Genomic DNA, 57,671 nt, shown 5'->3' on the forward strand with positions numbered 1-57,671 from the left:
TAATTCAAGCTATTTAGTAGGTCGGTATTAAATTTGCATGTTCTTTTCTCATTATTAGAGTCAACTTTGCAAAGAAACATAGTTCATTCAATCCTATTTTGCGGTCAATAGCAGCAAAGTTTGAGAAAAGAGCCTAATCTAAAGACAAAGTGATGATGTTTTATGACTAAAATGAAACCTGATAAAATCCATATCATCGGGTCTGTTGCAAGCGGAAAGACGACCCTCGCCAGGAGCCTTTCAACCCGATACAACTTGCCTCATCATGAGCTTGACAATGTTGTCTGGCAAAGAACAGATACAGGGGATGTTAGACGCGGCGAAAAGGACCGAGATGACTATTTGCAGTCTATCATTAAAGAGGATGCGTGGATAATCGAGGGTGTCCATTATGAGTGGGTTTCGAAAAGCTTTGAAAACGCAGATATGATCATATTTTTGGACATTTCCTATAGAAAACGGATATACAGGATCATCAGAAGGTTCGTCTTGCAAAAGCTTGGACTCGAAAAGGCAAATTACGTTCCGACTTTTAAAATGTTCAGGAAGATGTTTATTTGGAATAGGTATTTTGAGGAGAAGAGCAAACAGGAAATCGTAGCCATTCTTGGCACCCATCAGAATAAGCTGTGCATTGTAAGAGAGCCTGCAGAGCTTGAGAAAAATTTATTTTCGGAGGAGAAGTCATGGAAGAACTGACTATCCGACCTGCTGAAGAACGGGACATTCTAAGGCTATACCACTTAATGACCCAGTATATAGTAGATTTTTATAAGAAACCCGAACCGAATGGAGCTGAACTGAAAAATTTGATTCAACACTTGCTTGATCATCCAGACTCGGGTTTGCAGTTCGTGGCAGAATTAGAAGGAGAAATCGTTGGATTTGCAACCTTGTATTATACTTTCAGCACCCTTCAGGTAAAAAGGGCAGCAATTCTGAATGATTTATTCGTTGCAGACGGCGCCAGAGGCAAGAGGGTAGGTGAACAGCTATTTGAAAAATGCCTCAATCATATCAGGGAGAATGAATTTGCCTATATGACATGGGAAACGGCCAAGGATAATTATATTGCCCAAAGCCTTTACAATAAAATGGGTGGAAGACAATCAGACTGGATTGTTTATGAAATAGAATAGAAGTCACTGTCTGGATTGGTAAGTCTGCACTCCCCGAGTCGAATCTCGTGTATTTTACAAGGTTAACACCTATACTATAATGTGAAATAACGAACTGGAGGGATCCATCATGCAGATTGAAATGTGGACTGACTTTGCTTGACCGTTCTGCTATATTGGCAAAAGGCGTCTGGATGACGCTATTAAACAGATAGATCACCCAATTGAAGTGACGTATCGATGCTTTGAACTCGATCCGAACATGAAACGGGATATCGATTATAATATGTATGAAGCACTTTCAAAAAAATATGGGATGAGCATTGACCAGGCGAAAGCGAGCACGCAAAATATGGTGCAGATGGCGAAGGAATCCGGGCTTGAGTATAATATTGACACACTCATCTTGACCAATACATTTGATGCTCACCGTTTGACGATGTTTGCGAAAAAGCATGGACTGATGGCAGAGATGACTGAAAGAATATTACGTGCTTACTTTACCGATTCGAAGCACATTGGAGACCATGGAACATTGACAGAATTGGCTGTTGAAGTTGGGCTTGACCGCGAAGCAGTAGAGAAAATGCTTGCCAGCGATGAAATGGCCGAGGAAGTCCGTGCAGATGAAAGTACTGGGCAACAGTACGGCATCACAGGTGTACCATTCTTTTTGATCAATAAAAAGTATGCGATTACCGGTGCACAGCCGACTGATGTGATTGTCCAGTCACTAAAGAAAGTCATTGCCGAAAATGAAATCACCGTTTTGAGCGGCGATGACGGAATGATCTGTGATGACGATGGCTGCGAAATTCCTAATAAAAAGAACTAGTCCGGGGACTAGTTCTTTTCTTTGTTCTTATATAAATTCCACGATTTCCTCGACCGGTATACGGGTCGTAGGATGTCCTGGTACAGCAGCCTTTCCGATAGGCAGGAGAAGGACTGGCATGTAGCGCTCAACAATGTTGAATTTTTCGATGAATTGCTGCTTGTTGAACCCGCCCATTGGAACAGTATCATAACCCCACGCTTTGGCAATCAGCATGATCTGCATGGAAATAAGGCCGGCATCGAAAGACGCGATGTTCTCCCTCATACCGACTGGTGCAGCAGGGTATAATTTATTTGTATTCTCAATCATTCTGTTCATTGTTGTTTCGTCCATATATCCAGCCTCAAATGAACTGCGGTATACTTTTTCGCCATTATGGTACATTTCTCTGTCTGCTAGAACTGCAATAACGGCTGAAGAAGTTTCGACCTGCTCCTGATTATTGGCGATCGCTCTCAGTTCTTTTTTTGTTTCCTCGTCCTGGATGACGATGAACTTCCATGGCTGAAGATTGCTTGAAGATGGGGCAAGGGCAGCTTCTTTTAAAATATCTAAAATCTCTTCCCGTGAAATCTTGAAGTCAGGATCATATTTTCTGACAGAACGTCGTTCACGTATGACACTGGACAGGCTTGTCTCAGGTGTGTTCATTATAAATTCCTCCAAAGTTGTAGTTACTTTTAGTAAGCAGTATACAGGTTACTATTAGTAAGTAATGAAGTCAAACAGTATGACCGGAATCTGTCATTCCAATAACTGGCTTTGGGAAGGTAGAGGGAGACAAAAAGCAAGGGTGCCCGTTTTCACGAAACACCCTCACTTAGTCTTTTCAGACAGTAATTCATACCATTCTACCGTTTCTTTAGAACTCTTGCTATTGATAAATATCTTGTCATGATCCGTTTCTATAAATAAATAAGGCTGGGAATCTTTGTGGATAAAGAGCAGGCTGCTCCCGTAATCCATTACTTTGAAATGTCCCTTTGCCAACGTTGCAAGGCCGAACCCATTTTCTTTCCATGTCACTTCGGGCATTTCCTCCAGAAGTTCTACATGACGAATTTCTGCATAGTCCCATTCTTTGCCATACATGCCTGTGATTTCAAAAGAATCATCATAGTCCTTAAGCTCAAAGTCATGATACCCCAAAAAGTAAAGACCCACCACAAACCCAATCGTTCCAATGGCGAGAAGGCTGCTGAAGATATAGCTTCGCTTTCGCTTCTCCCTAACTTCATATTTGGAAAGGTAAACCAGACCGCCGAGTAAGAATAGTATCAGGAAGCCAAACTGGACTTCCAGGGCATATTGAAAAGATGTGAAACTTAATGGCAGCAAAATGGCCATTCCCGCGCCCGTGGCGAGCATCAGCTTCCCGACCCTTTGTGGATAGCCATTCTTGATTAATTGCTGCTGCTCATCCTTTGGTTTGCCATTGAAATTGGATATCAGCCAGTACCACTCCTTTTTCACAATCGCCCAGCCGAAGAACAGGAACAGAAGGATCGTAAAAAGCTGGATGCCAATAAATAAAGTCATCAAAAACACCCCCACAACAATACCTTTTCTTATAATACGAATTGCCTGGAACATAAGTTTCGCTTACGGACAGAAATTAGGCAGTAGAGATGAAAAAGTGTCCGTCATGCCTCCGATGACGGACAGAAATTAGGCAATAAAGATGAAAAGTGTCCATCATGCCCCCGATGACGGACAGAAATTAGGCAATAAAGATGAAAAGTGTCCATCATGCCCCCGATGACGGACAGAAATTAGGCAATAGAGATGAAAAGTGTCCGTCACGCCCCCCGATGATGGACAGAAATTAGGCAATAGAGATGAAAAGTGTCCGTCACGCCCCCGATGACGGACAAAAATTGGGCAGTAGAGATGAAAAAGTGTCCGTCATGCCCCCGATGACGGACAGAAATTTGATATTTAAGAAGAGAAGTGTCCGTCATTAAATTAATACGCAGCATCTCCTATTTACTAACTCACTTAATGCCAAAAAGAAAAAGCTGCCAGTTTCAACCGGCAGCTTTTACAGTTATTTACGAGCTTATGCTTTGCTCGGTTTCTGCGGAGGCACTTAAATTGCGTGACCGCAGGAAAAAAATCGTGGTCATCGCGATCGACAATGCACCGAACATGACGCTCATATTCTGGAGGCCGACTGCGTCGAGCAGGAATCCGGTCATTAACAGGACAACCTGGAAGAAGACGCGGTCCATCATATTCCGGAACGAGAAGAAACGGCCATGAAAATCTTTTGGCACTCTGGTCTGGAAGATGGTAGCGGCTGTCGGGAAGAAGCAGCCTACAGAAAAGCCGAACAACAGAAAGGCGATGATCGTCAGGACTGACTGGTCAGCAAAATAGAGCATCAGCTGTGAGAAGCCGATCAGCATCGAGCTGGCAAACAGGATTTTATATGGTGAAAACTTATAACTGATTTTCTTGATCAAAAATGCGCCGCTCATGAAGGCGAGACCTTCTGCGGTATAGATCCACCCCTTGATGGCAGTACTGTCCTGGAGTTCACTGATATTGATGACAACCAGGTTGAAGCCTCCCAGGAAAATAAGCGGAATCAGGGTCAAAATCAAGGTCATCATCACAATCGGCAGCTTGACGATGACAGGAAACACATCTTTGAAGCCTTGTTTTTGCCCGCCTTCTGTGACATTAGTGGTTTTCTTGTTTTCATCAAATTGCAAAAACCAGGTCAGTCCGAACAGGACGATGTAGGCAGCCATAGAAAGGAGATACACTGCATTCAAAGGAATGGCAACAAGCAAGATTCCTGCAGCGGCAGTCCCGATTATACGGGACAAGGTTGACACATTCATATGGACTCCATTCAGCTGCAATAAGTCCTTCTCACTAACAACAAGCGGGATCGCTGCCTGGAGTGCCGGAAAGTAGAAAGCGGCAGATATTTGCAATAACACAAGGAACACAAGCATCCACCACACTGAACTGGTTTGAAGGGCAATCAGCATGAAAACGACACTGATTATTCGTAAGAAGCCTGATACCAACATGACAGACTTTTTGCTGTATTGGTCGGTCAACCTTCCCGCGAGTGGTCCAACAGCAATCCCGGCCAGTAATCCAGCAGCCAGCAGCAGCGATTTTAAAAAATCAGAAGGAATTTGTTCCTGCATAAACTCAAGATTTCCTATGATTCCAAGCCATAATCCTAACCCGGCAATAAACTCGCCGGTCAATAAAATCCAGACATTCTTATTTTTCCACATACTGATAGTGCCTCTCGGTTTCTAATGAATTTTTTCATATGTTCAATTATCTGATATTAGTGAAACTTCGTAAAGCTAAATATTTTTAATAATATATTCTCATAACGTTAACTTGATGAAAAAAGATACGGGACTGTGAAATTTATACCATTTAAAATAACTATTTCCATTCTTTTGTACGAGTTTTCCCTTTTCTGCAACAGGGAATGGTAAAGGGATATGAAAAGGGAGGTGTTTTTGCTTAGGACGCTGGAAATAATCATACATACAAGTTAAAGAGAAGTGGGAGTGGGAAATTTGAAAAAGTACATAAAGAGGATGGCAGCAGCAGGATTGATTGTTGCTGTACTTGGTTTTGGGCAGACAGGAGCTCAGGCAGCAAGCACAGGAATGGGGTCAGTTGGGTCAGATGTTACATATGTGCAATCTATTTTGAAAAAGCTTGGTTATTTTAATACGAGTACCACTGGCTACTATGGGCCAATCACTGCTGAAGCAGTGAAGCACCTTCAGAGGGACTTTGGCCTTGAACCGATTGGCGGCGTCGGCCCGCAGACGTCCAGGCTGATTCAGGAAATCGAGACGATGGCTCATGTGGTATATGGGGAATCCCGGGGTGAGAGTTACCAGGGACAAGTTGCAGTGGCTGCGGTGATTTTGAACAGAGTAGAGTCTAAAGATTTTCCTGATAGCGTTCATGATGTCGTTTTTCAAAGAAATGCTTTTACAGCGATAAATGACGGCCAGTACAATCTTAAGCCGAATGATACAGCTTACCATGCTGTAAAGGACGCAATGCTCGGATGGGATCCTTCTTATGGTTCCGTTTATTACTACAATCCAAATCTTGCGACTGATCAGTGGATTTTTACAAGGACAGTGACCAAACAGATAGGCAATCACCACTTTGCGTATTAAAGAGTACGGCCAGCACCGGTTTCTTAGAAACCGGTGCTTTTTATGCATTTCGCGGTAAAAAAGGAACAAACTATCTTTTAAACCAGGCACTTTTTACAGCGGAGGCCTTATAACTCGAAGCTGGGAAAAAGCTGCTTATGAATTTACGTTAAGCCTATTAATAAAGGGGTGTTAAGTTTGAATATAGATATAGACCAGCTTGCTGCAAGCCTGCCTGATTTCAGCACTCATGAGGAAGCAAGGGAATGGTTCAGTAACAGGTTTGGGACACAATTTATCCAAAAAGAAGAAGATTTCTCTGAAGGTAAGCGTGTCTATTATTACCACATAGTGAAAAATCGTGAGGATTATGATCGCTATATGGCCTCATTAATGGAAGATGGAAAGATGGAGCTTAAGAGCATGGAGCCTTTCGAAAGCTATTCAACAGTGGAAATCAGTGAGGATGGAGATGTAAGTATTTCGATTTAGGGAGGAACAGGAATGAAAAAGAAGGATAATCAATTCAAATTAAGCTATGAATCCGATGGGAAAATGGATAACAAGAAAAACGAAGAAAAGAAGAAGAACAAGAGTGCAAATTTTTTTAACGTAACGCCTGACAGCGAATAATAAAGCGCGGTGAAGGAGTAATATTATGGCTGAAGAACATATTGAACGGGCATCCGAAGAAGATTTGCCTGTCATCGGCCGCATGTTTGCGGAATGCAAAGAGTACCTTGAGTCGAGAGGCATTCTGCAATGGGATGAGCAATATCCCAACCATGAGTATTTCGAAAATGCGATGCAGGGTGAAGAGTTGTTCATATTGAAAAAAGGAGAAGCCGCAGCAGGCGTAATAGTCCTCGATGAGTGGCAGGCTCCTGAATGGGAGAATGCAAATTGGTCAGAAACAAAAGGTAAACCGTTGATTCTCCATTCGTTTTGTGTCGACCCGTCTGCACAGGGTGGCGGATATGGCAGCAAAATGCTGCAGTTTGCCGAGGACTTTGCGAAGGATCACAGCTATGGTGCACTTCGGCTAGATACGTATTCAGGAAACGAAGGTGCGGTCCGCTTTTATGAAAAAAGGGGCTATAAGATTACCGGAAAAGTAATGATGAATGGAATGCCTGAAGGACATGAGTTATATGTATGTTTCGAGAAATTATTCTTATAAAAAACAAAAACAAGCCTGCACTCTTTAAGGAGAGCAGGCTTACATACTTAATTGCGCGGATCGACATAATCCGGGTAATCCGTGATAATGCCATCCACCTTCATATCAATCAGGAATTGGGCGGCTTCAGGGCTTCGGACTGTCCAGGATTGGATTTCCATTCCAAGGCTGTGGACTTTATCCACAAGTTCCCTGGTAACAAGCCCATAACTTGGATTGAACAAGTCAGCGTATTTGGCGAACTCCTGAAGGGCGGCATCCGTCGTATGGAGACTTGAATAGGTTAAGACACCAATAGGTACATTTGGAAGCAGTGCATCTATCTTTTTCATCGATTCAAAGTTGAAAGATTGGATAATAATCTTGTCATTTTGCGGCTTATCCAGATTTCTTTCCTTTAATTCCTGCGTTACTTCTTCTTCGATTCCGGGATAAAGCTGAGGTGCTTTCAATTCTATTAATATGCCGATTTTGCCGTGATAGCGGTCAAGTATCTCTTCGAAGGTAGGGATCTTTTCACCGGCAAATTGCTCCCCTTTGAAGCTCCCGGCATCAAGGCTACGCAGTTCTTCCAGTGTCAGCTCGCCAACTTTGCCAGTACCATCTGTTGTCCGATCTACAGTAGTGTCATGAATGATAACCAGTTTGCCATCCTTGCTCCGCTGTACATCAATTTCAATGTAATCCGCCTTCATTTCCAGTCCCATATCAAATGCGGCGATTGTGTTTTCTGGTGCATAGCCGGCAGCCCCGCGGTGGGCGACAGTATCAAACTGCCTCAATTCTCCAATGGTGGTCTCAGCAGCAAAAACCTGCTGGAAAGGACTAAGCATAAGGGTTAAGGCAACTCCGGTTCCGATTAATGTTTTCTTCATTTCTCCATCTCCTCTGCATAAAGTATGTAACAATGATAGATTAACGGAGAAATGTTTAGAGCATGTGTCAGTTCTGTATTAAGAGAGTAATGCAATTATAAAATTATTCAGTTATATTTGCTTAGTTTCATTTACATTTGGATGAGTAATTTCTGCCTATATTTCAATCCTCATAAATTTGCTGACGTCTTTGAATCCCAGCTTTTCGTATAAACGAATTGCTTTTTCATTAAATGAAAAGACATTCAGACGGACATCATCATAGCCTAGGTGCTTGAATTCTGCCAGGCTTTGTTCTATCAAGGATTCTGCGACACCATTCTGCCTGTACTCTTTTTTTACATACACATCACTGATCCAGCCGATTTCCTTATGCGTGAACCAGTCCAGGCTTCGGTCCACCAGTACCCAGCCAATCAAGGATTCCTGAGTTCTCGCAACAAGGAAATAAGCCCCGTGTTTAAGCGAATCGGAATAAGATGATATCATCTCTTCTTTGTTATTATCAGCCTGGATCCCTGTAGCCTCTGCTCTATTAACACCCGCCATGCTGAAAATCTCCTGTAACTCGAGTTCGGTTGCTTTGCCGTATTCTATTTCCATTTAATCACCTATATTATTGGAATATTTAAACTAAACCTAATTTTACGAGTTTAAAAGGTATATATCCATAGTTAACTATAGTAAAATTTTTATACATCAATTTAAGTTTAAACCGTGAAATGAGGTCTGGTTATATGAAAGTGCTAATATCCGGATTTGAGCCATTTGGAAAAATGAAGATCAATCCTACAGAAGAATTGTTGCTGGAAGCAGAGATGTTCGAGATTGAGAATGTTGAAATCTCAACAATCCTGTTGCCGGTTAATTATGATGAGTGTGCAGAAGTCTTGATTAAAAAGATTGACGATACCCAGCCGGATGTTGTGATTTCCTGTGGACTGGCAGCAGGCAGGACAGCGATTACTCCGGAGCGGATCGGAATCAATGTGAAGGATACAGGTTCCGGGGACCCTTATCCGGATAATAAAGGCAGGATTCCAACGGATGAAATGATTGATGTGGAGGGGCCGGACGGCTTGTTCGCTACTCTGCCCAACCGTCAGATTGAGAAAAATCTTAAGGGATTAAATATTCCTGCGGCGGTGTCGAACAGTGCTGGCACATTTATTTGCAATAACACCTTATATTCTGTTTTAAACCATATCCGAAAAAATAATCTGCCAATCAAAGCTGGTTTTATTCATTTTCCTGCATCGACAAAAATGTCAGCCCTCAATCCAGCCCTGCCTTCATTGCCCCAGGAAACAATGACACAAGCACTGAAGGTCATTATTGTAACTTGTGCCAACGATGGTGTATGAAAAATACCATTAGAAAGTTAGGGGGAAAAGATGAGTTTTGAAATTTCACCGCTTGGAGACATGGCGGTACAGATATCGTTTGGAGTGACAATAGATGAAGCAACGAACAGTCGAATCCGCCGATTTACCAAAAATCTAGAAAACGAAAAAATTGAAGGCCTTATTGAATGGGTGCCTGCCTACACGACAGTAACGATTTATTATCTGCCGGATTTGATAGACTTCGAGACTCTCATATCGGAGTTGGAACGGGTCAATCAATCTCCATCAAAAATGGGGCGTGATCGTCCGATAGTCTTTGAAATCCCTGTATGCTATGAAGGGGAGCTAGGGCCGGACCTGGCTTTTGTCGCTGAGTATCATAGGGTGACTGAACAGGAGGTCATCAATCTCCACGCAAACAGGGAATATCTGATTTATATGATAGGATTTATGCCTGGCTTTCCGTATCTGGGAGGCTTGCCTGAAAAGCTGGCTGTCCCGAGGCTTGAAAAACCAAGGGGAAATGTGATGCCTGGTGCTGTCGGGATTGGGGGGAATCAGACAGGTATTTACCCTGCTGACGTTCCTTCAGGATGGAGGATTATCGGTACGACTCCTGTTACCCTGTTTTCACCTGAGAAGGAAGAACCGTTCCTGTTCAGTTCAGGTCATTATATTAAATTCGTGCCAATCAGTAAGGAGCAATTTTTAACCATAAAACAAATGGGCGATGAATACGAGGTAAACAGGTTTGAAAAGGGGTGAGGAAATTGTTTTATATTGATCTTAACTGTGATTTAGGTGAAAGCTACGGATTATTCAAAATTGGCAATGACAAGGAAGTGTTAAAGCATATCACTTCTGCCAATATCGCCTGTGGCTATCACGCAGGCGATCATAATGTCATGATGAAAACGGTAAAAATGGCAAAAGCATACAGTGTGAGGATTGGCGCGCATCCTGGCTTTCCAGACCTTCCTGGTTTCGGCAGGAGAGAAATGAAGTTGAGTGCTGAGGAAGTTTACAATCTTACTATTTACCAGATTGGGGCTCTTTCTGCGATTGCGAAGGCCTGTGGCACAAAAGTCGTTCATGTTAAGCCGCATGGAGCACTGTACAATATGGCCGCAAAAGATAAATCAATCGCGGATGCTGTTGCTGGTGCAGTGGCTGATGTTGATTCAACACATGTTTTATTCGGTCTCGCAGGCAGTTTCCTTGTGAAAGCAGGAAAGGAGCATGGCCTGCAGGTGGCTGAGGAAGTGTTTGCTGACCGAACCTATCAGCCTGATGGAACGTTGACACCCCGTACACAGTCAAATGCGATGATAGATGATGCTGATTTAGCGATCAGCAGAGTAATCCGGATGATACGAGCAGGAAAAGTAGAGGCAGTTGATGGGACGGACATTGACATCCAGGCTGATACGATCTGTATCCATGGCGATGAACCACAGGCACTACATTTTGCTTTAAAATTGAAGGAAGCTTTAATGGAAGAAGGAATCAAAGTCGGCAGAGGCTGGGATGCCAAATGACGGAACGACTGTTTAAAGTCCTGAAGCCCGGCCTGCAGACAACCGTCCAGGATTTAGGGAGGACAGGCTATCAGCAATATGGCATCAGTCCGGCAGGTGCAATGGATTCCTATTCCATGCAAATGGCCAATTTACTTGTCGGAAACCCGCTTGGTGAAGCCGTGCTGGAAGCTGCCGTGCTTGGTCCAAGCCTTGAAGCATTGACTGATGCATCCATCGCCATCTGCGGGGGTGACCTTGAGCCGATGGTGAATAGCAGCAAAGTGCCGATGTGGAAATGCTTTGCTTTAAAAAAAGGCGATATCCTTTCGTTTAAAACGGTGATAAATGGCGCAAGAGCGTACATAAGCTTTGCCGGTGGAATCGATGTTCCGCTCGTATTAGGCAGCAAGTCCACGTTTATCAATGGAAAGCTTGGCGGTTTTAAGGGCCGTGCATTGGAGTCGGGAGATCTAGTATACGGAAAACCATTTGTCAGGAAAAATCGCTTTGTACATAAGAGCTTGATTCCTGAGTACCCAAGGGAGATTGAAATTCGGGTGATCATCGGCCCTCATCAGGATAAATTTTCACAAACTGAAAAGGATCGATTTTTATCAAGTGAATATACCCTAACGTCACAATCAAACAGAATGGGATATCGTCTTGAAGGCCCCAAGCTGGAGACAATCGGCGGGTCTGACATCATATCCGATGCCATCCCGCTCGGAGGGATACAGGTTCCGGCTAACGGGCAGCCGATCATCCTGCTGTCAGACCGGCAAACAACCGGCGGATATGCCCAAATTGCTACTGTCATCTCTGTCGATATTCCGCTCCTTGCCCAGACGATGCCTGGAACAAAGATCCGCTTTAAAGAAGTCACGATAAGAGAAGCGCAAGAACAGTACCTGAAACAGAAAAAACTATTTAAGTTCCTGTCTTGTTAAGATCCCTGCGGCTAATGGCTGCAGGGGTCTTTTTGCTGCGCTGTTGAAAGCAACCACGTTACAGAAAGAGCCTTGTATAAAAAAGATTTTCCCGGTAATAACTGATAAAATCAGTATTTTTGGGGAGAGAGAAGATGTATCTACTATTAGTAATAGTTGTCTGGATTTTTTTCGCTTATAAATTTATTGATTGGTCGCAATGGAAAAAGCAGTACTCGACAATCTTGTTTTTTATGGTGGTCAACCTGCTCTACAACACTCTTTATTATAATCACACTCTATGGGCATTCCGCGGTATCACAGTTGACTGGCTGAACCATTCCCTCATCAATATCGCGTTCACTTTTTTTATTTGCCCGGTCGGACTGATCATTTACCTCCAGCGTTTTCCTGCAACAAGGAGGAACCAGCTGGTCTATGTCGGTGTATGGGTAGGCTTTTACACAATAATCGAAGCTCTATTCGCACACAGGGGAATGTTCGTTTACGATAATGGCTGGAACAGCTGGCTCAATATTTTGCTGAATTTAGTTTTGTTTGTGATTCTGTGGATTCACTATCGCAAACCGGTGATCGCCTGGATCATATCCATCCCAATCGCTGTTATGTTCTATTTATTATTTCCGTTTCCGCTGGACAGCCTAAAGTAAAGGCCTTTTTTGGCATTGATTGTTGCTTGTTGCTTTTCGTGCATGTTCGAAAATTGGGCTAAAAATGGTGTCGGGGCTCTTTTCGAAAGACTTCTGAATAAAATTTGCTTTAGTACTCGCAAAAACCCAGGTGCCGGCTTTTGCTTTTGATTGAGAAAGAAACGAAATTTACGAAAAATGCCTAAGTAAAAGAGGTGGCTTAACTTGTTGATACAGAATGTATTATCAGCACCGGTATTTCTGGTTCTGCTTTTCCTGACCTATATCGCCATGTGGATGTATATCACAAGGCATGAAGTCAGGCGAAGGAATAATAATCGACCATGAAAAACCCTAATTTTCTGGGAAATGGTACAATTATGATTGAGTTTCGTTCAATTAATTGAAGTTAAAGTGCAATTAGCTTAGAGTTTTGTGCAATTACCTACTTTGTTCAGGCGATTATCCCTCTTGATTAAGAGAATCAGTAATAACAAGTGCTGATGAAAAGACAAAAACACGGTGGAAAAGATTCCACCGTGTTTTTTAAGTTCGAATTTCCATTGATGTTTCAACAAAATAGATTCAACCAAGTACCTTTAATCAATAACTCTTGCGACTGCTTTGCCGCAGTTTTTACATTTTCCTTCGAGCACCACACTGTCCTGGAAGCTCTTAATTACATATTTCTCAATTTGCACGGTGTCCTTGCAATGTCCGCAAAAAACATTCCGGACGAGCATCTGACGGACTTCAGCAGGAATCATAAGCCATTTTTTATTGGCATCAATGGAACCTGTTTCAACCGGTTTTTGAGGGCTGTGGGAATTTGCCTGGTCAAGTCTCTGGATGACCTCGTGAATCCTTTCCGGGACTGGCTTGAAACTTTCATGCTCCAGCCATTCAATCAAGATGTCGATCAGTTCCTTGCTGTCTCTCTCTTCAATGAGATCAAGCAGATCCATTTTTACTTCTGGATGCTGGACAAGGATGAAATCCACATACTCATATCTCCCAAACTCTGCAGCCAGAGCGAACTCAGTGTAAATTCTTTCTGCCAGTTCATCCTTAATGAAGTCCCAGCCTTTGTCTGTATACATCAGAAGGGAAAGCTTATCGTCTGTTGTCAGGTAGCAATTAGCAAGCACCCATTCAACCTTCTCCATTACTTCCTTTTGTTTAATGCCTGCAAAAGCACCATACATAGAGGAATGATGAAGGTCAGCTGTATAGATTCTTCTGTCTTTTGAGCCTGCGAGAATCTTGCCAAGGAGGCCCTTCCCGCCGTACATAATGATTTCATTAGCAGCGAGCAATATTGTGGTAAGCTCATCTTCACTTAATGCACTCTTCATATTATTTTCCATATAAGAAACTCCCATCAGTTAGAACGTTAGATTGATTATTACACCATACTGCAAAATAGTCCATGCACAAGTAAAAATGAGGAATGCATCATTCTAAAAATTTATTGCATTCTAAAAAGTTAGAACGTAAAATATAATTAGTACATAGTAATATATTGGAAGGTGATACGTAGTGGATTATATAAAGAAAACGATGGATGTGAATCTAGAGCAGCAAAAATTGATTTCGAGTCCGTTGCGGGTAAAAATCATTTATCTGCTTGCAATGAAAGCGATGACGGCAAAGCAGGTTGCCGATGAACTGGGGAAGTCAGCCGGCAGCATTCATTACCATATTCAGCAGTTGTATAATGGCGGGATTTTGGAATTGGAGGAGACGAAGGAAAACAGGGGAATCATTGAAAAATATTATCGCTCAAAGGCGACCCATTTTAACTTGAAGACGGAAGAGGAGAAGCCGGTCACGGAGCGAGTTGTGAGTCAGGGGACATATATTAGTTTAACTGAAGAGGACAGGAAGGAATTGCAGGATGATATAGACAGATTGTTTTTGAAATACGTTAAAAAATCAGCAGAGAAGAGTGAAAAGGATAAAGTTTCATATGAGATTAATTTCTCCTTAAAAAGAGAAATTGAGGAGGAGAGTTAGAGTGGAAAGTGCCATTAAGAAAAACCTTGTCTTATTCCTGATTGGGAAGGTGACCTCTGTCCTCGGGTCTTCGATTTATGCATTTGCAATCGGACTGTATATCCTGGCGAAAACAGGTTCAAGCCTCAATTTTGCCCTCACGCTTGTTCTCAGCATGCTGCCGCGGATATTGCTTGCCCCGGTTGCCGGTACTTTGAGCGACCGGCTGGACCGCAAGAAAATCATCATCTTCTCGAACTTTGCGAGTGCTTTTTGGCTTTGTATCATTCTGGGGTCCTTCCTGTTTTTCACACAGGAGATTTGGATTTTATATGTCGCAACGACCGGACTGAGCATCATCAGCACTTTTTATTCCATCGCCGTTACCTCATCGATTTACAACATGGTCGGGCCGGATCATCTGCAGAGAGCAATGTCATTGAACCAGGCAGCCATTTCCCTTTCTGCGATTCTTGGTCCGGTTCTTGGCGGAGTCTTCTTTGGCATGATCCAAATACACCTCTTCATGGCGTTGAACATACTTACTTATCTCTTCGCAGCTTTTGCAAGCACCCTCATAGAATACAATTTATTTTCAAAGAAAAAACCAGACAAAAAAACATCTCGTATTACCGAAGACTTGAGGCAAGGCGTTTCGTATATAAAGAGACAGCCATTTCTCCTCCATCTTGTCATCTTGAGCGTCTGGCTGAACTTTTGGTTTGCAGTCTTTCCGGTGGCCATGCCGTATTTAGTTTTGACAGTCAGGGAAATGTCCTCCATTCAGCTGGGAGTCATTGAAGGAGCATTTTCCGTGGGGATGATGGTCATGGCACTCATCCTGTCAGCAAGGAAGGAGATGAGAAGGAAGGAGCTATCCATCACAGGGGGGATGGTGCTGCTTTCAGCTGCCTTGATGATGATTGGACTGCCAGCATTGCCTGGATTCATGCACCTGCCAAACGCAGTGGTATTCGGTTTCTTGATCAGCATAGTCCTGATTCTCTCTGCTTCAATCATATTCATTAACACACCTGTAAGTGTCCTTTTGCAAAAAAACACCCCTGACGAGTATCGAGGAAGGGTCATGGCCCTCCTTGAAACCGGTTCAAGCGCGATGACCCCTGCAGGGTTTATCCTGTTTGGTTTCCTGCTTGAAAAATTGCCTGTGTGGCTTTTGCTTGGCGTTTGTGGAACCAGCCTGTTCGCAGTCGTATTCTATCTTTACCGCGAGAAGATGTTCCTAACATTGCTGCGGGAAGAAGACCAGCCCAAAGCAGCATCAATCTAAATGTTCTATAACTGAATGTTGATTTCACAGTATTGGAAAATAGTCGGAAAAACTCCGCTTAAGTTGGAAACTCCCCAAATTTTTTAAAAAATAAGGGGAGTTTTTCCGGTTATTTCAGCCAAATCGTTTGATTTTGTCTAATTTATAGCAGTTAACCGGAATATCTCCGCTTATTTCTGCTTCATTAGCCTCCTCTATATACATTAGCCGGAAATTCTCCGCTTATGAATTCTCATACCTGCACGAAGAATGATAAAAGGCAAAAATAAAAGGATGAGCGGAGTCGCTCATCCTTTTACCATTCCTTTGGCTCGTAATTCAAGTCGCTGAAAAGCTGCCTTTTCTCTTTCTTATTCAAGTCACGCCATTGGCCAATTGGCAGGTTCCCGAGATGGATGTTCATGATTCGGATGCGCTGCAGCCTGACAACTTGATATCCAAGGGTTTCACACATGCGGCGGATCTGTCTGTTCAATCCTTGTGTAAGGATGATATTGAACTCGTATTTTGATAGTTGCACGACCTTTGCCGGAAGTGTTTTTGTTCCAAGGATCCTCACCCCTTCTGACATCGCCTTGACGAATTCTGGAGTGATGGGCTTGTCCACAGATACAATATATTCCTTTTCATGCTTGTTTTCTGCGCGGAGAATTTCATTGACGATGTCTCCGTCATTCGTGAGCAGGATCAGCCCTTCCGAATCCTTATCAAGCCGACCGATGTTGAAAATCCTTAGTGGGTGATTGACAAGGTCGATGATGTTGCCCTTCACATGCCTTTCCGTTGTGCTCGTGATGCCGACCGGTTTATTCAAAGCAATATATACATAGTTTTGCGCCATCCTGATTTCTTCGCCATTCAGGCGAACCACATCCCCAGGCTCAACCTGGCTGCCGATTTTCGCAACCTTCCCATTGATGGTCACGCGCCCTTCCTCAATGAGCCGGTCCGCGCCGCGCCTTGACGTTTTACCAGTTTCGCTGATGAATTTATTGATACGCAGGGTAATCCCATCCTTAAATATGAAGTATACATTTAAGAATATTCCACATCCGGTTTATTTTCAAGCTTTCCTGCTGTCTGCAATAATAAACTGCAGGCAGATAGACGGTTTCTGTAAGAATTATATTTTAATGTAAAAAAGTGATTGGACATGGAGGAATTATATTGGTAGACGTCCTGACAGAAATAGAAATTAAATCCCCGGTTGTTAGGGCTTCAGAATATGGGGACGTGATTACTCTTTGGCAAAAGGCTCAGGCTGGGACTGGTTCGGGCTCCAGCTTAGCGACGGCCGTGAGCTGCTGCTTAATCAAATGTCCTCCGGTCAGCCAATGGCAAATGTTATTGAAGAGGACGGAAGTATCCGTTTTACAAGATCCATAACTTTCAAGAAAATAAAGCGTTGGAAAAGGGTATGTAAAGTAACCGGCAGGAAAGGCTGGCTGATGGAAAGAGCAGATCACTCTCTGGAAAAGGTTTATGGAACTTGTTGGGTATGCAAACTGAAAAATGGGAACGTTGCTGCGAGTAGCAAGGTTTTTGTTTTACAAAATCAAGGAAAGTTCGTTAGGAAAAGTGTAATTTCATCGAAAATATAGCCATAAATCGCTCAGAAAGGACTATATAGGATTAAACCTGACCCAAATGGTCTAAATAAGTAAGGAAAGAGTTGGTAACTAAGGGGCTGGGAAGTTTGTTGAAGAAGATTGTTTTGCGAATACGGGAAAGTATATGGCTGAAGCCGGTTATTTACAGCGTACTGGCATTCCTGCTGGCATTGGCCGTGATTTATATCGATCATAACGAATTGGCTCAGGGAATAGTCCCTTCGTTTTTGCTGACAAATGTTGAGTTGGCGCAGACGATTTTAGGTTCGATTTCTGGAGCGCTGCTGACAATGACGACGATTACCTTTTCGACGATCATGGTCGTGCTGACTACATATTCATCTCAATTTTCTCCGAGGACACTAAGTAATTTTGTCGAGGATCCGGTGACGTTGCGCGTGCTGGGAATCTTCATGGGAGGCTTCGTCTACTCGATCCTGTCGCTATTGTTCATGAGTGAAACATGGTACGAGGGCCAGGTGATCTCAGCTACGGTCGGGGTCTTCATTGCGTTCATCTGTCTCGCATTCTTTGCCTATTTTATCCATAATGTCGCCACTTCCGTCCAGGTCAGCACGCTGATCAGGGAGATCACTGAGGGGGCTTTAAAGGTTATCAGAAGACAGGAGGATACACTAGAGAGTGAATACACAAATGTAATTGATGACAGGAAAGATGCGGGATTCACCTACGAATTTGTCCGGGATGTAAAATCCAGGGGGTACGGTTATGTTCAGCTTACAGACTATCAAGGGCTTTTGAAATATGCATCTGTAAACGGGCTCGGGGTCGAAGCTAATTTCCTGAACGGTGATTTTCTGACAGAAGACAGCATTGCCTTCAGAGTCCACCATAGTGGTGAAATCAATGAGGATATTGATGCTGTCTTGAATCAATACTTAAGGCTCGGAAAAGAGCGGTCTTCGATACAGGATCCTGAATTTGCGCTGCAGAAGATTGTGGAGGTAGCCTTGAGGGCCATCTCCCCGGGGATTAATGACCCGAATACCGCCAGAGTCTGTATTTCCTATCTAGGCATGGCCCTGTCCCATCTATGCCGAGTCCGTTCAAATGGAAGGTATATAGCTTATTATGATGAAGATTTGCAGCCGAGAATTATCGGGAAGCAAAAACGCACGATGGATATCCTGTATTTATCCTTTTATCAAATTGTCCATTATGGAAGCCAGGACTTTTCCATTCTTACTGCTTTGATCGACGCTTATTTGCTGATTGGAAAAACGGCTGACGATTCCTTGAAAAAAAGCATATGGGAGCTGTATATCTACAGCATGGAAAAATTTGATTCAAACGAGTTGAAGGAGCTCGACCAGATCTATTTGAATGAGAAAAAAAGAGAACTATCAACGGTACTGGGAATCGCTCTTTAATGGATTCCTGACTTTTCTAGACAAAAAATGACAAAATTCATCAATTTTATGGGTCAAATGTAATAATTCCATTGTGCGAAACCTAGTTTGTTTGTTATTTTAATAATGGAACTACTCCAGAATATTTAGAATTTCCAACAGACATTCATGCGGCGAGGCACAGGAGGATTTATTTTAATGGGCAATGAAGGGAAGATACAACGATACACCGGTTTATCTATAATTATTTTTCTTCTGTTCGCGGAGCTGATTGATTGGCTGACTTCATTTTATTTTTCCATAAGTAAAGCGGAAGGCTTTTTGATTGATTTAGCTGTGTCCTTTTTCTACATCACATTGGTCTTCCTTGTATTTAAAGGATTAAAAAATGCAGCAGAGGATCTGGAAGGGCACAAAAAAAGACTGAAAAACATATTTGATACCCTGGATGTCGCGATTTGGTCCCATGATCTGAAGTCGGGCACACTGCTGATCACAACTGGTATCGAAAAATTATACGGACATTCATCCGAAGAATTTTATCAAGACAACACGCTCTGGAAAAAGGTCATCCATCCTGAGGATTTGTCCATCTTAGCCGAGAGGGAAGCTGGATTTTCAAGAGGGGAAGCTGTCACCAGTATATATCGGATCATTCGTCCTGATGGAGAGGTGCGCTGGATTCAGGACAGAGGCATTCCAGTCATTGATGAAAATAGAAATTTTGTTGATTTTACCAGTGTTCTATTCGACATTACCGACCGTAAGGAAAGTGAAGGACGCTATCGCAGCCTTGTGGAAATGTCGCCTGATTTGATTGCTGTTTACAGCAGAGGAAAACTGGATTATATCAATGAAGCTGGCTGCAGGCTGTTCAAGGCGGAAAGTCCGGCAGAATTGGTCGGAAAGCCGATCTCCAAGCTGATTCCCTCTGAGGTACTCTCCCGGATAAAAAACCGTGAATTGACAATAGATGAAGATTTTGAGGAAAAACTGTGGTTCGAATTTAAGGCGACACAGTTGGACGGGCAAGAGATTGAGGTTGAAATGTCCGCGATGCCGATTTTATATGAGGGAAGAATGGCTGAACAAATTGTCGGCCGTGATTTGACGCAGCGTAAGAAGGCAGAAAAAACCATTAAATATATGGCCTATTTTGACGTGCTTACCGGGCTGCCGAATCGGAACATGGTAAGGAAGCACCTGAATGCAGCACTATCAAACGGCAACGAGATGCTCGCAGTACTCTTCCTTGACCTGGACCGTTTCAAGATTATCAATGATACGAAAGGCCATCGTTTTGGCGACTTGTTGTTAAAGGTTGTTGCCAGCAGGCTGAAGAATGCAGTCAAGGATCAGGGGCTGGTATCACGCCAGGGCGGTGATGAATTCATCATTGTGCTCAAAGCTGTCAGCAGGGAACAAGTCATTGAAGTTGCGGACAGAGTCCTAAATGAGTTTAATGAGGGGATCACCATCGATGGCCAGGAGTTTTTTGTGACCCCAAGTATCGGAATCAGCATGGCACCAGAGGATGGCCAGGATGAGGAAACGCTGATCAAGCATGCCGATACGGCGATGTACCTGGCGAAAGACAGTGGAAAAAACAATTACCAGTTTTACACGACTCAGCTGCACGGGCTTTCATCACGAAAAATGGAGCTGGAGAATGGTCTAAGGAAAGCATTGGAGCATAATCAGCTCATGCTTCACTATCAACCACAGTTTAATATGGAAACAGGGGAAATCATCGGAGTAGAGGCACTTGTACGCTGGATGCATCCAAAAAATGGTCTCATATCACCAGCAGAATTTATTCCCCTTGCCGAGGAAACAGGGTTGATCGTCCCGCTTGGCAAATGGGTGCTGGAAAAGGCGGCGGCGCAAAACAAAGAATGGCAGGAGAAAGGCTGCAGGCCGATACCGATGTCAGTGAACATTTCTGTGCGGCAGCTCCAGGAAGAGCGTTTCATTTATACGGTAAAACAGGTACTGACCGATACCCAGCTGGCACCGAATTATCTGGATTTTGAGATCACTGAGAGCGTCATGCAGAACAGCGAGAAGACAGCGAGGATCCTGGACCAGCTGAAGGAGCTTGGTATAACGCTTGCGATCGACGATTTTGGTACCGGATATTCATCGTTAAGTTTGCTGAAGCATTTTCCAATTGATAAAATCAAAATCGATAAGTCATTTGTTGATGATATCATCCATCATTCCAACCAGGGAGCTATGGTCAAAACGATCATTGACATGGGACACAATCTGCAATTCGACGTCATTGCTGAAGGCGTCGAGGAACCGGAGCAGGTTGCATTTTTGCTCGAAAACGGCTGCGTGATCGGACAAGGCTATCATTTCAGCAGGCCTTTGCCAGTAGAAGAAATGGAAGAGCTGCTTTTTAAAAATACGAAACATGAAGGCATTCTGCAGTAGCGGAATGCCTTTGTTTAATTTTTTAACACTGTATATTGAAGCTTGCATTTGGGATGCTAAGGTTAAAAAAAGGAGTGCCTGGGATGAAAAGATTATTAATGGTGTCAACATTGGTTTTTGCTCTCTTTTTAGCCGGAGCAGTGCAGGCTCAGGGAAATGCCAATTGTAAAAAACTAGAAAAAACATTCAATACAAATGTAGAAACCGAAAATGGTGTCTGCAAGGTGGAAATTGTCCGTGAAAATATCAACCCGACGCATATGGGGAAAAAGCTGTCTCCGGAAACGATGGAGCTGGTCTTCCATTTCGGATTTGAAAAGGTAGATGGACAGGTTGCTGTCATGGGAGAGCTGGCGCTTATGCAGGAAGAGGTAAATCCTGTTCTTGATGAATTGCGAAAAGGGAAGCTTGAAGTAACAGCAGTTCACAACCATATGATGCATGAGGAACCGAGAATCATGTATGTCCATTTCCAGGGGATCGGCGATATGGAACAGCAGGCAAAAACGATTAAAGCAGCGATTGATAAGACGAGTAAATAGGAAAGTTTCTTTTGAATCAAGAACTGTATCCAGCAGCAGCCAATCAATACGAAAAAGCAGCGGATTTTAATTTCGCTGTTTTTCTAAGAGATAAGATAAAATAAATTTTACTAAGAGAATTGTCCAGCTCCAGCTGACCAAGTCGCTTGCGGTTTACTAATGATGTTTAACAGAAGTGAGATTAGGCTATACACTTTCGTATACTAAAGGAGGAGGAACACATCAATGAATGAAAAATACAAACCATTATTTGAAACCTTTACGTTCCCTAATGGAATTAACCTGAAAAACAGACTTGTCATGGCACCGATGACCAACTTTTCGTCGAATGAGGATGGAACTGTAACGGACGCAGAGGCAGAATATTATGCCCGCCGTTCGCAAGGCGTAAGCATGGTGGTAACTGCGTGTACATATGTGACACGGAACGGGAAAGGGTTTCATGGAGAATTCGGTGCCGATACCGATGAAATGATCCCAAGCCTTAAGAGGCTGGCAGCAGCGATAAAAGCTGAAGGTGCAAAAGCGGTGCTGCAAATCTTCCATGGCGGCCGCGAGTGTCCTCCCGAGCTTGTGCCAAACGGTGATATTGTCAGTGCGAGCGAAATTCAATCAGAGCGCAATAGCGCGAAAGCACCACGTGCATTGTCGGGAGAGGAAGTGGAACAAATCATTGCCGCATTTGGGGAGACAACCCGCCGAGCGATTGAAGCAGGCTTTGATGGAGTCGAGATCCATGGGGCCAACGGGTATTTAATTCAGCAATTCTTTTCCCCTCATTCAAACAGACGCGATGATCAATGGGGCGGCTCCCTGGAAAGAAGGATGGCATTCCCATTGGCTGTTGTTGATGAGGTAAAAAGAGTGACCGCAAAGCATGCAAAGGAACCGTTTATTGTCGGATATAGGTTTTCACCGGAAGAGCCTGAGGAGCCGGGAATTACGATGGCTGATACTCTGGAGTTGATAGATGTCCTGGCAGATAAAGAGCTCGACTACTTGCATGTCTCATTGAACGATTTCTGGTCGAAGCCAAGAAGAGGTGTCAACGATGACCGATCAAGAATGGAAATCATCCAAGAACGAGTCGGCAGCAAAGTTCCTGTCATCGGTGTCGGTTCGCTATATAGCGCAGATGATGTAATCAAAGCATTTGGAACTGGAGTACCATTGCTTGCGTTAGGCCGCGAACTAATCATTGACCCAGATTGGGTCGAAAAGGTCCAAACAGGCCGTGAAAATGAAATTGAAACAAAGATCGATACTGGTGCGCAGGCTCGGCTAGTCGTTCCGGATCCATTATGGCAGGCAATCGTCAATACACCAGGCTGGTTTCCAGGCATTCAATAAAAAAATTGCATTTATAAGAACCAAAGCTGCTGTTTTGGTTCTTTTTTTCGTTCATTTTAATCGGATTTTCCTTAGCTGAGATTCTTATTGGCGAAGTTCACAGGTTTATTGGCGAACTGGAAATTACCCTCGTTTTTTTCCAGTTGTTTTGCCATAAAAGTGTAAGATATATCACCGTAAGCAGCAGGTGAAGTCTTTATAATGAAATTATGTAAGGGCTTACATTTATATGAGACCTGAATCCACCTAGACTGACGCAGCTTTGCCAGGAACGACAACGGGAGGGGATGTTTGTGTTGCTGACGGAAGAACAGAAAATGGTGCTGGATATTTTTGAGGAAATGAAAAACCATGGGCATGAACAGGTGATTTTCAATTATGACAAGGCAACTGGATTGAAGTCGATCGTCGCAATCCACGATACGACGCTCGGCCCTGCGCTTGGGGGATGCCGGATGTGGAATTACGAATCTACAGAAGATGCGTTGCGGGATGTTCTGCGCCTTTCCAAAGGAATGACCTATAAATGTGGTGTTTCGGGGGTGGCGTATGGAGGCGGGAAAGCGGTCATCATAGGTGATCCTAAGTCGGAAAAATCGGATGAGCTTTTCCAGGCTTTCGGCTCATTCATCGAAACATTAAAGGGACGCTTTTACACAGGAACGGATGTCGGTACTGTCGGGATGGATTTCGTTTCTGCATCAAAGCAAACAAAGTATCTGGTTGGGTTGCCTGAAGAATATGGCGGCAGCGGGAACTCTGCTGTTATTACGGCCTTTGGTGTGTGGAAGGCAATCAAGGCAACTACAAAAGAAATCTTTGGCACAGATTCACTTCTCGGTCGGAGAATAGCTGTCCAAGGCCTTGGTAAGGTCGGCCGCTTTCTCGTTGGCCACCTTCATGAAGAGGGAGCGAAGCTGATTGTCACTGATATTTTTGAAGAGAATGTAAAAGAAGTCCGGGAGCAATATCCGGATATCGAAACAATCGACCCTCTTGATATATACAGCGTAGAGTGCGATATATTTTCACCCAATGCATTGGGCGCCGTTATCAATGACATCACGATCCCAAAACTTAAGTGCCTGGCAATTGCCGGAGCAGCGAATAATGTACTGGCAGAAGAACGTCACGGCGACATGCTGCATCAGAAAGGAATCCTCTATGCTCCGGACTACGTGACAAATGCAGGCGGTTTGATTCAGGTTGCAGACGAACTTCACGAGTACAGCAAGGACAGGGCGTTCAGGAATGCAAGCATGATTTATGACATTCTGGAAAAAATCTACAAAATCTCCAAATCTCACGATATACCAACGTATAAAGCTGCAAATATATTAGTGGAAGAGAAGATTGAAAAAATCAGCCGGATTCAGAGCAAGTATACAGGCTGAACAACGGGAGATGTTAAGCATGCGCTATCGAAGCTTTACAGATGTCATTGATGCTGCACGGACAAGACCGCCTGTAAAAATGAGCGTCGCTGCCGCACACGACCGGGATGTGCTCGATGCTGTCAAAGCGGCTGTGGAGCTCGGAATCATCGAACCTTATCTAGTCGGCGACCCGAAAAAAATTTTTGAACTGGCGAAGGAAATCGACTTTTCTGTGGAGGAGTATCCTGTATATCCTGCCTATACTGAAAAGGAGAATGCTTTTAGTGCCGCTAAACTGGCAAGCGAGGGACATGTTCAGATTATCATGAAAGGGTTCGTGAATAGCACCCCATTTTTAAAAGGGGTTCTTCATAAGGAGCTTAATTTAAAAACTGGCAGTGTCATCAGCCATATCTCCGTTTTCGATATACCGGGGGCTGAACGGCTGATCAGTATGAGTGATGGCGGGATCAATATAGCTCCGGATTTTCAGCAGAAGAAGCAGATCATCCTGAATGCGGTCGAGTTCCTCGACAGAATTGGAGTCGACCGGCCGCGGGTAGCGATTCTGGCAGCCAATGAACGAGTCAGCGAAAAGATGCCTGTGACTGTGGAAGCCGATCATCTGGCCATGCTGATAAAAAATGAAGCGAGTCAGGAGCTGCTGATAGAAGGACCGCTTCCGCTCGACCTCGCCATCAGCAGGGAATCGCTCCTGCATAAAGGGCTGGAAAGCGAGCTTGAAGGCGAAGCGGACCTGCTCATTGTTCCAACGATTGAGGCAGGAAACTTCCTTGGCAAGGCGATTACCTATTTTGCACAGGGAACTATGGCGGGAATGGTGCTTGGTGCAAAAGTGCCGCTCGTATTGAACTCCCGGTCAGATACAGCGGAGGCTAAATTGGCCTCGATTGCACTAGCCGTCGTTGCGGCATCCAATACTACGGTCAGCGTTTAGATAGGAGAGGTATTATGAAAATCCTTGCGGTAAACCCAGGGTCTACTTCTACAAAGCTAGCAGTTTATGAAAATGAAAATTTGCGTTTTGAACAGACCATCCGCCATCCTGATGCTGAAATCATGAAGCTTCCGGAATTGGAAAACCAGCTTCCGTACAGGCTTAATTCCATCATGGAAGCTTTACGGCTGCAGGTGTTCAATCCTTCACAGCTGGATGCTGTCGTTGGCCGGGGTGGAATGCTGAAGCCAATGGACAGCGGGACCTACATGGTTGATGAAAATTTGCTGAATGATGCACGATCAGGGAGATATGGCAATCATGCTTCGAACCTGGGGTCGATGATTGCTGCCGAAATAGCTGGTGCTCACCACATCCCAGCCTATATAGTGGATCCTGTATGTGTGGATGAGCTGGCAGAGGAAGCAAGGATTTCCGGCCTGGCTGATATAGAAAGGAAAAGCCATGTTCATGCACTCAATATTAAGGCCGTTTCGCGTAAAATTGCAGCTGAACTCGGAAAGGATCTAGTTGAAACGAACTTTGTCGTGGTCCATCTTGGAGGCGGCATTTCAGTCGCTGCACTTCAAAATGGCAGAATCATAGATGTCAACAACGCCGAAAATGAGGGGCCATTCTCTCCCGAACGGGCAGGCGGGCTCCCTGCAAAACAGCTAGTCCAGCTTTGTTTTTCAGGGAGATATACCGAAAAGGAATTACTTCAGCGGATGACCAAGCAGGGGGGGGTGTATTCCTATCTCGGCACCAAGAATCTCATAGGTGTTGAGAAACGGGCCGCTGAGGGTGACACGGAGGCTGCCCTTATTTTAAAGGCGATGGTACATCAGATTGGAAAAGAAATTGGGGCTATGGCCACCGTAATGGAAGGGAAGCTTGACGGAATCATCCTGACCGGGGGAATCGCCCATTCAGATATGATAACAGGTTTAATCAAGAAGAAAATCAGTTTTCTGGGAAAAGTTTTCGTACTGCCTGGTGAAGCGGAAATGGAAGCATTGGCTGCCGGTGCTTTACGAGTGATGAACGGGCTGGAGGATGTGAAAATATATTGAAAATGGATCTGTTCATGCTAATTGTTATTTTTACAACCTGTTGATTGTAGTAGAAGGCGCGAAGACTCCTCCGAAAATGCTAACGCATTTCCATCGTGCGTGGGCAGTTTCGAGGAAGCAATTCAATGTCCTGCGGGATGAGGAAGTCATGGGGCGACCCCGCATGCGCTTAAAGCGACGAGGAGGCTCCCCCACTGTAAGGAAGAATTTGATCTTTGAAAAAGCCGGCAGTAGGGCTTTTTCATAATTCTTCCCAAGGAAAGCGAAGAACCTGGAACGAAAATCAACAGCCGTTTTTAACAGAGCTATGAAATAAAAGGCCTGAGCCACCGTGTATTACGAGAGGCTCAGACCTTTTTTTCGCTAGAAGAAAAAACTCTTAAACTGTAAATTACCGAAGACTTTTTTTAAGAAAGCAGGCTTTCATAGACTTTTATATTTGCATGAATAGCAGATAAAATTGGGGCATCCAAACCCAATTCCTGAGCCTTCTCCAGCAAATAGCCAAAGAGGTGATCAGCTTCTGTCGGGAGTGATTTTTCCATATCACGCTGCAGGGAGGATTTCATTCCATGGCCAATTTCATTCATTTTCCCTAGGGTGGCTTCCATTGAGCCTTGTGCAAGATTCGCGCCGATCCTCTCCATGATTGCCGCAGCTTCATGCACCAGTCTATCGATTGTATTCCAGCCATGCTCTTGATCGCGAATAGGGCCGATTGGTGACCTGAACAGGGAGGTGATGCCGCTTAGGGAGGTAATGAATAAGTACTTGTGCCACATTTCCTGCTGGATCTTTTCAGAAAGGCGGAAGCTTGCCTTCGTTCCGCTGAATGCTTTTTCCAGCAGTAAAATCCGTTCCGTTTTTTCGCCATTCCATTCACCGAATACGAAATCATGGATTGGGCTGGTTTGAACGATTTTACCATCATGATCCAGTGTTGTCTCAATAAAGCATAGGCCGCCAATTATTCTTTCAGCCCCGAATGCCTCTTTCAGCACATCTACATGGGCAATTCCGTTCAATAATGGCAGAACCATCGTCTCATCTCCTACATACGGCCGGATGTCCTCGATCGCGCCCTCCAAGTGGTAGGACTTCGTAGAGACAAGAATAACATCATATGGTTCCACATTTTCTCCTGCCAAAACCGTCGCTGGTTCCGGAATATGTATATTCCCGTGAATGCTTTCCACCAGCAAACCATTTGATTGAAGCTGCTGCTGGCGTTTTTGGCGCACCAAAAACGTTACATTTTCTCCTTTTTCCAAAAGGCGTCCGCCAAAGTAGCCGCCAATTGCACCTGCTCCTACGATCAATATCTTCATTTCCCTCAACCTCCTTGACGATGTAAAAGGGCACGCCTGGAATCAAGCGTGCACCATGGTTGTTTTAAAATTAGGCTCTTTTCTCAAACTTTGTTGCTATTGACTACAAAATAGGATTGTATTACCTAAGTTTCTTTACAAAATTAACGCTTATTATGAGAAAAGAGCTTGCAAACTTAATACCGACATACAAAATGACTTTACATCACGTTAAAATCGGCTTTAGGATTTTAACAACAAACTTTACGAAAACAGCCTAAAATTATCAAAAAGCTTTATTTGGTTCAACTTTGAGAATTGTTCAGCTCCAGCGCCTAGCCAGGTCTGGACAAGGCGCTGGAGCTTTTCTATTAATATGCAAGGAAGGCTGCTAGCAGCCCGCCTGCTGTAATAAGGACAAAAATGATTTTTGCAAAAAGGGGAAGCTGCTCTTTCCCTTTGTCATTAACCTGATTTTCTTTCTCGTTGACTGATTTGCGATATTCGGGGCTGCAGCATCCGCTCATCGTTACGCCACCTTGTTATACTTGGAAATATCCTCTTCAAGCGGAATGTTTTTAGCCCGCGCCTTCTTAGCAGCGTTGAAGAAAATAACCGTGATGACAGCTGTTATAATTAATGCGCCGATATTGGATACTGTCAGAGACTGGCCGAATCCAATTTGGGCATTAAGGATATAGGAAGTCGTAGCTGCTGTCATGAACATTCCAGGAATCACGGCGATCCAGTAATTCTTCTTGGCGATGAATAGGTACATGGCACCAACCCAAAGCGCGATGACAGCTGTTGACTGGTTAGCCCAGGAGAAGTATCTCCAAAGAAGTGTGAAATCCACCTTTGTCAGTGCGAAAGAGATAACGAACAACGGAACAGCAATCCAAAGACGGCTGGCAATTTTCTTCTGTGAAAAATTGAAGTAGTCAGCAATAATCATACGCGCGCTGCGGAAAGCCGTATCACCAGAAGTGATTGGCAGTACAATTACACCAAGTACAGCAAGCGTTCCGCCGATTGCTCCAAGCATCAATGTTGAAGCTTCGCTTACGATAGCAGCAGGTCCGCCGTTAGCCAGCATGTCGTTCAAGCCGTTATAGCCATCGAACAGGCTCATCGCAGCTGCTGCCCAGATCATCGCGATGACACCTTCAGCGATCATCATGCCGTAGAAAATCTTGCGGCCATTCTTTTCATTTTGCGTTGTACGAGAAATGATCGGTGTTTGTGTTGCATGGAAACCTGATAGCGCTCCGCAAGAAATCGTTAAGAACAATAGCGGGAAGATCGCTGCATTACCAGGATGGAAATTCGTTAAAGATAATTCAGGAATCGGTGCTCCAGTGATGACAAGCATTGCGCCAACTCCGACTGCACTGATCAACAGCAATGCGCCGAAGATCGGGTAGAAACGGCCGATGATTTTATCAACAGGAAGAAGCGTCGCCAAAATGTAGTAAATAAAGATTGCCCCGATAATCAGGCCCATCGTTACTTTTCCATCCATCAGATTATGCAGCAGGCCAGCTGGAGCTGTGACGAAAACGGTTCCAACTAGAAGTAAAAGAAGAATTGCGAATGCATTAACTACGTGCTTCATGACTTTTCCGAGGAATTTTCCTGCAAGTTCAGGAAGGTGTGCGCCTCGGTTACGGATAGAAATCATACCTGTTAAGTAATCATGGACAGCACCAGCGAAAATTGCGCCAAGAACGATCCAAAGGAAAGCAACCGGTCCGTAAAGCGCTCCCATGATCGGTCCGAAAATAGGACCTACACCAGCGATATTAAGGAGTTGGATCAAAGAGTTCTTCGCTGTGGACATTGGCACATAGTCAACGTCATCTTTATGGGTATAAGCCGGAGTATAACGGCCTTCGTTCACTCCGAATACCTTCTCTACAAATTTCCCATACGTAAAATAACCAATTATTAAAATTGCGATACCAGCTAGAAAGGTATACATATGAAACCTCCTCAAATTTGAATTGTATGCGTTTTCATTAAGTATAATAGAGAAGGTGGAATTATGGCTGTTTTGTGAACAAGATGCAGAAAAGTGAGCTTGAAGTGCAAAATTTGTCGATTGAAATGCAAAAAAGCATCCTTAAGATGCTTTAAATAATTTATAATTCTAGTTGGATTCTGAGCGATTTTACATAATTCCGGCTGACTGACAGCATTTCATCCCGGCCAGCGATTTCCAGTTGATAGGCTCCATTGAACCAGGGGGTAAGGCGGATAACATAATCCAGATTCACAATATAGCTTTTATGAATGCGGAAAAAAGAATACGCTGTCAATCTGGCTTCAAGGTCCTTTAAAGGAATTTTGTTTTCATATTCCCTTGTTTTTGTAACAATTTTTGAATACTTTTCTTCTCTCGATATGTACAGGATGTCATTTGGGTCGAGATAAAAGATTTCGCCATCACCTTCGACGGCGAGCTTTCCAGTCTGCTTGCCCGACTCTTGCTCGGCAGGCATCAGGAAATGCTTTTCAATTCTTAGGATCGTTTCCTTCAGCTGATTCTCGTCATAGGGTTTTAGCAGGTAATCAACTGCTTCGTATCTGAAAGCCTCGGCAGCAAATTGCGGATAGGCAGTTGCGAACACAATCAGCGGTGTTTTTTTAAGTTCCATCAGCGCTTTTGCTGCTTCCATCCCATTCATTTTCGGCATTTCAACATCAAGGAAGACAACATCAGGATGCAGCTGTAAGGCCTTCATGACTGCAGCTTCACCGGATTCAGCTTCCCCGACAACCTGGATGGAAGGGAAGGACTGCAATAAATGCTTCAGCTCATCCCTGCTGTATAATTCATCATCAACGATTAATGTACGTATCATCTTGTCCATCTGTTATTCCTCCGCTTGGGAAATCATAAAAGAAATCTTTGTCCCTTTTCCTGGCTCACTATCAATCCGCAGTGACGCTGATTCCCCAAAATTCATCGTTAGTCTTCTATTTACATTGAAAAGTGCAATCCCGCTCCCTGTTTCTGAATCAATTATTTGTTTACCCAACTGGTCGATCCGTTCCTTGCTCATTCCCTGTCCATTATCTCTCACCGTTACTAGTGTGCTTTTATCGACTTTATGGATCTCTATAAGAATTTGGCAGTCATGATCCATATTCTTGATCCCGTGTTTTACGGCGTTCTCTACAATTGGCTGAAGAGTGAGCGGCGGGATTTTTACAAGCAAAGCGTCATCATCAATATCATAGGTAACCATTAGTTTTTCTACAAATCTGGCCTCTTCAATTGCTAAATAGGCTTTCACATGGGCTAATTCCTGCTCAAGAGTTGTCAATGGCACCGTCGTCGCTGTCAGGTTCTGACGCAGGAAATGGGAAAGAGACACTAACAGCTTCCTTGCTTTTGATGGGTCAATCCTGATCAGCGAGGTAATGACGTTCAATGTATTGAAAAGGAAATGAGGGCTGATTTGTGCCTGCAGGGCCTTTACTTCAGCTTCCTTGGCAAGCTGATAGGCTTTTTCAGCTTCGGCGATTTCAAGCTGGTTGCTAAGCAGATTGCTGAGTCCGGATATCAACTCAATGACGACATTGGTGATTTCCTTTTCCGATTTAAAATAAAACTTGAGTGTGCCAATCGTCTCATCACGCAGTTTCAACGGAGCGATCACGGCTGCGCCAAGCGGGCAGCTTAGCTCGCGGCAGTGAATCGTTTCATCATTGGCGACGACAAGTTTGCCACTTTTCAGTACATCCCTCGTAATCTGAGTCTGGATAGGACTTGTTGAGCGATGATGGTCATCAGCAAGCCCGACATGTGCCAGGATTTCAGATTGGTTTGTGATTGCGACTGCGCTAGTCTGCACTTCGGTGTGTAAAATCTGGCAGACAGCCCGTGCTGATTCTGAATTGATGCCCTTGCGCAGGTAAGCAACCGTCTGGTCGGCAATCCGCAGTGTTTTTTGCGCAAGCATCGCCCCAGTCTTTTCTTCTTCAGAAACAACATTTTTGATAACCATCAAAAATAAAGCAGATCCAAGTCCATTTGCAATAATCATTGGAACCCCGATAATTTCGACGAGTGTTTGCGCTTGGTCATAAGGCTTGGCAATCAAAAGGATAATCAGCATTTGCACCGTTTCGGCAATCGCCCCGACCAGGAAGGCGGTCCTCAGATTGACATTATTTTTCTTCTTTTGAAAACGGCCGGCGATAATTCCGGCGACGATTGCTGCGAGTCCGCAGGCAAGAGCGGTGAAGCCTCCGAGCGTGAAACGATGGAGACCCGCGATTAGGCCTGCCCCAATACCGACCTTGTAGCCGCCCAGCAAACCGGCAATCACGATTCCGATGACCCGGGAATTGGCAATGGCTTCATCCGATGCCAGGTCAGCAGCCCAGGGGTTGAACTGCAGATTATCCGTTGAGAAACTCATGCCGGAATATGTGCCGATAATCCCGAAAAAACCAAAAAATAGTATGGCGAGATATTGCTGTCGCCTGTTCAGGGAATCATGGTAAATCAATCCCCGGAAGAAGCGGAATCTCGTTAAAATGAAGGCAATCGTCACAATGATGCCAAGCCTTTCCAGCATCGTAATGAGTAATTCGAACATAACCGTACTCCTCAGGAAGTATTTGCACTTATTTTAAATGAATGCTTAGGAAAAACAAAGATACACTGTCCGAATTTTTAATAAAAATAAGCCTGGCGTGCAGCTGCCAGGCTTTGTCCAGGGGGGAAATGAAATTTTGCTTGTGCAATTATGGTGGATTATAGGGGAATTTCCTTTTTTATAGAGAGAATATCCTTTTTATAGCGACTTTCTAATTTATATAGCGGGAATTTGATTTTTATAGCGACTTTCTCGTTTTTATAGCGACTTTTAAATTTTTATAGCGAAATGGAAATTTCACTGGATTTTTTCCAGTTCAATTGCTGGATTCAAATACGCGGGCTGCTGACTTATTGGCGAACTGGAGATTGCGCTTGGTCTTTGCCAGTTCGCCGCCACTTGGAAATCCTAATTTATATTAATATCGCCGCTTGATACATCGGCGTTAATTTCGTATTTGCCGCTTCCGTATTTGCCGCGAAGGCGGTTATCGGATTCTTCTTTGTTTTCAAGCGGGAAATCACTTGATATGTCGCCGCTGCTGACTTTCCCGTTCAATGTAAAGTCAGCATCATCTGGCAGATCCAGCTCGATATTGCCTGAACTTACATTTAAGTTAACGTCATCTCTCAAAGCATCCATCTGGATTTCGAGCTCACCAGAGGAAATATCAGCATCAAGCTTGCCAGAGTAGTTTTTGACATTGACACTGCCGGAACTGACTTCAAATGAACCAGAGCCAGCAGCTAATGAGTTGATTTCCACTTCGCCTGATGAGCTTTGGTGTTTGAATGTTTCAACATCCAGGTTTTCCAGTACCATTCTTCCTGATCCGATATCAACCGTAAGTTCCTTCAGTATCATTGGAGAATCAGCGGAATGTCCTTTGAATATTGCTTCGCCTGAGCCAAGCTCGATTGCCATATTCTTTTCATAGTCTTCGGGAATATAAACTGTCAAAGTAGTCTGATCCATTTCAAACCAGTTGAACCAGAAGAATCCTTTGCGTTTAACAGTAACCTCGATATCATCACCATGTCCAGCAACTTTTACTGTTCCTTTGCCCTTAAGCTCGGCGCGGACATCATCCCGGTCTTCTGGCACAATCATTGTCTCGACGCTTGAAATATCAATACTGATGTTTTTCGTTTGATTGGTCACCTTCACCGCGTCTTCCGCCTGTGCAAAGTTTACTCCGCTGCCATCGAACAAATAATTCCAACCAATATAAGCCCCGGTAATCAGCAGGAAAATAACTAAAATCCGTTTCATTTTTTAAAATCTCCTTTCACGTTTCATTCTATATCCAGAATAAGGGAAAACGAGCTTAATCCCAATGCACCTCCGATTTAAATCTCGATAAGACCTGAGGCGGATTTTGGGTTAGGTCGCTAAAATGTGGCTCCTTTCGAAAAGACTTTATCAGGTTGAGGAAGCAACAAAGTTTGCGAAAAGAGCCCAAAAAAAGAAGCCAGATTCCGTACGGCTTGGGAATCTGGCTTCTGGTTGGGTGTTAGTTAGGCCTTTGCTTCGAAAAGTTTAGCTATTTCTACAATTGTTTCAACTGATTTAATCATGTTATCAACCGAGATATATTCGAACCTTCCGTGGAAATTCTCTCCGCCTGTAAAAATATTCGGTGTCGGCAATCCCATATAGCTAAGCTGGGAACCGTCTGTGCCGCCGCGGATCGGTTTGACGATCGGCTTGATGCCGAGGTTTTCCATTGCTTCATAGGCGATATCAACGATTTCCTTCACCGGCTCGATTTTATCCTTCATATTATAATACTGATCGTTCATTTCAAGTTCAACGCGGGTTTCACCATAAGTCAGCCTTAATTGATTGGTGATTTTCTGCACCAAGTCCTTGCGTGCCTGAAAGCTGTCACGGTCAAAATCACGGATGATATAGTGAAGCGATGTTTCTTCCACATCACCGTTGATCGAGCTTAGATGGAAGAAGCCTTCATATCCTTCCGTATGCTCTGGCGCTTCTTCTGCCGGAAGCTGGCTGTTGAATTCCATCGCAATTTTTGCGGAGTTCACCATTTTTCCTTTTGCCGTTCCTGGGTGGACGTTCTTGCCTTTGAATGTCACCTTGGCGCTGGCTGCATTAAAGCTTTCATACTCCAGTTCGCCAAGCGGACCGCCATCGACGGTATAGGCGAATTTTGCATTGAAGGCCTCGACATCGAACTTATGAGGTCCTCGGCCGATTTCTTCATCTGGCGTGAAGGCGATACGAAGCCTGCCATGCTTGATTTCCGGGTGCTTGATCAAATATGCCATTGCTGTCATGATTTCGGCGATACCGGCTTTATTGTCGGCTCCAAGCAGCGTGGTTCCGTCAGTAGTAATGAGAGTATGTCCTTTATATTTAGGGAGCTCCGGAAAATCCGCAGGTGACAGGATGATATTCTGTTCCTCGTTCAGGATGATCTGGTTGCCATCGAAGTTTTCAACAATCTGCGGATTGACATTTTTGCCGGTAAAATCAGTTGCCGTATCGACATGGGCAAGGAAGCCGATCGTTGGCACTTCTTTATCTGTATTGGCAGGAAGGGTGGCCATCACATAACCATTGCCGTCAATCGTCACTTCTTCCATGCCGATGGATTTCAACTCCTCGACGAGCATATTGGCAAGAGTGAACTGGCCTTCCGTCGAAGGGGTGGTTTCACTGTTTTCATTTGATTGAGTATCTACTTTTACATAAGAGGTAAATCTTTCGATAATCTCGTTTTTCATTTGCTTTCAACTCCCATTCGTATGTATATTTTCATATTAGCACAGATTGTCTGTAACACCATTTGAAAAAGAGTGAAAATTCCATTTTTTGCATGTATAATATATAGAAAAGGAGGCTGGGGAATATGGGTTATGTGTTCACGGCTATTGTATTGTTTGTTGTGTTTTTTTCGATTTACAGAATCATCACTTCCGGGAAACTGCCAAGCAATAATTATACTCCTTTTGATGATCTTGCCGAGGGAAAAAAGAAAGATGATTGATATCGGCGTCATCATTGTCCTGATTGTGTCTCTCTGGTCTATCACGATCACATTGCAAAAATTGGCGGCAAGAATAATAGATGGGCAGGACCAGCAACTCAAGCTTCTGGAAGAGATCAAGGAAGAACTTCAAAAAAACAGAGGATGAACTTTTTCACTTTACATATATAAGAGTTAAGGCTAGGATAAAGATAATTGAATATTCGATGTACTACTAGGGGTGCCCTGCTTGCGGGCTGAGAGAAAGACGCTGAGTCTTTTAACCCTTCGGACCTGATCTGGGTAATACCAGCGTAGGAAAGTGGTGTGAGAGAATTTTTCTTACTTTGCTTTTAAGCCAGGTCCATTTTATGGATCTGGCTTTTTTATTTTTCCAAGGAGGTGTTTTCAATGGAACTGAAAGATCAAGTGGTTTTAGTGACTGGCGGGAGCCGTGGATTGGGGACTGAAACGGTCAAGGCTTTTGCAAGAGAAGGCGCGAAGGTCATCATCAACTATTTTCAGAATGAAGAAAAGGCTAAGAATTTGGAAGAACTGATTGGTGAGAAGGCACTTGCTGTCAGTGCGGATATAAGGGATCCAGCGCAGGTCCAAAGCATGTTCAGGCAGGCAAAAGAGCATTTCGGAGCACCGATAACGACCATCGTGAATAATGCGCTTGTCAATTTCAAATTCGACCCTGTGGCGAACAAGGATGCGTTCTCTGTTGGATGGGAGGATTTTCACCAACAGCTTGAAGGAGCTGTTCGAGGTGCATTGAATACCACCCAGGCTGGGCTTCCGGACATGAAAGAAATGAATTTTGGCAGAATCGTCAATATAGGCACGAATCTGTTCCAGAACCCGGTTGTCGCCTATCATGACTACACAACAAGCAAGGCTGCTTTATTGGGATTTACGAGGAATATGGCGAATGACCTTGGAAAGTATGGCATTACGGTCAATATGGTTTCTGGAGGACTGCTAAAAATGACCGACGCAAGCTCTGCTACTTCGGAGGAAGTGTTCCAGCTCATCCAATCATCCACACCGCTTCGAAAAGTAACCGAACCGGCAGAAGTGGCAGATGCGATCATGTTCTTTGCATCTCCATGGGGGCGCGCGGTTACCGGGCAGAATCTGGTCGTTGATGGCGGCCTTGTGATGGATTAAGGAGGAGGAATAGACATGGAAAAAAGAGAGATTGCTGGCTTGCTTGAAAAAGTCAGGAGGGAGAATCCGCTTGTCCATAATATTACCAATGTTGTGGTCACCAATTTTACCGCAAATGGACTGCTGGCTCTTGGGGCATCCCCTGTGATGGCTTATGCGCATGAGGAAGTCGCTGAAATGGCAGGCATTGCGGGAAGCCTTGTGCTGAATATCGGAACGTTGCGGCCGGAAGTTGTACAGTCGATGCTGATTGCCGGCAAAGCGGCAAATGAACAGGGAGTTCCGGTCATTCTTGATCCGGTTGGCGCCGGGGCGACTGCTTATCGTACAGAAACCGCAAGAAGGCTGATGGAAGAATTAGAGATTTCGATTATCAGGGGAAATGCTGCGGAAATAGCGAATGTAGCCGGTGAAACCTGGAGCATTCATGGCGTTGATGCAGGAGATTCAGATGGGGATGTAATCGAGCTGGCTGAATCCGCAGCACAAAAATTGAACACGATTGTAGCGCTGACAGGGAAAGAAGACGTTATTACTGACGGGAAATCTACGTTTGCAGTCAGTAATGGGCACCCAATCCTTACGAAGGTAACGGGTACCGGATGCCTGCTGACTTCAGTGATTGGGGCATTCACAGCAGTTGAAAAGGATTTTCTGAAAGCAGCAACTGTTGCAGTGATCATTTATGGAGTAGCAGCCGAAGTTGCCGCTGACAAAAGCGCCATGCATGGACCGGGAAGTTTTCAAGTGGAATTCCTGAATCAGCTGTATCATTTGGATGCTGAAGAAATCTACCATAAAAGTTCTTTTAATAAAAGGCTGTTTTCATAAAAATTGTTGTATGTAATATAAAGCTGATTAGTAGGTCGGTATTAAGTTTGCATGCTCGTTTCTCATTATTAGAGTCAATTTTGCAAAGAAACATGGTTCATTCAATCCTATTTTGCGATCAATAGCAACAAAGTTTGAGAAAAGAGCCTAATAAAAGGAGGTAATGATTATGAAAAAAGCACTGACAATCGCAGGCTCGGACAGCGGCGGCGGAGCCGGAATACAGGCAGACCTGAAAACGTTCCAGGAGCTGGGTGTATACGGAATGTCCGCGCTGACAGCAGTAACAGCGCAAAACACTCTTGGCGTGCAGGGAGTTTATCCGTTGACGGCAGAGGCTGTGGCAAGGCAAATCGAGTCGGTTGGTGAGGACATTGGGACCGATGCCGTGAAAACCGGGATGCTTTTTAACGCGGAAATCATCGAAGCGGTCGCGGAAAAAATAAAGGAGTTGTGCTGGGAAAGGGTCGTGATTGATCCTGTCATGATCGCGAAGGGAGGAGCTTCATTGCTTCAACAGCAAGCTGTTTCCGCCCTCAAAAAACATTTGCTTCCTCACTGTCTTATCATTACTCCGAACATTCCCGAGGCCGAGGTGCTGACAGGCATGTCCATCAGGACGATTGGTGACAAAAAGGAAGCAGCAAAACGCATCTATAAGCTTGGAGCGAAAAATATTGTTATAAAAGGGGGACATGATGAGGCAACGGATGAATCTGTTGATGTCCTTTTTGACGGGATGGAATTTACGCACTTCTCCGCTCCAAGAATTGGGACAAAGAACACCCATGGTACAGGCTGTACTTTTTCTGCAGCGATTACGGCACAGCTCGCGACAGGAGCTTCGGTGCATGAAGCGGTTTCTGTGGCGAGGGAGTTCATCCAAGCTGCTATTGCCAACCCGCTGCATATCGGGAATGGACATGGACCTACTAACCATTGGGCCTACAATATGAAAAAGGAAAGCAGGGTCAGCTCATGGCGAGAATCAGTCCTGAACAATTGAGAAGCTTGCTGAAGCTTTATTTTATCGCTGGCAGCGCGAATTGTTTTGCAGAACCCATCAGAGTGCTTGAAGACGCGATTCGCGGCGGGATCACGATTTTTCAGTATCGGGAAAAAGGGGAAGGGTGTCTCGGTGATCTTGAAAAGCTAAGGCTAGGCAAGAGGCTCCAAAAAGTTTGCAGGGAAAACGGCATTCCCTTCATTGTGAACGATGACATCGAACTGGCCCTGGAGCTTGATGCGGATGGTATTCATATTGGCCAAGAGGATGAGGACGCTGCCCAGGTTCGCGAAAAAATTGGCGATAAGATACTTGGAGTTTCTGTACACAATCTGGAAGAGGCTGAAAAAGCAAAGCTTGCAGGTGCAGATTATTTTGGAGTTGGGCCAATTTTTCCGACGGCAACAAAGAAGGATACAAGAGCAGTCCAGGGAACAGCATTGCTAGAGCAGTTAAAAGACTCTGGCATCCCGATTGTCGGAATCGGCGGTATCAATGCGGACAATGCAGGAGCAGTAATGAATGCCGGAGCGGATGGTGTTTCGGTAATCACAGCGATCAGCCAAGCTGAAGACGTGCAGGAAGCAGCAGCCACACTTAAAGAAATTTGTTTACGGAGGTAAAAAATGAGATACACACAAAAGCTTACCCTAACGGCCCTGATGATGGCGATTGGTACATTGACCAGCCATATGTTGTTCATCCCGCTCGGAATCGTCAAGGTGTTCCCTGTGCAGCATTTTATCAATGTTTTGTCAGCGGTGCTGCTTGGTCCCTATTACGCTGTTGCCCAGGCATTTGGCATTTCTTTGTTGAGGAATATAATGGGGACCGGTTCAGTTTTCGCTTTTCCTGGAAGCATGATCGGAGCTCTTCTGGCTGCCTATTTGTATAAAAAGACGAAGAGAATGGAGTTAGCTTTTGCGGGGGAAGTAGTTGGCACCGGAATCATCGGAGCGATTGCGAGCTATCCGATTGCTGCATTGTTCCTTGGCAAAGAAGCGGCGTTGTTTGGAATGGTACCGGCATTTTTGGCCAGTTCGTTTGCTGGTGCTGCAATCGGCTTCGTGCTTCTGAAGATCTTCATGAAGAATGCAGGAGTTAGATTGGAGATGTCCAACAGGCTGTAGTCTGGAAAAGATTTCATCCTATTGCCTTTAGCTGGAAAAGGGAGAAGTCCTGCTATATGATTATAAATAGATTCATATATACCAGCTGAAAAGGGTGACATTTTTGAACAAAGAGAACAAGCTTGGATTGGTAGTGGACGTCGAGACAACTGGATTGGGACCGGATTCGGATGAAATAATAGAATTGGCTGTGAAGCTATTTTCCTTTGACGAGGAATCAGGAGAAATTATCGATATTCTAGATGAAGATTCCTATTTAAGGGAGCCGCTGTCGACAACGGCACAAAGAAACTATGACAGGGCCTACCGGATTCATGGGATCCATTATGATATGGTGCGGGGAAAAACATTTTACGATGAGAAAGTTATCGAATACTTCAACCGCACTGACGCGGTTTTTGCCCATAATGCTTCCTTTGACAGAAGCTTTTTATTCAGGATGTATCCGGAAGTCAATGAGATGAAATGGTATTGCACGATGAAGAATGTCCAATGGAAGAACCATGGCTTCCCGAACAGCAAGCTGCTCACGTTATTGCAGGCGCATAACATTTCGAAATTCCAGACCCACAGAGCGATGGATGATATTACATATTTGACGGAACTCTTGAAGCAGCAAAACCCAAACGGCGATTATTATTTAAAAGAAGTACTGGACTATGGCCCGATGCGCAAGTACCAGCCTGCCCAGAAGCAAAGAAGAAGGATGTTCTATTAGTAAGGCTCTTTTCTCAAACTTTGTTGCTATTGCCTGCAAAATAGGATTGGATTACCTAAGTTTCTTCACAAAATCAACGCTTATTACGAGAAAAGAGCTTGCAAACTTGTACCGACATACAAAATAGATATTATCACGTTAAAATCGGCTTTAGGATTTTAACAACAATCATTACGAAACAGCCATTAGTTAAGGTGCCTGATTGCAGGCACCTTTTGTATTTTTACAAGACATATAGATAAACGCTCAGGAAATGGGCAGTGCTTCCGAGCATGATGAAGATATGGAAGATTTCATGGAATCCAAGGTGCTTGGAACGAAGGAAATCAGGCTTCAATGCATAAATGACGCCGCCGATCGTGTACATGATTCCCCCGGCTACAAGCCAGTAGATCCCAGCAGGACTCAGGACGGAGGAGAGGGGAGGCACAACGAAAATAACCATCCAGCCCATGACAATATAGATAGAGGTCGACAGCCATCTTGGACTCTTGAACCAAATCATCTTAAAAAGGATTCCGCACAATGCAGCGAATGTAATGATGCCGAATAATGTCCAGCCTGTCACTCCATTGAGACTGATCAGGCAAAACGGCGTATAGGTGCCGGCAATCAGAACAAAAATCATCGAATGGTCAATTTTCCTAAGGAAGGCGATCACGCTATCTTTGCTGATGACCATATGATAGGTAGCGGATGCCGTATACAGCAGGATCATGCTGATACCAAAAATTGCAACAGAAGTAATCGCGAGTGCAGAACCGGTAGTAATCGAAGCTTTGATGACGAGTGCAAGCAGTCCTGCAAACGATAGTAATGCACCGGCCAAATGGGTCAGGCCATTGATTGGTTCGCGGATGTAGGTATTCATTTTTAAACCTCCATATCACTTTATGTAGTATTAATAACTACTTATAATAATATATGTATAATGATATGTAGTCAATGTTTACGACTTCGATTTTTTGCATTATAATAAAATAAAAACATGAGGAGTTTAACGTGGATAATTTAGAACAACTGCTGGCTGAGCTCAATCTTGAAAATAATATCGCACTGGAAGAGATCCCGGAAATCGACCTGTACATGGACCAGGTAATCCAGCTGTTTGAAAAAAAATTCGGCAGTTCAACAAGGAATGAGGATGAAAAGGTCCTCACGAAAACAATGATCAATAATTACGCTAAGGGAAAGCTGTTCTTTCCTATTAAGAATAAAAAGTATTCGAAAGAACACCTGATCCTGATCAGCCTGATTTATCAGTTGAAGGGCGGTTTATCCATTCAGGATATCAAGCAGACTCTCAAAGGGATCAACGAGAAGACTGAAGCAGGGGAAATTCCACTTGGCCAGTTTTATCAAAGTTTCTTGAATCTTCATAATAAAAACATCGAGATTTTTAATGAGGATGTTCACAAAACTGAGCAAGAAGTGAAACGAGAAGTGGAGAGGCTTGGGGCAGATGAACCAGAGGAGCTTGAAACAATCCTTTTGATCGCATCTCTCATTAATATTAGCAATTCTTACAGAAGAACAGCGGAAAAGCTGGTTGACAGGCTTGCAGACGAAAAAAAGGAAAAGGACTGAACCAGGGTGTATTTGACAGTAAAAGAAGCAGCGGAATACTTATCGATTCCGGAAAAACAGGTGGAGAACATGATTTTTCAAAGAAAAATCAGAGCTATTCATGATGGCGAGCATTATTTGATTTACAAGGATCAATTCAACACGCATATGAAACAGGTTGAGAAATATAAAAAGCTTGTAGAGGAAATAATGAATGAGCCGGTGCCTGAGGATATCGACATTAAAGATGAAGATTAAAAAAACGCGAAGGGGTTCCTTTCGCGTTTTTGTTTCTCTATACTATTGTTTAACTCCAGTGTTTTCCGGGATGGCCAATACGCTTTCGCTTTTCCTGGCTTCGGGCCCTTTCACTTTGTCCGCATGCTTGATCGGCAACTGAACGATCACTTCTGTTCCTTTATCAGGCTCGCTTTTAAACTTGATTGTTCCATTATGGGATTGGACAATTTTGAAGCTGACCGTCATTCCGAGTCCGGTGCCTTTTTCCTTGGAAGAATAAAAAGGTTCACCGATTCTTTCGAGCAGCTCTTTTGATATGCCCACTCCCTGGTCCTTGACTACTACTGTTATATTGTTATCCGCACTCTGCAGAGTGATGTTGACGACATCCCCAGCAGAAGATGCTTCAATAGCATTCTTCACAATGTTGATGAACAACTGCTTAAGCTGATTTGGTTCACATTCGATCATGACAGGATGGCTTAAAACCTGGAATTCGATCTGGATATTATGCAGGCTCGCTTCTGTTTTTAAAAGTGAGATGACATCATGTAAAATACTCTGCAAATCTGCTTCCGTGTATTTAATTTGCTGCGGCTTGGCCAGTAATAGCAATTCGCTGACAATATGATTGATCCTGTTCAGCTCATCGATCATGATCTGGTAGTATAGTTGATGTTTTTCATCCTCCATCTGCAGCAGCTGGACAAGTCCCTTTAACGAAGTAAGCGGATTGCGGATTTCATGGGCAACGCTCGCGGATAACTCGCCGACTACCGAGAGCTTGTCCGTCCTCCGCAGACGCTCTTCCGTTTGGCGCAGCTCGGTAACATCCCTTGAATTGCAGATGATCCCGGCGATTTTGTCATTCACAATGATCGGAAGGGAAGTACTCTGGAAAATGATTGTCTTACCGCTCTTATGCATTAATTCTAATTCAAACATTTGTGGACGGAGATTTTCCACCACGTTGGCCACCTTATCCAAAACAATTTGCCTGTGGGAATCTGGAATCAAGTCTGACAGGTTTTTACCGATATACTCTTCCCTGGTAAAACCAGTGATTTTTTCAAACTGTGGATTAAGGTTTGTGATGGTCCCCTTCAAGTCGAGCATCGAAACAATATCAGGACTGTACTCAAACAATGACCGATATTGCTGCCTGCTCTCTTCAAGAAGAGTTTCAACGTGTTTTCGTTCGGTAATATCCCGGCCCATTATGACTAGGCCTTGCCGGCTTCCATCATCATTGAAAAGCGGCACTTTTATCGTATCAAACGTCTTTGTTGTCCCATCAGGCTGCGGAAGTACCTCCTCGACTCTGATGATTCCGCCTGCTTTCCATGCTTCTTCATCGGAAATCTCACAATATCTCAATGCATCACTGAAATAATTGCTGTACTCCGCAAGCTCCGAATCTTTCTTGCCTCTATAGTCAACATTTTCGATATCAAATAGTTTCAAACCAAAATCATTGACCTGAATCCATCGGCCCTCTCCGTCCTTGAAGTTTACGAAATCGACCATTGAATTGATGAGTGTGGATAGACGTTCTTCTTCTTCTTTTGTGGCACTCAATTCCTCCATCTTCGAGATGAAAAAATAGAAAAACCATCCTGCGAGCAATACATAAAGGACTTCCTTCGTATGTTCGATAATGGCAACAAATTCGGAAGGAGCATATAAATTCAGCAGATAGTTTGTTCCGAATATCCAGGCAATGCTCAGTATGAAAAAGATCAGGACATATTGCTTTTTTTTCATCTTTTGACTCCTAAAGTAAGCATTAGCTCACGCAATTTAAAATTAGTGTTACTGTTCTATAGTAGCACAATTTTGTCATTTAAAATTAGGATTATTTTAATATATCTTCTCTTCTATTTGGGAAATTATGCAAAGGACCGGATTGGATTCGGTCCGGAAAAGAATAAATCTATATAAGGTAGGGAGGTTTTACGCAGAGAGGATTAGCATTTGCCTGAAGAAGGAAAATACTGGCGGTCCGGCGAAAAGGTAAACAGGGGGTGAGGGCATTATGGGAATGTCGAATTACTATCAGGATCTTCGGGATAAAGTGGGAAGCGGCCTGATTTTTATGCCCAGCGTGGCAGGAATAGTAAGGAATGAATCTGGAGATATCTTATTCCAGAACAAAGGAAATGGAGAGAAGTGGAGCCTGCCGGCAGGAGCGGTCGAATTAGGCGAAGCACCGGCGGAAGCCGTTGTCCGCGAGGTGTGGGAAGAAACAGGGCTTCAAGTTGTACCGGAAAAATTACTGGGTGTATTTGGCGGGAAAGAGTTCCGGTATGAATATCCAAACGGCCACAAGGTTGAGTATGTAGTGTTTGTTTTTGATTGCAGACCTGTCGGGGGAGAGCATAATCCAATCGACTGTGAAACTGCAGAACTCCGTTACTTCAGTCCTGAAAGCAAGCCGGAATTGGCACTGCCTTATCCTGAAAGCATTTTTATCAAAACGGATGGTGAAACGGCTGAGTTCCAGTGGGATGATGAATGGGTGGGAAAGAGGAGATGAAGCTGTGGATTGCAAAGTAAGAAAGGGCAATATTCATTATGAAGTCAATGGGGAAGGGTTTCCTCTGCTGATCCTTCATGCTATGGGTACAGACCATCGTTCGATGAAAGGCTGGCTTGAACCTGTTTTAAATAAAGTTGAAGGTTTTCAAAGAATATACATTGATTTACCTGCCCATGGGCGGAGTACCATTGACGATAGTGTGGAATCAACGAATGACTTGCTCGGAAATCTGCTAGACTTTATTGATGATAATTTTGAGGGAAAAGAATTTTCGCTGATTGGTGCTTCCTTTGGCAGATATTTGGCACAAGGGATTTTTCATAATAGGAGAAGCCATGTAAAAGGTATTTGCCTTTTGGCCCCAGCATTGCATTTGAATGAGAGGAATGTACCTGAAAGAGTTGTTTTAGAGAAAGATGAAGAGCTGCTTTCAAGTCTTGAGCCTGATATCCGGGCCGCATTTGAAACTCTCTTCATCTATCAAACTGAAGCGTCATTAGCAGCTTTTATGAAAGAAATCCAGCCCGGCAGATTATTAGCCAATCGTGAATTCCTTGCTTCGGATTGGAAGGCCAAACGCTATTACCTGACTGATGAACCATTTCACAATGTGCAGACTCTGCCTAATCCGGCACTGTTGATTCTTGGGAAGCAGGATTATATTTGTGGTTACAAGGATCATTTTCCTTTGCTGGATAAGTTCCCGAATTCTGCAATGGCTGTACTGGATCGTGCAGGCCATATGCTGCATGTTGAGAAGCGTGAACTTGTCCAGGCTATATTTGAGGATTGGCTGACAAGCAGCCATTAAAAAAGAGAGCGCAAATCCGCGCTCTCAACCTTTCCTTAGTTGTTCCAATACAACCTGTGCTTCATAACCGGCGGCGAAGTCGATAATCGTCGCTTCTTCACCTTTGATCGCTTTTACAAGATGATCAACCAGTGAATCTTCGAGAGTGTTATCAGCTTCCAATGGCAGGATATCCTCGCCAAGTTTGCCTCCTGCCAGCTGGCCCCAGTTCAAGAGTGATAATGTACCTTCTTCTCCAAAGGCTGTGAACTCGATTTCTTCCTTGCCGGCAATCTGGCTCATGCCGTCAATCAGTACTGGTGTACCATCCTTTAGCTTCAAGATTGCTAGGATTGCATTTTCGCTGGCGTGCGGGTCTTCAGGGAATTGAATCTGGACATCCTTTACCTCTAATGATCCAAAAATCTTTTGTAGCTGCTGGATGAAATGGACGCCAACCTCCAGGACATAACCGCCCTGTTCCTTGCTCGCAACCCATGCATTCTGCTGCCACTGTCGCGGCCATTGGGGAAAGTGCATCTTCAAATAGACTCTTCTTAGCTTGCCAACATAGTTATTCCTAATCAACCGTTCAAATGTCTTGCTGCCAGCGCTATAGTTCAGCGGAAAATTCATCGCATGCACGACACCTGCATCCTGCGCCAGTTTTAACAGACTTTCAGCTTCCTCAACTGAGTTAGCCAGCGGTTTTTCACATAAAATATGTATCCCTTTTGCAAGAACATCAGCTGCTACTGTATGGTGGAATTTAGGGGGAACAGCGACATAAACCAGGTCTAACTCCGTATTCTCAAGCATTTCCTGATGGTCAAGATATGCTGGAACACCACCAAGCTCAGCTGCTGTTTCCATCGCTCTTTCTTTCATCGCGTCACATATGGCCGCAATTTCCATCTCCGGGTGTGTTTGAAATCCTTTTATCAAACGCTGGCCAATCGCGCCCAGGCCAATCACTCCAACTTTTAACATAGGGAGACCTCCAGTAATTCTTTTATACACTATTATACAGGTAATTTTAATAATAAAATAGTTTAGTATTCCGAAATAAATTAATATAAAACGAGTCTTTTGGACTATGGATATTTAAATTTTTAGATATTTTAGAACATTGAAACATCCCTGTATACTGAGTAAAATTATAGTGTAATAGACTAAATGACAGGAAGGGGTAAAACATTGAAAAAGAAATTGAGTCTTAAAGTCCTATCCAGCCTGACGATGACCGCAATGCTTGCAAGCACGCTATCATTTGCGTCTGCTGGACCAGCCAAGGTCGATGCGGTTGAAAAGACAAGCTTCGCGTCACAGGGGGGAGCACCAATTGATTTAGGCATCGCGAACGATGAAAGATTAATAGAAATGCTGAAGAAATCTGGGAAGATTGCCAGGGATGCCACACCTGGAGAAGCGGAGAAAGCACTACAAAAGTATTTGCAAAATAAGGCAGCTGGGGCTTCCAAAGAGCCTGGGGAGTTACATAAACATGAAAAGGAATTGAGCAGCACGCTGAATGAAAAGCTCGCTGGAACCGGACTGGTTAATGGCAAGGGAAATAAGGCAGGACAAACGAAGGGCACAACAGTTGAACCAGTAAAGGAAGAAGCTTGGAACGGAGGACAGAGACAGGATAATGTCCTTGTATTACTAATTGAATACCCTGACCATCCAGCTGCTCAAATTAAAGCAGAAGATACAGATATGTACTATGATGAATACCTTAAACAGCATTACACAGATATGATTTTTGGTGAAAATGGCTATGCTGGCCCTAATGGAGAAAAGCTTGTCTCTGTAAAGCAATACTATGAACAGCAATCTGGTGGAAGCTATACGATTAACGGACAGGTAGCAGGATGGTACAAAGCTTCTCAGCCAGCAGCATACTATGGAGGAAATAACGCAAGTGACAACGACAGTAATGCACGAGGACTTGTAAAAGAGGCGTTGATTGCTGCAGCTGCGGACACATCAGTAGATTTGAATCAGTTTGACCAGGAAGACCGTTATGACCTTGATGGCGACGGAAACTACCGCGAGCCGGATGGCCTTATCGATCACCTGATGGTTGTTCATTCTTCAGTCGGTGAAGAAGCGGGCGGCGGGCAATTGGGCGGAGATGCCATCTGGTCACACCGTTGGAATCTTGGCGGCGTTGCTGAGCTTCCAGGTACTGAAGCAGAGGTTCCTTATTGGGGTGGAATGATGGCTGCCTACGACTATACAATCGAACCTGCTGATGGTGCTGCAGGCGTATTCGCACATGAATATGGACATGACCTGGGCCTTCCTGATGAATACGATACAATCTACAGCGGAGCAGGAGAGGCGGTTGCATACTGGTCAATCATGTCGAGCGGCAGCTGGGCAGGTAAAGTTCCAGGTACTGAGCCAACGGGATTCAGCCCATATGCAAGAGAATTCCTGCAAGCAACAATGCCAGGAAGCAACTGGCTGACGGGTTCCACTATCCTTGCTAATAATGTGAAGAGTACGGGTGTGGAGGTTTTATTAGACCAGGCAAACTCTAAAGGGACGAATAACGATGCTGTAAAGGTTGACCTGCCAGACAAAGTTAACTTGATTAACACACCAGCCGCAGGCTCTTGGGAATTTTATGGCGGAAAAGGCGATGAAGCTGACCACAGCATGGTTGCTAAAGTGGATTTAACAAATGCATCAAGTGCAACTTTAGAATATGATGCATGGTATGATATCGAATCTAACTGGGATTATGCGATGGTACAGGTGTCAACAGATGGGGGTACTAGCTGGAAGTCATTATCGACGGCGAATACAAACTCAGATCTTGTATCAGACGGTTACCCTGCTATTAAAGAAAACCTTCCTGGTTACACAGGATCAAGCAATGGCTGGATTCATGAGTCTATTGATTTAAGTGAATATGCCGGACAAAGCATCCAGCTTCAATTCCGTTATATGACTGACTGGGGAACTGCACTGAACGGATTCTTCGTAGACAATGTAAAGGTGACTGCTGACGGTGCTGAGTTATTGAACGACGGTGCTGAAGGAGAATCAGCTTTTGAATTTCACGGTTTTGAAAAGCACGAAGGTAAAACGGCTACAAAACATTACTATCTGTTAGAGTGGAGATCACATAACGGGGTGGATGAAGGCCTTAAGAATATCCGCCGCGGTGCAAGCTTGATGACTTATGATTCCGGGCTTGTTGTATGGTATGTTGACAACGGTTATGACAACAACTGGACAGGAGTACACCCAGGTGACGGTTATCTGGGAGTTGTCGATGCAGACCAGACTATCAACAGATGGAGTGATGGAGCACTTGGCTCAACTCGCTACCAGATTCACGATGCAGCATTTAATCAAGGTAAGACTGAGGGCATGTTCCTTGATTATTCTAGTATCTTAGGAATCACTATGAAGGATAACGCTACTCAAAGAACACCAATTTTTGACGACAGTGCAAATTATATCTCGCCAGTATTGCCGGATGCCGGCCGCAACGTACCTAACTACGGCCTGAAGTTCCGTGTACTCGGGCAAAGCAGCGATGGAACTGTTGGCAAGGTGTTAATTTCTAAGTAAGAATAAAGAAACGCTGCCGGTTTTCCGGCAGCGTTTTTACTTGCTATTTAATCAACATCCGGCTGGAACCCAATCAACTTCGCTTTTTTATCAGCAGTTGGGTCTGCATCCGGGAAGGTAATCACAGAGGCGATATAATCCCAGCGCAGGAACATGTGAGTGATACAGGTTTCCTCCACCTGATTTTCGGCCGGAATGGCGGTTCCATCTGCCTTCTGTACGGGAGTACGCTTATAGCAAGGGTTTTCAACCCAAATCCCCATATTCTCAGCATGTACAATTTTTACAAGATACCACTCATCGGGCTGGTAGATTCCTGTGATATCGCCAATCATGCTTTCGGGGAAATTTTTCAGTTTAATTTGTACCTTTTGGTTAACATAAGCGTCTAAAAACATGAGTAAGCTCCTTTCCTAAAAAGACTCATCCCTTTACCTACTTCCTTTTTCAGCAAAAAATAAACATGAAAAAAAGGCCAATTCAGGCCTTCTCTAAAAATAACACCATCAAATCTTCATCATGATAGGTTCCATCAATCAGCATAGCTTTCCTATCCACGCCATATGTTTCAAAGCCAAGAGAAGCATACAGCTTCCTGGCTGGTTCATTGCTGGCGTTCACTGTCAGATAGATTTGCTTAACGCTCTTTAATTCCTCAGCCTGTTGAATGGCTTTCTTCATTAATAACCTTCCGATGCTCTGGCCTCGTTGTGCAGGAGTCACGTACATGGCAAATATGTTTGCCCGGTGCTTTAATTTAACTTTTCCTTCTGGAACAAGCGTGACCACACCTGCCAATTGAACGCCGTCAAAAGCGCCGAATGTATAGGTGGACTTACTATCTATTCTCTGGCTGTAATCTGAGGCCTTATAATTCTTCTCATCCTCATAGCTGGAGCTGAACGCTTCAGGATTCTTAAGTAAGGCTTCATGGCGGAGAAGCCGATAGCTCTCAGCATCCCCGCCGTTTAATCGTCGAATTTCCAATATGCTCACCTCTGTAAAAATCGTTGCTGTATAGAATTCGAGATTAATAAGCAGATTTCCTTTGAAAAAGAGTATCTGTTTCGGGCAGATCTGAAGAGAAGAGCGCAAAAGCTTTCAGCAAGGAGTTATTGATGATAGGTTTGGTGATCAATCTCCTGCCGTTATTGTGAAAGGTTAGGAGGAAGAGTGGCAAAGCTGTCAAGAAACCATGATTATTGTGACAGGTTAGGAGAGAAAGAGGGCAAAGCTGTCACGAGATGAGCGAACTTCAGACAGGTTCGGCGTCAAAAGGTGAAAAGCTGTCAAAAGATGAGCAAACTTCAGACAGGTTCAGCATCAAAAGGAGAAAAGCTGTCACAAGATGAGCGAACTTCAGACAGGTTCGGCGTCAAAATGCGAAAAGCTGTCAAAAGATGAGCAAACTTCAGACAGGTTTGGGAGCAAAAGGTGAAAAGTTGTCAAAAGATGAGCAAACTTCAGACAGGTTTGGGAGCAAATAGAGAACAGCTGTCAGAAGAAGCAAAAGGAAGTTCGGCCAGGTTCGGAAGCAAGAGGAGGTGTAAAAGCAGATGTGAATGATTGTACATGTTCAAAAGCCAACACTCAACTCGATTCAGCAACAAATAAAAACCTCCCCGAAATACTCACACCCGGGGAGGTCAAAGGTATCCAATTATTAAAGCTTGAACGAGCTCTTTAGCGATACAATCCGATTGAAGACTTTCTTGTCTTCTGTTGTGTGCTTCGGATCGACGTTGAAGTAGCCGTGGCGGAAGAACTGGAATTTGTCCTGCGGCTTGACGTCCTTCATGTTTGGTTCGATATAGCCGTTCACGATTTCAAGGGATTTTTCATTTACCTGATCCAGGAATGATTTGTTCTCAGCTTCATTTTCGGTCTCTTCCTCATCATCCAAAATCAATGGCTCATACAGGCGGAATTCTGCCGGCAGTGCATGTGTTGCATCTACCCAGTGAAGAGTTCCTTTTACCTTGCGGCCAGTAAAGCCAGTACCGCTCTTTGTTTCAGGGTCGTATGTGCAATGCAGCTCAGCCACTTCGCCATTTTCATCCTTAACGACATCATTACATTTAATGAAGTATGCATGCTTCAGACGTACTTCATTTCCAGGGAAGAGGCGGAAGTACTTCGCTGGCGGATTTTCCATGAAGTCGTCCTGCTCGACATAGATCTCACGTGAGAATGGGATTTTGCGTGTGCCCATTTCCGGATTTTCCGGATTGATATCGGCATCAAGCCATTCAACTTCGCCTTCCGGATAGTTGGTGATGACGACTTTCAATGGACGAAGAACGCCCATCGTACGCGGAGCCTTCAGCTTAAGGTCTTCACGTACAAAGTGCTCGAGCATCTGCGCGTCAACCGTGGAGTAACCTTTGGAAACTCCAGCTGCTTTTACAAATTCACGAATAGCTTCTGGCGTGAAGCCGCGTCTTCTCAAGCCGGAAATCGTCGGCAGGCGGGGGTCATCCCAGCCATCGACATATCCTTCTTCGACAAGCTGCTTGAGTTTACGCTTGCTCATGACCGTGTTTGTCAGGTTCAGGCGGCCGAATTCGATTTGCTGAGGTGTTGCTTTCATTTCACACTCACGGACAACCCAGTCGTACAGCGGACGCTGGTCTTCAAATTCAGTCGTGCACAAGCTGTGAGTAACACCTTCAAGCGCATCCTCAATCGGATGGGCAAAGGCGTACATTGGGTAGATGCACCATTTGTCGCCGGTATTATGGTGTGTTGCATGAGAAATTCGATAAATGACCGGGTCACGAAGATTGATGTTTGGTGAAGACATGTCAATCTTCGCACGCAATACCTTTTCACCATTACCGAATTCTCCGTTCTTCATGCGCTCGAATAAAGCAAGGTTTTCTTCCACTGAACGATCACGGTACGGACTATCCTTGCCTGGCTCGGAAAGTGTCCCGCGGTACTCACGGATTTCATCGGCCGACAAATCATCGACATATGCCAATCCCTTTTTAATCAACAGGACGGCTCGGTCGTACATTTCATCGAAGTAGTCGGATGCAAAGAACAGGTCTTCCCATTCATAGCCCAGCCATTCGACATCTTCCTTGATGGCATCCACGAATTCCTGGTCTTCCTTCAGCGGGTTTGTGTCATCGAATCGGAGGTTTGTTTTGCCGCCGAATTCATCAGCAAGTCCGAAGTTGATGACGATGGATTTTGCGTGACCGATATGTAGGTATCCATTTGGTTCTGGCGGGAATCGGGTCACGACTGTATCGCGCTTGCCGCTTTCCAGATCTTCCTTAATGATTGTTTTTATAAAATTAGAGTTTTCTTCCAATTAAATCAGCCTTTCCTTTGATCAGTCTCATTATCTTTATTTTAATGATTACTATAATATATTTCCACTGAACTATATAGTAATAAGAAAAAAGCGGAAAAACAAGTAGTGAAATATCAAAAAGGTGCCTTAAAATTAAGGCACCTGCTGATTATTCCGCTAAAAGATTCCGGATGAGTTCGTAAGTCAGATTCGGGACTATTTTAACAGAGTAGTCTATTTCCATCCGTTCGTACCGTTTATGGGCGTCAAGCCCGTACGGACCGATGTTGATGACTGGTACGTTCAACTCGCGGATTTCCTGGTAATCCACGAAAAACTTCGTTCCCCAGCTTGGATTGTTCCGGGATGCGAAGTCCAGAGCTTCGTCATCATCACTCAAAGCGACAAAGCTCATATCAGATATATAAGGAAAGAAATTGCGGACAACAATTGGTTCCTCATATTCAGGCTGAACCACTTTAACCGCAGCGTCCAAAGCTTCAATCAGATTTCGCTCATCCTCAGTTTCGCCAGCCACTTCAATCCTTGGTGAGTAGAGGGAGGAATAGAAGACGATGATGGCCGGACTCTGGTCGGGCATCCACTTCCAGGCTTCCTCGACGACTCTGGCTGCATACATCCTTAAGTCCAGGCTGGCATCGAGAAGAAGGGTATCCTTGAAATCCACCATATGGGCTGTGTATTCGGATCCATGAGCATTAATGAGTTCGGTTTCCATTTCTTCATACGTCATCACCCTCGGCTGCCATTGAAGCTCCCTGCATGGTTCACCGCTGATTTTACAAAATTGCTGATAGCGTTCCTCGTACAGCTTCAATGCTTTTACAAAAGCAATATGGGCCTGCTCTTTCAACTTCCATAGCACATCCTTTGGTGTCCAGGAGTGTATGAAAAAATTATAATATACATAAGCAGCGAGTGCGGTTTGAACGGTATAGTTTGGCTTTAGGTCCATTTGCTTCAGAGAAACAGGCGGCATCGTCGTCTCGCCGAATGCCTCATTGCACAGGTCAGGGTTATAGTCGATCTGTCTGGTCAGTTCAGCAGCGACCAAGTTCGGGTCAAGGCCTTCGAAAGCTGAACCGACATGGGTTTCAGACCCCGTAATGTAAAAAGAAGGGAGCAGCTTTCCGACAGTTCCTTTATAGATGTAGCGGTTCTTATCTCCCGAAAACCGGGGTGAGACAAAGTCACTGTTGACTGCAGCGACATATTCAAAACCATGCTCATCTTTCCAGCTCTTAAGGTCCTTGACTGCGGAGAGGATTCCATAAGAGCTGTCCTCTTCATCACATTCCGCTAAAAAAACAATGTTGCCATCGAGCTCCTCTGGGTGTTCAGAAAAGTATTTCAGAAGATATAGATTGGAAGCGACACCGCTCTTCATATCGAGCACTCCGCGGCCGAACATCCACTCACCTGAGTGCGCATGCTCGTTGACAAGTTGTGGCAGCTTCTCTTTTTTTAGCTCAACAATCAGCTGGTCCGGATCAAACGCCACATCAGCCAGCTGTGTAAAATCGTCAATCCCTACTGTATCAAGGTGGCCCATCAAAATGACAGTACGATTGCTATTCCCCTTTGTACCTTTTACAAAAGCCATGACATTATAGCGTTCGAGGACATCATTCTGGGTGTGCGGTCTGATAACATGTCCCGGATTTTCTATAAAATAAGGAAACGATGAAATCATCGTATAAAGTGCCTGGGCAATCTCGTTCTCTCCATTGGTGTTGACAATGCTCCCGATGTTCACAAGCTGCTTCGTATAGAATAAAACTTCATCCCTGCAATCAAGCATCCAAAGCATCCCCTTTCAGAAAATTCAGCTTTTAATATCAAGCTAACGCATATCAGTGTGAAATACAATAGTAAAAAGTGGGTGCGGTCTCTAACTGTTTTTGCAGAAAAAGAATTCCCTCTAACCAGGTTTGGGAATTCAATTTTTGTTAGCTACCCGAATGTCCGTTTCTTTACAAAGTTACGGAGTTGGGGTTTGCACCGGCTCTTTGAATCCGGCCATGGAGTTCCATGACAAGAATCTACATACTTTCATTGATAACGAAAATGTTTAATTTTAAATTGGCCTGAAGGTATAGTACTAAAGACTAGTTTTAATTAACGAGCAATTTTTTAATTTAATAATCTTAAGACTGAAAGTATAATAGAATTGTGCAAGCGTTTTCATTAAATTAATTTAAAGGGTGTGTGCTGAAGGTGAAAAAGGCAAAGTTTACTCTTGTTTTAAGTTTATCAATTATTCTTTTGCTGTCATCTATTGGAACTATTGAAAGAGCAGGAGCTGCAACACCAAACAATGGTACATTAATGCAGTATTTCGAATGGTATCTGCCCAATGACGGGGCCCATTGGAATCGCCTGCAAAATGATGCGGCAAACTTAGCAAGTAATGGTATAACGGCTGTATGGATTCCACCGGCATACAAGGGAACTTCACAAAACGATGTGGGTTACGGCGCCTATGATTTATATGATTTGGGTGAGTTTAACCAAAAGGGAACGGTCAGGACTAAGTACGGAACGAAGGCACAGCTGAAGTCAGCCATTTCCGCCTTGCATAGTCAGAATATTAATGTTTACGGTGATGTTGTAATGAACCATAAAGGGGGAGCGGATTATACTCAAGCAGTCACTGCTGTTGAGGTGGATCCAAATAATCGTAATAATGAGGTTTCAGGTGAATATCAGATTGATGCCTGGACCGGATTCAATTTTCCAGGAAGAGGTAATACATATTCCAGTTTTAAATGGCATTGGTACCATTTCGACGGAACGGACTGGGACGAAAGAAGAGATTTAAACCGTGTCTATAAATTCAGAGGAACCGGGAAGGCATGGGATTGGGAAGTGTCTGGCGAGCGAGGGAATTATGATTACCTGATGTACGCAGACTTGGATTTCAGCCACCCGGATGTCGCTAACGAAATGAAAAATTGGGGGACATGGTACGCAAGAGAGCTGAATCTTGATGGTTTCCGTCTGGATGCTGTTAAACATATAAAGCATGATTATCTAAGAGACTGGGTAAACCATGTTAGGTATCAGACCGGAAAACAAATGTTCACTGTTGCTGAATACTGGCAAAATGATCTCAACTCGTTGAATAATTACCTGGCAAAAACTAATTATAATCATTCTGTGTTTGATGCTCCACTCCATTATAATTTCCATTATGCTTCAAATAGTAATGGTAATTATGATATGAGAAATATTTTGAACGGCACAGTTGTTGCACAACACCCGTCGCTTGCAGTAACACTTGTAGAAAACCACGATTCACAGCCAGGGCAGTCCCTTGAATCCGTGGTCAGCACATGGTTCAAGCCGCTCGCTTATGCCCTTATTTTAACGAGGGAACAAGGCTATCCTTCTGTTTTCTATGGTGATTATTATGGAACCAAAGGGAATAGCGGCTACGAAATTCCTTCATTAAAGTCAAAAATCGATCCGATTTTAACCGCACGCAAAAATTATGCTTATGGAGTACAGCATGATTATTTTGACCACTGGGATATCATTGGCTGGACAAGAGAAGGGGATGGAACGCGGGTTAAGTCAGGCCTGGCAACATTGATTACCGATGGTCCCGGAGGATCAAAGTGGATGAATGTAGGGAAACAGAATGCCGGCGAGGTTTGGTATGACATAACAGGCAACCGGACGAATACCGTTACGATAAACAGTGACGGATGGGGCCAGTTTTATGTAAATGGCGGTTCAGTTTCAGTTTATGTTCAGAAATAGATAAACATATTTATAACGGCATTTCCCTGGTGGGGTGCCGTTTTTACACATATAAGCATTTGTAATAATAAAATAAAATAAAGATTAAACCCATTTTATCGGTGAATAACTGTAGTAAATCAACTTTGGCTGACATTTTGCGTGGTCAATTTTAGTAATTCCATCCTCATATAAACCCTTTTTTTTGGAGAAAGTATAAAAAGTATTTCCAGAGGAGGATGAAAAAATGGAATTTGATTTTATTTGGAAAGCGTTTGTTCTGATTGTATCCGGGGTTTTGCTGCTTAGAATAGCGGGGAGAAAGTCAATTTCACAAATGACCCTTGGTCAGACTATTGTTATGATCTCGATTGGTACGATTATCGTCCAGCCAATAGTGGAAAAAAGTGTGTGGAAGGCCATCGCTGGTGCTGGTATCTTCGTGGTAGCAATAGTTCTAATTGAATTTTTACAAATGAAAATCAATTTATTTGAAAAGTTTATCACTGGCAAATCTAAGATTGTAATCCAAAATGGTCAGTTAGAGACCAAGATGCTTAAGAAACTTCGGCTTACGGTAGACCAATTGGAGATGCGTTTGAGAGATAAGGGGATTTCCAGGATTGAGGATGTTAAAACAGCAACAATCGAGCCTAATGGGCAGCTTGGTTATGAGCTGAAGGATGAGGCCAAGCCGTTGACGGTAGGTGAGTTCAAGAAAGCTTTAAATGATTACCTCCCAGCAATGCTCATGAGTATGAAAGAAAAGACCGAAGGCAGTAAGCCCAATATATTCGAGGAGCTAAACAAATCCAAAAAGCAACATAATCCCAATTACTTACAATGAACAGTTTTTCCCTTTTATTTCTTTGCCCTGCTGTGCTATTATTTAGAAATGCGAAATATAATGATAAAATCTTCTGGTGCAGAAGATTTTTTCTTTTTTTAATCAACTGCATAAATTAAAGGGGAGAAACAATTTGCCACAAACAAAAGAGCCTCTATGGACCTCGTCATTCATAAAATTAATGGTAGGAAACCTATTCATATTCATGTCCTTCCAGATGCTGATTCCAACACTGCCTCCTTATATCAAATCAATTGGTGCGAGCGGGACTGAAATTGGGCTGGTTACGGCACTTTTTTCAATCGGGGCTGTTTTGAGCAGACCTTTCATTGGCTTTATGCTGGAGTACAGAGCGAGAAAACCACTTGTCTTAATAGGGGCGCTTATGCTCTTATTGATTACATTCCTTTATCCGCTGTCTCAAGTAGTTATAATTTTTCTGGCGTTCCGACTGCTTCATGGTCTTGCATGGGGCTGGTCAACTACGGTGAATGGAACCGCGGCAGTTGATGTAGTCCCTAACTCCAGACTTGGCGAGGGGATGGGGTATTATGGTCTTTCCATAACGATCGGGATGATCATCGCTCCAAGCCTGGGTATCTTCTTATTCCAGGTTACGTCTTTTGAAAATCTAGTCTATATATCGGG

59 protein-coding genes and 1 riboswitch (1 of these 60 running past the window's edge) are annotated in these 57,671 nt (G+C 44.0%); of the genes, 38 read left to right on the forward strand and 21 right to left on the reverse strand.

The annotated features are described in order from the left end of the window. Positions 1-171: 171 nt before the first annotated feature. From J7E35_RS13370 to J7E35_RS13380, 3 genes are all read left to right on the forward strand, one after another. Entirely contained in the window at positions 172-699 is a 528-nt protein-coding gene (locus J7E35_RS13370) for a P-loop NTPase family protein (protein WP_483297662.1), read from the forward strand. Further along, a complete protein-coding gene (locus J7E35_RS13375) occupies positions 687-1,139 on the forward strand; it encodes a GNAT family N-acetyltransferase (RefSeq protein WP_214780463.1) in 453 nt (150 codons plus the stop codon). The genes J7E35_RS13370 and J7E35_RS13375 overlap by 13 nt, the downstream gene beginning before the upstream one ends. A 154-nt stretch (positions 1,140-1,293) precedes the next feature. Continuing rightward, positions 1,294-1,953: a DsbA family oxidoreductase gene (locus J7E35_RS13380; protein WP_353050372.1), complete on the forward strand. Its 660-nt coding sequence runs from the start codon at positions 1,294-1,296 to the stop codon at positions 1,951-1,953. 27 nt (positions 1,954-1,980) lie between these two features. On the opposite strand, the gene J7E35_RS13385 is transcribed toward J7E35_RS13380, so the two are convergent. The 3 genes from J7E35_RS13385 to J7E35_RS13395 all read right to left on the reverse strand — a co-directional run bounded on the left by J7E35_RS13385 (position 1,981) and on the right by J7E35_RS13395 (position 5,216). After that, a complete protein-coding gene (locus J7E35_RS13385; RefSeq protein WP_214780467.1) occupies positions 1,981-2,607 on the reverse strand; it encodes a nitroreductase family protein in 627 nt (208 codons plus the stop codon). Positions 2,608-2,772: 165 nt separating this feature from the next. Further along, a complete protein-coding gene (locus J7E35_RS13390) occupies positions 2,773-3,495 on the reverse strand; it encodes a DUF3784 domain-containing protein (protein WP_214780469.1) in 723 nt (240 codons plus the stop codon). Between the two features lie 512 nt (positions 3,496-4,007). Beyond that, entirely contained in the window at positions 4,008-5,216 is a 1,209-nt protein-coding gene (locus J7E35_RS13395; protein ID WP_214780471.1) for an MFS transporter, read from the reverse strand. Positions 5,217-5,504: 288 nt separating this feature from the next. Between J7E35_RS13395 and J7E35_RS13400 the strand changes: the two genes are divergently transcribed. The 4 genes from J7E35_RS13400 to J7E35_RS13410 all read left to right on the forward strand — a co-directional run bounded on the left by J7E35_RS13400 (position 5,505) and on the right by J7E35_RS13410 (position 7,293). Next, positions 5,505-6,134 (forward strand): cell wall hydrolase, encoded by a 630-nt coding sequence (locus J7E35_RS13400; protein ID WP_483297201.1) that lies wholly within the window; start codon positions 5,505-5,507, stop codon positions 6,132-6,134. 177 nt (positions 6,135-6,311) lie between these two features. Beyond that, a complete protein-coding gene (locus J7E35_RS13405; RefSeq protein ID WP_214780473.1) occupies positions 6,312-6,605 on the forward strand; it encodes a hypothetical protein in 294 nt (97 codons plus the stop codon). 12 nt (positions 6,606-6,617) lie between these two features. Continuing rightward, positions 6,618-6,746 carry a hypothetical protein gene (locus tag J7E35_RS23515; protein ID WP_285290295.1) on the forward strand — a complete coding sequence of 43 codons (129 nt, stop codon included), beginning with the start codon at positions 6,618-6,620 and terminating at the stop codon, positions 6,744-6,746. Positions 6,747-6,771: 25 nt separating this feature from the next. Then, positions 6,772-7,293, forward strand: coding sequence for a GNAT family N-acetyltransferase (locus tag J7E35_RS13410; RefSeq protein WP_214780475.1), 522 nt, complete (start codon positions 6,772-6,774; stop codon positions 7,291-7,293). A 47-nt stretch (positions 7,294-7,340) separates the two neighbouring features. Here J7E35_RS13410 and J7E35_RS13415 read toward each other — a convergent pair whose 3' ends face one another. Both J7E35_RS13415 and J7E35_RS13420 read right to left on the reverse strand, forming a co-directional pair. Then, a complete protein-coding gene (locus tag J7E35_RS13415) occupies positions 7,341-8,168 on the reverse strand; it encodes a glycerophosphodiester phosphodiesterase (protein WP_214780477.1) in 828 nt (275 codons plus the stop codon). A 156-nt stretch (positions 8,169-8,324) separates the two neighbouring features. Beyond that, complete coding sequence (locus J7E35_RS13420) at positions 8,325-8,771, reverse strand: GNAT family N-acetyltransferase (protein ID WP_214780479.1); 447 nt, start codon at positions 8,769-8,771, stop codon at positions 8,325-8,327. A 134-nt stretch (positions 8,772-8,905) separates the two neighbouring features. Between J7E35_RS13420 and J7E35_RS13425 the strand changes: the two genes are divergently transcribed. From J7E35_RS13425 to J7E35_RS13445, 5 genes are all read left to right on the forward strand, one after another. Then, positions 8,906-9,532 carry a pyroglutamyl-peptidase I gene (locus J7E35_RS13425; protein ID WP_214780481.1) on the forward strand — a complete coding sequence of 209 codons (627 nt, stop codon included), beginning with the start codon at positions 8,906-8,908 and terminating at the stop codon, positions 9,530-9,532. Between the two features lie 30 nt (positions 9,533-9,562). Further along, positions 9,563-10,279, forward strand: a complete 717-nt coding sequence (gene pxpB / locus J7E35_RS13430; protein ID WP_214780483.1) for a 5-oxoprolinase subunit PxpB — start codon at positions 9,563-9,565, stop codon at positions 10,277-10,279. Between the two features lie 5 nt (positions 10,280-10,284). Next, on the forward strand, positions 10,285-11,052 hold the full coding sequence (locus J7E35_RS13435) for a LamB/YcsF family protein (RefSeq protein WP_214780485.1): 768 nt from the start codon (positions 10,285-10,287) through the stop codon (positions 11,050-11,052). Beyond that, positions 11,049-11,981, forward strand: coding sequence for a 5-oxoprolinase subunit C family protein (locus tag J7E35_RS13440; RefSeq protein ID WP_214780487.1), 933 nt, complete (start codon positions 11,049-11,051; stop codon positions 11,979-11,981). The genes J7E35_RS13435 and J7E35_RS13440 overlap by 4 nt, the downstream gene beginning before the upstream one ends. A gap of 134 nt (positions 11,982-12,115) precedes the next feature. Further along, positions 12,116-12,631, forward strand: coding sequence for a CBO0543 family protein (locus J7E35_RS13445; protein WP_214780489.1), 516 nt, complete (start codon positions 12,116-12,118; stop codon positions 12,629-12,631). 578 nt (positions 12,632-13,209) lie between these two features. On the opposite strand, the gene J7E35_RS13450 is transcribed toward J7E35_RS13445, so the two are convergent. Next, the gene (locus J7E35_RS13450) at positions 13,210-13,977 is read right to left on the reverse strand and encodes an RQC-minor-1 family DNA-binding protein (protein ID WP_214780491.1); all 768 of its coding nucleotides are present in this window, start codon (positions 13,975-13,977) and stop codon (positions 13,210-13,212) included. 172 nt (positions 13,978-14,149) lie between these two features. On the opposite strand from J7E35_RS13450, the gene J7E35_RS13455 reads away from it, so the two are divergent. Together J7E35_RS13455 and J7E35_RS13460 are read left to right on the forward strand one after the other, a co-directional pair. Further along, the gene (locus J7E35_RS13455; RefSeq protein WP_353049989.1) at positions 14,150-14,626 is read left to right on the forward strand and encodes an ArsR/SmtB family transcription factor; all 477 of its coding nucleotides are present in this window, start codon (positions 14,150-14,152) and stop codon (positions 14,624-14,626) included. A 1-nt stretch (position 14,627) separates the two neighbouring features. Continuing rightward, complete coding sequence (locus J7E35_RS13460) at positions 14,628-15,896, forward strand: MFS transporter (protein WP_214780493.1); 1,269 nt, start codon at positions 14,628-14,630, stop codon at positions 15,894-15,896. 295 nt (positions 15,897-16,191) lie between these two features. Here the strand turns inward: J7E35_RS13460 and rluF are convergent, their stop codons facing one another. Continuing rightward, on the reverse strand, positions 16,192-16,899 hold the full coding sequence (gene rluF, locus J7E35_RS13465; protein ID WP_214780654.1) for a 23S rRNA pseudouridine(2604) synthase RluF: 708 nt from the start codon (positions 16,897-16,899) through the stop codon (positions 16,192-16,194). 241 nt (positions 16,900-17,140) lie between these two features. On the opposite strand from rluF, the gene J7E35_RS13470 reads away from it, so the two are divergent. From J7E35_RS13470 to buk, 8 genes are all read left to right on the forward strand, one after another. Then, on the forward strand, positions 17,141-17,497 hold the full coding sequence (locus J7E35_RS13470; protein WP_214780495.1) for a lipocalin family protein: 357 nt from the start codon (positions 17,141-17,143) through the stop codon (positions 17,495-17,497). A 95-nt stretch (positions 17,498-17,592) separates the two neighbouring features. Next, positions 17,593-18,897, forward strand: a complete 1,305-nt coding sequence (locus tag J7E35_RS13475; RefSeq protein ID WP_214780497.1) for a DUF2254 domain-containing protein — start codon at positions 17,593-17,595, stop codon at positions 18,895-18,897. A gap of 177 nt (positions 18,898-19,074) precedes the next feature. Further along, on the forward strand, positions 19,075-21,315 hold the full coding sequence (locus tag J7E35_RS13480) for a sensor domain-containing protein (protein WP_214780499.1): 2,241 nt from the start codon (positions 19,075-19,077) through the stop codon (positions 21,313-21,315). Between the two features lie 83 nt (positions 21,316-21,398). After that, the gene (locus J7E35_RS13485) at positions 21,399-21,857 is read left to right on the forward strand and encodes a DUF1259 domain-containing protein (protein ID WP_214780501.1); all 459 of its coding nucleotides are present in this window, start codon (positions 21,399-21,401) and stop codon (positions 21,855-21,857) included. Positions 21,858-22,082: 225 nt separating this feature from the next. After that, on the forward strand, positions 22,083-23,207 hold the full coding sequence (locus J7E35_RS13490) for an NADH-dependent flavin oxidoreductase (RefSeq protein ID WP_214780503.1): 1,125 nt from the start codon (positions 22,083-22,085) through the stop codon (positions 23,205-23,207). A 323-nt stretch (positions 23,208-23,530) separates the two neighbouring features. Next, entirely contained in the window at positions 23,531-24,601 is a 1,071-nt protein-coding gene (locus J7E35_RS13495; RefSeq protein ID WP_214780656.1) for a Glu/Leu/Phe/Val family dehydrogenase, read from the forward strand. Between the two features lie 19 nt (positions 24,602-24,620). After that, on the forward strand, positions 24,621-25,541 hold the full coding sequence (locus J7E35_RS13500) for a bifunctional enoyl-CoA hydratase/phosphate acetyltransferase (RefSeq protein ID WP_214780505.1): 921 nt from the start codon (positions 24,621-24,623) through the stop codon (positions 25,539-25,541). Positions 25,542-25,555: 14 nt separating this feature from the next. Further along, positions 25,556-26,614 (forward strand): butyrate kinase, encoded by a 1,059-nt coding sequence (gene buk, locus J7E35_RS13505; protein ID WP_214780507.1) that lies wholly within the window; start codon positions 25,556-25,558, stop codon positions 26,612-26,614. A 407-nt stretch (positions 26,615-27,021) separates the two neighbouring features. Here the strand turns inward: buk and J7E35_RS13510 are convergent, their stop codons facing one another. The 7 genes from J7E35_RS13510 to pepT form a co-directional block, all read right to left on the reverse strand. Further along, positions 27,022-27,942: a ketopantoate reductase family protein gene (locus J7E35_RS13510; RefSeq protein ID WP_214780509.1), complete on the reverse strand. Its 921-nt coding sequence runs from the start codon at positions 27,940-27,942 to the stop codon at positions 27,022-27,024. A 350-nt stretch (positions 27,943-28,292) separates the two neighbouring features. Beyond that, positions 28,293-28,448 carry a hypothetical protein gene (locus J7E35_RS13515; protein WP_214780511.1) on the reverse strand — a complete coding sequence of 52 codons (156 nt, stop codon included), beginning with the start codon at positions 28,446-28,448 and terminating at the stop codon, positions 28,293-28,295. Between the two features lie 2 nt (positions 28,449-28,450). Next, positions 28,451-29,902, reverse strand: a complete 1,452-nt coding sequence (locus J7E35_RS13520) for a carbon starvation CstA family protein (protein WP_214780512.1) — start codon at positions 29,900-29,902, stop codon at positions 28,451-28,453. 160 nt (positions 29,903-30,062) lie between these two features. After that, entirely contained in the window at positions 30,063-30,794 is a 732-nt protein-coding gene (locus J7E35_RS13525; protein WP_214780514.1) for a LytR/AlgR family response regulator transcription factor, read from the reverse strand. Between the two features lie 3 nt (positions 30,795-30,797). Then, positions 30,798-32,531: a sensor histidine kinase gene (locus tag J7E35_RS13530; protein WP_214780516.1), complete on the reverse strand. Its 1,734-nt coding sequence runs from the start codon at positions 32,529-32,531 to the stop codon at positions 30,798-30,800. A 408-nt stretch (positions 32,532-32,939) separates the two neighbouring features. Next, complete coding sequence (gene liaG / locus J7E35_RS13535; RefSeq protein WP_214780519.1) at positions 32,940-33,803, reverse strand: LiaG family protein; 864 nt, start codon at positions 33,801-33,803, stop codon at positions 32,940-32,942. 245 nt (positions 33,804-34,048) lie between these two features. After that, on the reverse strand, positions 34,049-35,281 hold the full coding sequence (gene pepT, locus J7E35_RS13540) for a peptidase T (RefSeq protein WP_214780521.1): 1,233 nt from the start codon (positions 35,279-35,281) through the stop codon (positions 34,049-34,051). A 125-nt stretch (positions 35,282-35,406) separates the two neighbouring features. Here pepT and J7E35_RS13545 point away from each other — a divergent pair, with 125 nt between their 5' ends. The 8 genes from J7E35_RS13545 to J7E35_RS13580 all read left to right on the forward strand — a co-directional run bounded on the left by J7E35_RS13545 (position 35,407) and on the right by J7E35_RS13580 (position 40,381). Beyond that, positions 35,407-35,544 carry a hypothetical protein gene (locus tag J7E35_RS13545; protein ID WP_214780523.1) on the forward strand — a complete coding sequence of 46 codons (138 nt, stop codon included), beginning with the start codon at positions 35,407-35,409 and terminating at the stop codon, positions 35,542-35,544. After that, positions 35,537-35,692: a hypothetical protein gene (locus J7E35_RS13550; RefSeq protein WP_214780525.1), complete on the forward strand. Its 156-nt coding sequence runs from the start codon at positions 35,537-35,539 to the stop codon at positions 35,690-35,692. Before J7E35_RS13545 ends, J7E35_RS13550 begins: the two co-directional genes overlap by 8 nt. Before the next feature lie 58 nt (positions 35,693-35,750). Further along, positions 35,751-35,861, forward strand: a riboswitch (TPP riboswitch). A 73-nt stretch (positions 35,862-35,934) separates the two neighbouring features. Next, a complete protein-coding gene (locus J7E35_RS13555; protein WP_214780527.1) occupies positions 35,935-36,696 on the forward strand; it encodes a 3-oxoacyl-ACP reductase in 762 nt (253 codons plus the stop codon). 15 nt (positions 36,697-36,711) lie between these two features. Continuing rightward, a complete protein-coding gene (thiM, locus tag J7E35_RS13560; protein WP_214780529.1) occupies positions 36,712-37,527 on the forward strand; it encodes a hydroxyethylthiazole kinase in 816 nt (271 codons plus the stop codon). A gap of 166 nt (positions 37,528-37,693) precedes the next feature. Next, entirely contained in the window at positions 37,694-38,533 is an 840-nt protein-coding gene (gene thiD, locus J7E35_RS13565; RefSeq protein WP_214780658.1) for a bifunctional hydroxymethylpyrimidine kinase/phosphomethylpyrimidine kinase, read from the forward strand. Next, positions 38,506-39,156: a thiamine phosphate synthase gene (gene thiE / locus J7E35_RS13570; RefSeq protein ID WP_214780531.1), complete on the forward strand. Its 651-nt coding sequence runs from the start codon at positions 38,506-38,508 to the stop codon at positions 39,154-39,156. The genes thiD and thiE overlap by 28 nt, the downstream gene beginning before the upstream one ends. A 3-nt stretch (positions 39,157-39,159) precedes the next feature. Continuing rightward, positions 39,160-39,663, forward strand: coding sequence for an energy coupling factor transporter S component ThiW (thiW, locus tag J7E35_RS13575; RefSeq protein WP_214780533.1), 504 nt, complete (start codon positions 39,160-39,162; stop codon positions 39,661-39,663). A gap of 103 nt (positions 39,664-39,766) precedes the next feature. Then, positions 39,767-40,381 carry an exonuclease domain-containing protein gene (locus J7E35_RS13580; RefSeq protein ID WP_214780535.1) on the forward strand — a complete coding sequence of 205 codons (615 nt, stop codon included), beginning with the start codon at positions 39,767-39,769 and terminating at the stop codon, positions 40,379-40,381. 223 nt (positions 40,382-40,604) lie between these two features. Here J7E35_RS13580 and trhA read toward each other — a convergent pair whose 3' ends face one another. Beyond that, complete coding sequence (trhA, locus tag J7E35_RS13585) at positions 40,605-41,252, reverse strand: PAQR family membrane homeostasis protein TrhA (protein WP_214780537.1); 648 nt, start codon at positions 41,250-41,252, stop codon at positions 40,605-40,607. 131 nt (positions 41,253-41,383) lie between these two features. On the opposite strand from trhA, the gene J7E35_RS13590 reads away from it, so the two are divergent. Both J7E35_RS13590 and J7E35_RS13595 read left to right on the forward strand, forming a co-directional pair. Beyond that, complete coding sequence (locus J7E35_RS13590; RefSeq protein WP_214780539.1) at positions 41,384-41,968, forward strand: DUF1836 domain-containing protein; 585 nt, start codon at positions 41,384-41,386, stop codon at positions 41,966-41,968. 6 nt (positions 41,969-41,974) lie between these two features. Continuing rightward, positions 41,975-42,205: an excisionase family DNA-binding protein gene (locus J7E35_RS13595; protein ID WP_214780541.1), complete on the forward strand. Its 231-nt coding sequence runs from the start codon at positions 41,975-41,977 to the stop codon at positions 42,203-42,205. 42 nt (positions 42,206-42,247) lie between these two features. Here J7E35_RS13595 and J7E35_RS13600 read toward each other — a convergent pair whose 3' ends face one another. After that, complete coding sequence (locus J7E35_RS13600; RefSeq protein WP_214780543.1) at positions 42,248-43,951, reverse strand: PAS domain-containing sensor histidine kinase; 1,704 nt, start codon at positions 43,949-43,951, stop codon at positions 42,248-42,250. A 271-nt stretch (positions 43,952-44,222) separates the two neighbouring features. Between J7E35_RS13600 and J7E35_RS13605 the strand changes: the two genes are divergently transcribed. Next, positions 44,223-44,723, forward strand: coding sequence for an NUDIX hydrolase (locus J7E35_RS13605; RefSeq protein ID WP_214780545.1), 501 nt, complete (start codon positions 44,223-44,225; stop codon positions 44,721-44,723). Positions 44,724-44,727: 4 nt separating this feature from the next. Further along, positions 44,728-45,537 carry an alpha/beta fold hydrolase gene (locus J7E35_RS13610; protein WP_214780547.1) on the forward strand — a complete coding sequence of 270 codons (810 nt, stop codon included), beginning with the start codon at positions 44,728-44,730 and terminating at the stop codon, positions 45,535-45,537. A 24-nt stretch (positions 45,538-45,561) separates the two neighbouring features. Here the strand turns inward: J7E35_RS13610 and J7E35_RS13615 are convergent, their stop codons facing one another. Next, positions 45,562-46,506 (reverse strand): Gfo/Idh/MocA family protein, encoded by a 945-nt coding sequence (locus J7E35_RS13615; RefSeq protein WP_214780549.1) that lies wholly within the window; start codon positions 46,504-46,506, stop codon positions 45,562-45,564. A 249-nt stretch (positions 46,507-46,755) separates the two neighbouring features. Here J7E35_RS13615 and J7E35_RS13620 point away from each other — a divergent pair, with 249 nt between their 5' ends. Then, positions 46,756-49,107: an immune inhibitor A domain-containing protein gene (locus J7E35_RS13620; RefSeq protein WP_214780660.1), complete on the forward strand. Its 2,352-nt coding sequence runs from the start codon at positions 46,756-46,758 to the stop codon at positions 49,105-49,107. Positions 49,108-49,154: 47 nt separating this feature from the next. On the opposite strand, the gene J7E35_RS13625 is transcribed toward J7E35_RS13620, so the two are convergent. The 4 genes from J7E35_RS13625 to J7E35_RS13640 all read right to left on the reverse strand — a co-directional run bounded on the left by J7E35_RS13625 (position 49,155) and on the right by J7E35_RS13640 (position 54,233). Continuing rightward, the gene (locus J7E35_RS13625; protein ID WP_214780552.1) at positions 49,155-49,505 is read right to left on the reverse strand and encodes a hypothetical protein; all 351 of its coding nucleotides are present in this window, start codon (positions 49,503-49,505) and stop codon (positions 49,155-49,157) included. A gap of 82 nt (positions 49,506-49,587) precedes the next feature. Next, positions 49,588-50,094, reverse strand: coding sequence for a GNAT family N-acetyltransferase (locus J7E35_RS13630; RefSeq protein WP_214780554.1), 507 nt, complete (start codon positions 50,092-50,094; stop codon positions 49,588-49,590). 676 nt (positions 50,095-50,770) lie between these two features. Next, positions 50,771-52,429 carry a glutamine--tRNA ligase/YqeY domain fusion protein gene (locus tag J7E35_RS13635; protein ID WP_214780556.1) on the reverse strand — a complete coding sequence of 553 codons (1,659 nt, stop codon included), beginning with the start codon at positions 52,427-52,429 and terminating at the stop codon, positions 50,771-50,773. 151 nt (positions 52,430-52,580) lie between these two features. Next, positions 52,581-54,233, reverse strand: coding sequence for a M20/M25/M40 family metallo-hydrolase (locus tag J7E35_RS13640; RefSeq protein WP_214780558.1), 1,653 nt, complete (start codon positions 54,231-54,233; stop codon positions 52,581-52,583). 416 nt (positions 54,234-54,649) lie between these two features. Between J7E35_RS13640 and amyS the strand changes: the two genes are divergently transcribed. From amyS to J7E35_RS13655, 3 genes are all read left to right on the forward strand, one after another. After that, positions 54,650-56,197 carry an alpha-amylase gene (gene amyS, locus J7E35_RS13645; RefSeq protein WP_214780560.1) on the forward strand — a complete coding sequence of 516 codons (1,548 nt, stop codon included), beginning with the start codon at positions 54,650-54,652 and terminating at the stop codon, positions 56,195-56,197. Positions 56,198-56,423: 226 nt separating this feature from the next. Continuing rightward, positions 56,424-57,023: a DUF421 domain-containing protein gene (locus tag J7E35_RS13650; RefSeq protein WP_214780562.1), complete on the forward strand. Its 600-nt coding sequence runs from the start codon at positions 56,424-56,426 to the stop codon at positions 57,021-57,023. 181 nt (positions 57,024-57,204) lie between these two features. Then, positions 57,205-57,671: the 5' end (the start) of an MFS transporter gene (locus J7E35_RS13655; protein WP_214780662.1), read on the forward strand. 685 nt of this gene lie beyond the right edge of the window; the window shows 467 of its 1,152 coding nt (coding positions 1-467); the start codon lies at positions 57,205-57,207; its stop codon lies beyond the right edge, outside the window.

The organism is Bacillus sp. ISL-45 (assembly GCF_018613195.1).
Lineage (GTDB): Bacteria > Bacillota > Bacilli > Bacillales > Cytobacillaceae > Mesobacillus.

What these genes read in the sequence shown, in the direction of transcription:
- J7E35_RS13440 (WP_214780487.1), top strand. Translation starts at nt 11,049, where the DNA reads ATGACGGAACGACTGTTTAAAGTCCTGAAGCCCGGCCTGCAGACAACC.
- J7E35_RS13370 (WP_483297662.1), top strand. Translation starts at nt 172, where the DNA reads ATGAAACCTGATAAAATCCATATCATCGGGTCTGTTGCAAGCGGAAAG.
- buk (WP_214780507.1), top strand. Translation starts at nt 25,556, where the DNA reads ATGAAAATCCTTGCGGTAAACCCAGGGTCTACTTCTACAAAGCTAGCA.
- J7E35_RS13625 (WP_214780552.1), bottom strand. Translation starts at nt 49,505, where the DNA reads ATGTTTTTAGACGCTTATGTTAACCAAAAGGTACAAATTAAACTGAAA.
- J7E35_RS13550 (WP_214780525.1), top strand. Translation starts at nt 35,537, where the DNA reads ATGATTGATATCGGCGTCATCATTGTCCTGATTGTGTCTCTCTGGTCT.
- J7E35_RS13375 (WP_214780463.1), top strand. Translation starts at nt 687, where the DNA reads ATGGAAGAACTGACTATCCGACCTGCTGAAGAACGGGACATTCTAAGG.
- J7E35_RS13545 (WP_214780523.1), top strand. Translation starts at nt 35,407, where the DNA reads ATGGGTTATGTGTTCACGGCTATTGTATTGTTTGTTGTGTTTTTTTCG.
- J7E35_RS13390 (WP_214780469.1), bottom strand. Translation starts at nt 3,495, where the DNA reads ATGACTTTATTTATTGGCATCCAGCTTTTTACGATCCTTCTGTTCCTG.
- liaG (WP_214780519.1), bottom strand. Translation starts at nt 33,803, where the DNA reads ATGAAACGGATTTTAGTTATTTTCCTGCTGATTACCGGGGCTTATATT.
- thiW (WP_214780533.1), top strand. Translation starts at nt 39,160, where the DNA reads ATGAGATACACACAAAAGCTTACCCTAACGGCCCTGATGATGGCGATT.
- J7E35_RS13410 (WP_214780475.1), top strand. Translation starts at nt 6,772, where the DNA reads ATGGCTGAAGAACATATTGAACGGGCATCCGAAGAAGATTTGCCTGTC.
- thiM (WP_214780529.1), top strand. Translation starts at nt 36,712, where the DNA reads ATGGAAAAAAGAGAGATTGCTGGCTTGCTTGAAAAAGTCAGGAGGGAG.
- J7E35_RS13450 (WP_214780491.1), bottom strand. Translation starts at nt 13,977, where the DNA reads ATGGAAAATAATATGAAGAGTGCATTAAGTGAAGATGAGCTTACCACA.
- J7E35_RS13600 (WP_214780543.1), bottom strand. Translation starts at nt 43,951, where the DNA reads ATGAAAAAAAAGCAATATGTCCTGATCTTTTTCATACTGAGCATTGCC.
- pxpB (WP_214780483.1), top strand. Translation starts at nt 9,563, where the DNA reads ATGAGTTTTGAAATTTCACCGCTTGGAGACATGGCGGTACAGATATCG.
- J7E35_RS13615 (WP_214780549.1), bottom strand. Translation starts at nt 46,506, where the DNA reads ATGTTAAAAGTTGGAGTGATTGGCCTGGGCGCGATTGGCCAGCGTTTG.
- J7E35_RS13500 (WP_214780505.1), top strand. Translation starts at nt 24,621, where the DNA reads ATGCGCTATCGAAGCTTTACAGATGTCATTGATGCTGCACGGACAAGA.
- thiE (WP_214780531.1), top strand. Translation starts at nt 38,506, where the DNA reads ATGGCGAGAATCAGTCCTGAACAATTGAGAAGCTTGCTGAAGCTTTAT.
- J7E35_RS13385 (WP_214780467.1), bottom strand. Translation starts at nt 2,607, where the DNA reads ATGAACACACCTGAGACAAGCCTGTCCAGTGTCATACGTGAACGACGT.
- J7E35_RS13510 (WP_214780509.1), bottom strand. Translation starts at nt 27,942, where the DNA reads ATGAAGATATTGATCGTAGGAGCAGGTGCAATTGGCGGCTACTTTGGC.
- J7E35_RS13520 (WP_214780512.1), bottom strand. Translation starts at nt 29,902, where the DNA reads ATGTATACCTTTCTAGCTGGTATCGCAATTTTAATAATTGGTTATTTT.
- J7E35_RS13605 (WP_214780545.1), top strand. Translation starts at nt 44,223, where the DNA reads ATGGGAATGTCGAATTACTATCAGGATCTTCGGGATAAAGTGGGAAGC.
- J7E35_RS13515 (WP_214780511.1), bottom strand. Translation starts at nt 28,448, where the DNA reads ATGAGCGGATGCTGCAGCCCCGAATATCGCAAATCAGTCAACGAGAAA.
- J7E35_RS13640 (WP_214780558.1), bottom strand. Translation starts at nt 54,233, where the DNA reads ATGCTTGATTGCAGGGATGAAGTTTTATTCTATACGAAGCAGCTTGTG.
- J7E35_RS13415 (WP_214780477.1), bottom strand. Translation starts at nt 8,168, where the DNA reads ATGAAGAAAACATTAATCGGAACCGGAGTTGCCTTAACCCTTATGCTT.
- J7E35_RS13445 (WP_214780489.1), top strand. Translation starts at nt 12,116, where the DNA reads ATGTATCTACTATTAGTAATAGTTGTCTGGATTTTTTTCGCTTATAAA.
- J7E35_RS13490 (WP_214780503.1), top strand. Translation starts at nt 22,083, where the DNA reads ATGAATGAAAAATACAAACCATTATTTGAAACCTTTACGTTCCCTAAT.
- J7E35_RS13525 (WP_214780514.1), bottom strand. Translation starts at nt 30,794, where the DNA reads ATGGACAAGATGATACGTACATTAATCGTTGATGATGAATTATACAGC.
- J7E35_RS13530 (WP_214780516.1), bottom strand. Translation starts at nt 32,531, where the DNA reads ATGTTCGAATTACTCATTACGATGCTGGAAAGGCTTGGCATCATTGTG.
- J7E35_RS23515 (WP_285290295.1), top strand. Translation starts at nt 6,618, where the DNA reads ATGAAAAAGAAGGATAATCAATTCAAATTAAGCTATGAATCCGATGGG.
- J7E35_RS13555 (WP_214780527.1), top strand. Translation starts at nt 35,935, where the DNA reads ATGGAACTGAAAGATCAAGTGGTTTTAGTGACTGGCGGGAGCCGTGGA.
- J7E35_RS13425 (WP_214780481.1), top strand. Translation starts at nt 8,906, where the DNA reads ATGAAAGTGCTAATATCCGGATTTGAGCCATTTGGAAAAATGAAGATC.
- J7E35_RS13650 (WP_214780562.1), top strand. Translation starts at nt 56,424, where the DNA reads ATGGAATTTGATTTTATTTGGAAAGCGTTTGTTCTGATTGTATCCGGG.
- J7E35_RS13620 (WP_214780660.1), top strand. Translation starts at nt 46,756, where the DNA reads ATGACCGCAATGCTTGCAAGCACGCTATCATTTGCGTCTGCTGGACCA.
- J7E35_RS13485 (WP_214780501.1), top strand. Translation starts at nt 21,399, where the DNA reads ATGAAAAGATTATTAATGGTGTCAACATTGGTTTTTGCTCTCTTTTTA.
- trhA (WP_214780537.1), bottom strand. Translation starts at nt 41,252, where the DNA reads ATGAATACCTACATCCGCGAACCAATCAATGGCCTGACCCATTTGGCC.
- J7E35_RS13395 (WP_214780471.1), bottom strand. Translation starts at nt 5,216, where the DNA reads ATGTGGAAAAATAAGAATGTCTGGATTTTATTGACCGGCGAGTTTATT.
- J7E35_RS13480 (WP_214780499.1), top strand. Translation starts at nt 19,075, where the DNA reads ATGGGCAATGAAGGGAAGATACAACGATACACCGGTTTATCTATAATT.
- pepT (WP_214780521.1), bottom strand. Translation starts at nt 35,281, where the DNA reads ATGAAAAACGAGATTATCGAAAGATTTACCTCTTATGTAAAAGTAGAT.
- J7E35_RS13420 (WP_214780479.1), bottom strand. Translation starts at nt 8,771, where the DNA reads ATGGAAATAGAATACGGCAAAGCAACCGAACTCGAGTTACAGGAGATT.